At 65.6% G+C, this 57,671-nt stretch carries 51 protein-coding genes, 2 tRNA genes and 1 other RNA gene (2 of these 54 running past the window's edge); 39 read left to right on the top strand and 15 right to left on the bottom strand.

Annotated features, from left to right (window positions below; all coding sequences use genetic code 11):
• On the bottom strand, positions 1–476 hold the 5' portion of the coding sequence (gene chrA, locus BBH56_RS05570) for a chromate efflux transporter (RefSeq protein WP_148122199.1). It extends 697 nt beyond the left edge of the window; only the first 476 of its 1,173 coding nucleotides appear in the window; it begins with the start codon at positions 474–476; its stop codon lies beyond the left edge, outside the window.
• Between the two features lie 61 nt (positions 477–537).
• Between chrA and ffs the strand changes: the two genes are divergently transcribed.
• The 6 genes from ffs (at position 538) to BBH56_RS05540 (ending at position 5,445) form a co-directional block, all read left to right on the top strand.
• Positions 538–634: signal recognition particle sRNA small type (gene ffs / locus BBH56_RS05565), an RNA gene on the top strand.
• Positions 635–679: 45 nt separating this feature from the next.
• Complete coding sequence (dnaX, locus tag BBH56_RS05560; protein ID WP_148122198.1) at positions 680–2,281, top strand: DNA polymerase III subunit gamma/tau; 1,602 nt, start codon at positions 680–682, stop codon at positions 2,279–2,281.
• A 3-nt stretch (positions 2,282–2,284) separates the two neighbouring features.
• Positions 2,285–2,605, top strand: a complete 321-nt coding sequence (locus BBH56_RS05555) for a YbaB/EbfC family nucleoid-associated protein (protein ID WP_148122197.1) — start codon at positions 2,285–2,287, stop codon at positions 2,603–2,605.
• Positions 2,606–2,618: 13 nt separating this feature from the next.
• Positions 2,619–3,218 carry a recombination mediator RecR gene (gene recR / locus BBH56_RS05550; protein ID WP_069133949.1) on the top strand — a complete coding sequence of 200 codons (600 nt, stop codon included), beginning with the start codon at positions 2,619–2,621 and terminating at the stop codon, positions 3,216–3,218.
• A 116-nt stretch (positions 3,219–3,334) separates the two neighbouring features.
• Entirely contained in the window at positions 3,335–3,754 is a 420-nt protein-coding gene (locus BBH56_RS05545) for a universal stress protein (RefSeq protein ID WP_144348233.1), read from the top strand.
• A gap of 38 nt (positions 3,755–3,792) precedes the next feature.
• Positions 3,793–5,445 carry a BCCT family transporter gene (locus tag BBH56_RS05540; protein WP_148122196.1) on the top strand — a complete coding sequence of 551 codons (1,653 nt, stop codon included), beginning with the start codon at positions 3,793–3,795 and terminating at the stop codon, positions 5,443–5,445.
• Here BBH56_RS05540 and BBH56_RS05535 read toward each other — a convergent pair.
• The 4 genes from BBH56_RS05535 to BBH56_RS05520 form a co-directional block, all read right to left on the bottom strand.
• Positions 5,442–6,155, bottom strand: coding sequence for a 3'-5' exonuclease (locus BBH56_RS05535; RefSeq protein WP_318262505.1), 714 nt, complete (start codon positions 6,153–6,155; stop codon positions 5,442–5,444). The genes BBH56_RS05540 and BBH56_RS05535 overlap by 4 nt on opposite strands.
• Before the next feature lie 2 nt (positions 6,156–6,157).
• Positions 6,158–8,077 carry a DUF294 nucleotidyltransferase-like domain-containing protein gene (locus BBH56_RS05530; protein WP_148122195.1) on the bottom strand — a complete coding sequence of 640 codons (1,920 nt, stop codon included), beginning with the start codon at positions 8,075–8,077 and terminating at the stop codon, positions 6,158–6,160.
• 15 nt (positions 8,078–8,092) lie between these two features.
• Positions 8,093–9,079 (bottom strand): HTH-type transcriptional regulator CysB, encoded by a 987-nt coding sequence (cysB, locus tag BBH56_RS05525; RefSeq protein ID WP_148122194.1) that lies wholly within the window; start codon positions 9,077–9,079, stop codon positions 8,093–8,095.
• Between the two features lie 110 nt (positions 9,080–9,189).
• The gene (locus BBH56_RS05520) at positions 9,190–9,873 is read right to left on the bottom strand and encodes a Bax inhibitor-1/YccA family protein (protein ID WP_069133955.1); all 684 of its coding nucleotides are present in this window, start codon (positions 9,871–9,873) and stop codon (positions 9,190–9,192) included.
• A gap of 178 nt (positions 9,874–10,051) precedes the next feature.
• On the opposite strand from BBH56_RS05520, the gene thrH reads away from it, so the two are divergent.
• The 5 genes from thrH to lysS all read left to right on the top strand — a co-directional run bounded on the left by thrH (position 10,052) and on the right by lysS (position 17,640).
• Positions 10,052–10,660: a bifunctional phosphoserine phosphatase/homoserine phosphotransferase ThrH gene (thrH, locus tag BBH56_RS05515; RefSeq protein WP_144348237.1), complete on the top strand. Its 609-nt coding sequence runs from the start codon at positions 10,052–10,054 to the stop codon at positions 10,658–10,660.
• Complete coding sequence (locus BBH56_RS05510; protein WP_069133957.1) at positions 10,657–11,244, top strand: metallophosphoesterase family protein; 588 nt, start codon at positions 10,657–10,659, stop codon at positions 11,242–11,244. Before thrH ends, BBH56_RS05510 begins: the two co-directional genes overlap by 4 nt.
• A complete protein-coding gene (hrpA, locus tag BBH56_RS05505) occupies positions 11,237–14,977 on the top strand; it encodes an ATP-dependent RNA helicase HrpA (RefSeq protein ID WP_148122193.1) in 3,741 nt (1,246 codons plus the stop codon). The genes BBH56_RS05510 and hrpA overlap by 8 nt, the downstream gene beginning before the upstream one ends.
• Before the next feature lie 37 nt (positions 14,978–15,014).
• Positions 15,015–16,113 (top strand): peptide chain release factor 2 gene (prfB, locus tag BBH56_RS05500; RefSeq protein WP_148122192.1). Its coding sequence is split into 2 segments (ribosomal slippage): positions 15,015–15,089 and positions 15,091–16,113, totalling 1,098 coding nucleotides; the frame shifts between segments, so codons are not numbered across the junction.
• A gap of 39 nt (positions 16,114–16,152) precedes the next feature.
• Positions 16,153–17,640 carry a lysine--tRNA ligase gene (lysS, locus tag BBH56_RS05495; protein ID WP_148122191.1) on the top strand — a complete coding sequence of 496 codons (1,488 nt, stop codon included), beginning with the start codon at positions 16,153–16,155 and terminating at the stop codon, positions 17,638–17,640.
• On the opposite strand, the gene BBH56_RS05490 is transcribed toward lysS, so the two are convergent.
• Genes BBH56_RS05490 through ygfZ form a run of 3 tightly spaced genes read right to left on the bottom strand, consistent with a single transcriptional unit; the run spans position 17,637 to position 23,047 of the window.
• Positions 17,637–20,777, bottom strand: a complete 3,141-nt coding sequence (locus BBH56_RS05490) for an efflux RND transporter permease subunit (RefSeq protein ID WP_318262503.1) — start codon at positions 20,775–20,777, stop codon at positions 17,637–17,639. The two genes, lysS and BBH56_RS05490, sit on opposite strands and share 4 nt — an antisense overlap.
• The gene (locus BBH56_RS05485; protein WP_148122190.1) at positions 20,774–22,054 is read right to left on the bottom strand and encodes an efflux RND transporter periplasmic adaptor subunit; all 1,281 of its coding nucleotides are present in this window, start codon (positions 22,052–22,054) and stop codon (positions 20,774–20,776) included. The genes BBH56_RS05490 and BBH56_RS05485 overlap by 4 nt, the downstream gene beginning before the upstream one ends.
• A 30-nt stretch (positions 22,055–22,084) precedes the next feature.
• The gene (ygfZ, locus tag BBH56_RS05480; RefSeq protein ID WP_198515191.1) at positions 22,085–23,047 is read right to left on the bottom strand and encodes a CAF17-like 4Fe-4S cluster assembly/insertion protein YgfZ; all 963 of its coding nucleotides are present in this window, start codon (positions 23,045–23,047) and stop codon (positions 22,085–22,087) included.
• A gap of 93 nt (positions 23,048–23,140) precedes the next feature.
• Between ygfZ and BBH56_RS05475 the strand changes: the two genes are divergently transcribed.
• The 18 genes from BBH56_RS05475 (at position 23,141) to acpS (ending at position 37,363) form a co-directional block, all read left to right on the top strand.
• Positions 23,141–23,329: a DUF1674 domain-containing protein gene (locus BBH56_RS05475; RefSeq protein WP_148122754.1), complete on the top strand. Its 189-nt coding sequence runs from the start codon at positions 23,141–23,143 to the stop codon at positions 23,327–23,329.
• 108 nt (positions 23,330–23,437) lie between these two features.
• Complete coding sequence (sdhC, locus tag BBH56_RS05470) at positions 23,438–23,818, top strand: succinate dehydrogenase, cytochrome b556 subunit (protein WP_148122188.1); 381 nt, start codon at positions 23,438–23,440, stop codon at positions 23,816–23,818.
• 11 nt (positions 23,819–23,829) lie between these two features.
• On the top strand, positions 23,830–24,210 hold the full coding sequence (gene sdhD, locus BBH56_RS05465) for a succinate dehydrogenase, hydrophobic membrane anchor protein (protein ID WP_069133966.1): 381 nt from the start codon (positions 23,830–23,832) through the stop codon (positions 24,208–24,210).
• A 4-nt stretch (positions 24,211–24,214) separates the two neighbouring features.
• Positions 24,215–26,002, top strand: coding sequence for a succinate dehydrogenase flavoprotein subunit (gene sdhA / locus BBH56_RS05460; RefSeq protein WP_069133967.1), 1,788 nt, complete (start codon positions 24,215–24,217; stop codon positions 26,000–26,002).
• Positions 26,003–26,020: 18 nt separating this feature from the next.
• The gene (locus BBH56_RS05455) at positions 26,021–26,800 is read left to right on the top strand and encodes a succinate dehydrogenase iron-sulfur subunit (protein ID WP_069133968.1); all 780 of its coding nucleotides are present in this window, start codon (positions 26,021–26,023) and stop codon (positions 26,798–26,800) included.
• Positions 26,801–26,833: 33 nt separating this feature from the next.
• Positions 26,834–27,079 carry an FAD assembly factor SdhE gene (locus BBH56_RS05450; protein WP_318262502.1) on the top strand — a complete coding sequence of 82 codons (246 nt, stop codon included), beginning with the start codon at positions 26,834–26,836 and terminating at the stop codon, positions 27,077–27,079.
• Entirely contained in the window at positions 27,024–27,458 is a 435-nt protein-coding gene (locus BBH56_RS05445; RefSeq protein WP_318262501.1) for a protein YgfX, read from the top strand. Before BBH56_RS05450 ends, BBH56_RS05445 begins: the two co-directional genes overlap by 56 nt.
• 85 nt (positions 27,459–27,543) lie before the next feature.
• Entirely contained in the window at positions 27,544–28,131 is a 588-nt protein-coding gene (gene rpoE, locus BBH56_RS05440; protein WP_069133971.1) for an RNA polymerase sigma factor RpoE, read from the top strand.
• Between the two features lie 5 nt (positions 28,132–28,136).
• Complete coding sequence (locus BBH56_RS09655; RefSeq protein WP_069133972.1) at positions 28,137–28,721, top strand: sigma-E factor negative regulatory protein; 585 nt, start codon at positions 28,137–28,139, stop codon at positions 28,719–28,721.
• Positions 28,705–29,736, top strand: a complete 1,032-nt coding sequence (locus BBH56_RS09650) for a MucB/RseB C-terminal domain-containing protein (RefSeq protein ID WP_198515190.1) — start codon at positions 28,705–28,707, stop codon at positions 29,734–29,736. Before BBH56_RS09655 ends, BBH56_RS09650 begins: the two co-directional genes overlap by 17 nt.
• A gap of 5 nt (positions 29,737–29,741) precedes the next feature.
• Positions 29,742–31,202, top strand: coding sequence for a DegQ family serine endoprotease (locus tag BBH56_RS05425; protein WP_318262500.1), 1,461 nt, complete (start codon positions 29,742–29,744; stop codon positions 31,200–31,202).
• 111 nt (positions 31,203–31,313) lie between these two features.
• Entirely contained in the window at positions 31,314–33,110 is a 1,797-nt protein-coding gene (gene lepA / locus BBH56_RS05420) for a translation elongation factor 4 (protein ID WP_148122184.1), read from the top strand.
• A 22-nt stretch (positions 33,111–33,132) separates the two neighbouring features.
• Positions 33,133–33,870 carry a signal peptidase I gene (lepB, locus tag BBH56_RS05415; protein WP_148122183.1) on the top strand — a complete coding sequence of 246 codons (738 nt, stop codon included), beginning with the start codon at positions 33,133–33,135 and terminating at the stop codon, positions 33,868–33,870.
• Positions 33,871–33,889: 19 nt separating this feature from the next.
• A complete protein-coding gene (gene rnc / locus BBH56_RS05410; RefSeq protein ID WP_148122182.1) occupies positions 33,890–34,585 on the top strand; it encodes a ribonuclease III in 696 nt (231 codons plus the stop codon).
• A complete protein-coding gene (gene era / locus BBH56_RS05405) occupies positions 34,578–35,498 on the top strand; it encodes a GTPase Era (protein ID WP_148122181.1) in 921 nt (306 codons plus the stop codon). Before rnc ends, era begins: the two co-directional genes overlap by 8 nt.
• A complete protein-coding gene (gene recO, locus BBH56_RS05400) occupies positions 35,495–36,250 on the top strand; it encodes a DNA repair protein RecO (protein WP_148122180.1) in 756 nt (251 codons plus the stop codon). Before era ends, recO begins: the two co-directional genes overlap by 4 nt.
• Positions 36,225–36,974, top strand: coding sequence for a pyridoxine 5'-phosphate synthase (pdxJ, locus tag BBH56_RS05395; protein ID WP_069133980.1), 750 nt, complete (start codon positions 36,225–36,227; stop codon positions 36,972–36,974). Before recO ends, pdxJ begins: the two co-directional genes overlap by 26 nt.
• Entirely contained in the window at positions 36,971–37,363 is a 393-nt protein-coding gene (gene acpS / locus BBH56_RS05390) for a holo-ACP synthase (RefSeq protein WP_318262499.1), read from the top strand. The genes pdxJ and acpS overlap by 4 nt, the downstream gene beginning before the upstream one ends.
• Here acpS and BBH56_RS05385 read toward each other — a convergent pair.
• Both BBH56_RS05385 and xseA read right to left on the bottom strand, forming a co-directional pair.
• Positions 37,360–40,848: an FAD-dependent oxidoreductase gene (locus BBH56_RS05385; RefSeq protein ID WP_148122179.1), complete on the bottom strand. Its 3,489-nt coding sequence runs from the start codon at positions 40,846–40,848 to the stop codon at positions 37,360–37,362. The two genes, acpS and BBH56_RS05385, sit on opposite strands and share 4 nt — an antisense overlap.
• Positions 40,849–40,926: 78 nt before the next feature.
• Positions 40,927–42,279 (bottom strand): exodeoxyribonuclease VII large subunit, encoded by a 1,353-nt coding sequence (xseA, locus tag BBH56_RS05380; protein ID WP_148122178.1) that lies wholly within the window; start codon positions 42,277–42,279, stop codon positions 40,927–40,929.
• A gap of 117 nt (positions 42,280–42,396) precedes the next feature.
• On the opposite strand from xseA, the gene guaB reads away from it, so the two are divergent.
• From guaB to BBH56_RS05355, 5 genes are read left to right on the top strand one after another with little or no spacing between them, the layout of a single operon-like run.
• The gene (gene guaB / locus BBH56_RS05375) at positions 42,397–43,863 is read left to right on the top strand and encodes an IMP dehydrogenase (protein WP_144348255.1); all 1,467 of its coding nucleotides are present in this window, start codon (positions 42,397–42,399) and stop codon (positions 43,861–43,863) included.
• A gap of 4 nt (positions 43,864–43,867) precedes the next feature.
• Positions 43,868–45,451, top strand: coding sequence for a glutamine-hydrolyzing GMP synthase (guaA, locus tag BBH56_RS05370; RefSeq protein WP_069133985.1), 1,584 nt, complete (start codon positions 43,868–43,870; stop codon positions 45,449–45,451).
• A gap of 14 nt (positions 45,452–45,465) precedes the next feature.
• Positions 45,466–45,900, top strand: coding sequence for a tRNA adenosine(34) deaminase TadA (tadA, locus tag BBH56_RS05365; RefSeq protein WP_148122177.1), 435 nt, complete (start codon positions 45,466–45,468; stop codon positions 45,898–45,900).
• An 8-nt stretch (positions 45,901–45,908) separates the two neighbouring features.
• A complete protein-coding gene (locus BBH56_RS05360; protein WP_148122176.1) occupies positions 45,909–47,024 on the top strand; it encodes an alcohol dehydrogenase family protein in 1,116 nt (371 codons plus the stop codon).
• Positions 47,011–48,096: a proline racemase family protein gene (locus tag BBH56_RS05355; RefSeq protein WP_148122175.1), complete on the top strand. Its 1,086-nt coding sequence runs from the start codon at positions 47,011–47,013 to the stop codon at positions 48,094–48,096. The genes BBH56_RS05360 and BBH56_RS05355 overlap by 14 nt, the downstream gene beginning before the upstream one ends.
• Here the strand turns inward: BBH56_RS05355 and BBH56_RS05350 are convergent.
• A complete protein-coding gene (locus tag BBH56_RS05350; RefSeq protein ID WP_148122174.1) occupies positions 48,055–48,978 on the bottom strand; it encodes an HAD-IIA family hydrolase in 924 nt (307 codons plus the stop codon). The genes BBH56_RS05355 and BBH56_RS05350 overlap by 42 nt on opposite strands.
• A gap of 115 nt (positions 48,979–49,093) precedes the next feature.
• Between BBH56_RS05350 and BBH56_RS05345 the strand changes: the two genes are divergently transcribed.
• Both BBH56_RS05345 and BBH56_RS05340 read left to right on the top strand, forming a co-directional pair.
• Positions 49,094–49,183, top strand: a tRNA-Ser gene (locus tag BBH56_RS05345).
• A gap of 583 nt (positions 49,184–49,766) precedes the next feature.
• A complete protein-coding gene (locus tag BBH56_RS05340; protein ID WP_157809100.1) occupies positions 49,767–50,270 on the top strand; it encodes an HXXEE domain-containing protein in 504 nt (167 codons plus the stop codon).
• 156 nt (positions 50,271–50,426) lie between these two features.
• Here the strand turns inward: BBH56_RS05340 and BBH56_RS05335 are convergent, their stop codons facing one another.
• Positions 50,427–51,716: an NCS2 family permease gene (locus tag BBH56_RS05335; protein ID WP_144348474.1), complete on the bottom strand. Its 1,290-nt coding sequence runs from the start codon at positions 51,714–51,716 to the stop codon at positions 50,427–50,429.
• 148 nt (positions 51,717–51,864) lie between these two features.
• On the opposite strand from BBH56_RS05335, the gene BBH56_RS05330 reads away from it, so the two are divergent.
• A complete protein-coding gene (locus tag BBH56_RS05330; protein ID WP_148122172.1) occupies positions 51,865–53,277 on the top strand; it encodes a hypothetical protein in 1,413 nt (470 codons plus the stop codon).
• A gap of 62 nt (positions 53,278–53,339) precedes the next feature.
• Here BBH56_RS05330 and BBH56_RS05325 read toward each other — a convergent pair whose 3' ends face one another.
• Positions 53,340–54,275 (bottom strand): glycerophosphodiester phosphodiesterase, encoded by a 936-nt coding sequence (locus BBH56_RS05325; RefSeq protein ID WP_148122171.1) that lies wholly within the window; start codon positions 54,273–54,275, stop codon positions 53,340–53,342.
• Positions 54,276–54,416: 141 nt separating this feature from the next.
• Here BBH56_RS05325 and BBH56_RS05320 point away from each other — a divergent pair.
• A tRNA-Arg gene (locus tag BBH56_RS05320) sits at positions 54,417–54,493 on the top strand.
• 195 nt (positions 54,494–54,688) lie between these two features.
• Here the strand turns inward: BBH56_RS05320 and BBH56_RS05315 are convergent.
• Entirely contained in the window at positions 54,689–55,903 is a 1,215-nt protein-coding gene (locus tag BBH56_RS05315; protein ID WP_318262497.1) for an MFS transporter, read from the bottom strand.
• A gap of 156 nt (positions 55,904–56,059) precedes the next feature.
• Between BBH56_RS05315 and BBH56_RS05310 the strand changes: the two genes are divergently transcribed.
• On the top strand, positions 56,060–56,944 hold the full coding sequence (locus tag BBH56_RS05310) for an EamA family transporter (protein ID WP_144348447.1): 885 nt from the start codon (positions 56,060–56,062) through the stop codon (positions 56,942–56,944).
• 13 nt (positions 56,945–56,957) lie between these two features.
• Here BBH56_RS05310 and BBH56_RS05305 read toward each other — a convergent pair whose 3' ends face one another.
• A protein-coding gene (locus BBH56_RS05305; RefSeq protein ID WP_148122170.1) for a DeoR/GlpR family DNA-binding transcription regulator crosses the window boundary here: on the bottom strand, positions 56,958–57,671 show its 3' portion. It continues 132 nt past the right edge of the window; 714 of the gene's 846 nt are visible here — the last part of the coding sequence; the start codon falls outside the window, past its right edge; it ends in the stop codon at positions 56,958–56,960.

The following is a 57,671-nucleotide window of genomic DNA, read 5'->3' as shown; positions in this document are numbered from 1 at the left end:
GGGCCCAGCGCCGCCGGTGCCAGGCTGACCGCCAGGGCGCTCGCCGCGGCAATCCCGGCGCGTGGCCAGTCCGGGCAGAGCTGTCGGGCCATGCCATAAAGGGCATGGGCGACCACCGCCACGGCGGCGAGTTTGAGCCCGGTCAGCCAGCCTGCGGAGTCAAACGCGCCGAGGTGCTGCATGCCCATCCCCAGGCCGATCATGATCACCGCCGAGGGCAGGGTGAAACCCAGCCAGGCCGCGAGTCCACCAGCAATACCGGCGCGCTCGACACCAATGACGAAGCCGGTCTGGCTGCTGGTCGGGCCGGGCAGCATCTGGCAGAGCGCGAGCAGCTGGCCGTAGGTGGCATCATCCAGCCAGCGCCGGTCGCGCACGAACCAGCGGTGGAAATAGCCGAGATGGGCGACCGGCCCGCCAAAGGCGATCAGCCCCAGGCGCAGGAAGGTGGCAAATATTTCGGTCAGCGGGGTCATGGCGCCGGTCCTTCTGGGTTCGCGCGGGCTGGGGCGGTTTGCTACCATACGATGGCGGTGGCGCTGGTCCCCTCGCGACGATAAACCGTCAACCCCGTCAGGCCCGGAAGGGAGCAGCGGCAGCGGTGGATTCGGGCGCCGGGGTGTGGCTGGCGTCCCCGCCTTTCTCTATTGTCCACACTCGCCGATGCTATACTCGCAGTATGGGTTATCAGGTACTCGCGCGGAAGTGGCGCCCCCACCGCTTTGACGAAATGGTTGGCCAGGGCCACGTCCTGCGGGCACTCGCCAATGGCCTTGCCAGCGGACGTCTGCACCACGCCTACCTGTTCACCGGCACCCGGGGCGTGGGTAAGACCACGGTGGCGCGGATTCTCGCCAAGTGCCTCAACTGCGAGTCTAAGGGTGTCACCGATGTGCCCTGTGGCGAGTGTGCCGCCTGCGCGGAGATCGACGCCGGCCGTTTCGTGGATCTGATCGAGGTCGATGCCGCCTCCCGCACCAAGGTCGAGGACACCCGCGATCTGCTGGATAATGTCCAGTACGCCCCGACCCGTGGACGCTACAAGATCTACCTGATCGACGAAGTGCATATGCTGTCCACGCACAGCTTCAATGCGCTACTGAAAACCCTCGAAGAGCCCCCGGAGCACGTCAAGTTCCTGCTGGCCACCACCGACCCGCAACGACTGCCCGTCACGGTGCTGTCGCGGTGCCTGCAGTTCAACCTCAAGCCGCTGCTGCCGGACATGATCGCCGGCCAGCTGGAGACCATCGCCCGCCACGAGGGCATCGAGGTGGAAAAGCCGGCCATCGAGCGTCTCGCCCGCGCTGCCGATGGCAGCATGCGCGACGCCCTCAGTCTGGCCGATCAGGCCCTTGCATTCGGCAGCGGTCGGCTGGTCGACGCCGATGTACAGGACATGCTCGGCAGCATCGATCACGACTTTCTGCTCGAACTGCTCGAGCGGCTCGCCGACGGCGATGGCCCCGGCCTGCTGGATACCGTCGCGCGCATGGCAGAGACATCCCCGGATTTTGCCCAGGCGCTGGCTGAGTTGCTGGCCCTGTTGCACCAGCTGTCGCTGGCCCAGACCGTGCCGGCGGTTTTTGATGCCGAGACCACTGACGGGCAGCGCCTGGCCGCGCTGGCCCAGCGGCTGGACGCGGCGTGGGTGCAGCTGCTCTATCAGATCGTGCTGCATGGGCGCCGCGATCTGCCCCTTGCCCCGGATCCGCGCGCCGGCTTCGAGATGGTACTGCTGCGGATGCTCGCCTTTGAGCCCGACCCTGGTGAGGGCGACACCCGCGGCCCCACCGCAGCGGCTCCGACGGCGCCGGCTCCGGGGCCGGCCCCGGAATCGGGGCCGGCCCTGGCCCCTGCCGCTGAGCCCGCCGCCGAGCGCCAGACCCCCACCGGCAATGATGACTGGCATCGGCTGGCGGCGGCGCTGTCACTGAGCGGCATGGCGCAGGCGCTCGCCGATCACTGCGACTGGGTGGCGCGCGAGGGCGATCGGGTGACGCTGCAGATCGACGAGGGCCATCGGCATCTGGTCAACGACAACGTCACCGCGCGGCTTGCCGAGGCCCTGTCGCAGCACTTCAATGAGGCGCTGCGGGTGGACATCCGGGTGGGACCGGTCAACGCGGAGACCCCCGCCGCCGCCGCGGAGCGTGTGGCGAGTGATCGCCGCGACCGCGCGCGTGAGTCCATCGAGACCGATCCCAATATCGCGGCACTCAAAGCGACCTTTGATGCCGAAGTCATTAGCGAATCCATTCGTCCACGCGATCAGGAGTAATTCATGAAAGGCGGACTCGGCAACATGATGAAGCAGGCCCAGCGCATGCAGGAGGAAATGCAGAAAGCGCAGTCGGAGCTTGCCGAAATGGAAATCACCGGCCAGGCCGGTGGCGGTATGGTCAGCGTCGTCATGACGGGGCGTCATGAGGTGCGGCGCGTTTCCATCGACGAAAGCGTCTATGACGACCGCGAGATGGTCGAGGATCTGGTCGCCGCCGCCTTCAACGACGCGGCGCAGAAACTCGACCAGGAGACCCAGTCACGCATGGGTGGGCTGACCGAAGGGCTCAACCTGCCGCCGGGCATTAAGATGCCGTTCTAGGCCGGAGCAGCGCATGGCCTATTCCCCGGCGGTCCAGGAGCTCATGGAGGCACTTCGCTGCCTGCCGGGCGTCGGACCCAAGTCGGCACAGCGGATGACGTTCTCGTTGCTGCAGCACGACCGCAGTGCGGCCGGGCGGCTGGCACGGGCGCTGCAGACGGCGGCCGATTCGGTGGGCGAATGCCGGCTGTGCCGCAATCTGACGGAAGCCGATCTCTGCCCGCTGTGCGCCAGCGGACGCCGCGATCCGGGCCTGCTCTGCGTGGTCGAGAACCCCTCCGATGTGCAGGCGCTCGAGGATGCCACCGACTATGGGGGGCTGTACTTCGTCCTCAAGGGCCGGCTGTCGCCGCTGGATGGCATCGGCCCCGGCGAGCTGGGCCTCGAAAGCCTCGAAGCCCGTCTCGCCGCTGGCGAGGTGGGCGAGATCATTCTCGCGGTCAGTCCGACGGTCGAGGGCGAAGCCACCGCCCAATACATTGCCGGCATGGCGGCGGATGCCGGCGTGGACATCGCCCGCATTGCCCACGGTGTTCCCCTTGGCGGCGACCTCGATTATGTCGACGCCGGTACCCTATCCCACGCCTTTGCCGGCCGCGCCCGATATCGTTGAGTTTTATTGACCCATGGGGTCAGAAATTCAGTATCAACGGTTGACCCTCCCTCCCAAACTCCTCAACCTCTGGTCCGCTTTGGCGCGATTTCGTGCAGGATGCAAGGAGAAAGTGCATGTTCAAGAAAATCCTGGTCCCGGTGGACCTGGCGCACATCGAGGCGATCCAGCGTGCGCTGTCCACCAGCGCGGACCTTGCCCGCCACTACGGGGCGGAGGTCTGTTACATGGCGGTCACCACCTCCACGCCGGGGACGGTGGCCCGGACCCCCGAAGAGTACGAGCACAAGCTCGAAGCCTTTGCGAGCGGTCAGGAGGCGGTGCACGGGCAGAAAACCTCGTCGCGCTGCATCAACTCCCCCGACCCCACGGCCGATCTGGACGGGTTGATTCTCAAGTCCATTGAAGCGGTCGGCGCGGACCTGGTGGTCATGGCCACCCACCTGCCGAGGCACCTGGATGCGGTCATGCCATCCCACGGTGACCGAATCGCATCCCACACCGATGTGTCCGTCTTTCTGGTGCGCCCGGCCTGAGCCGATGTGCGCCCTCGACACCCATCAAGGAGAGAATCGTGAGTGACGAAAACCTCGATGAGCAGAAATCCACCGGCGTTCCGGCACCGGAAGGGCCTTCGGGCCTGATCGATACCGACTACGTCATCGGTCAGGACAACATCGCCGGCAACCGCTTCGGCCTCGAAGTCGATCTGCACGGCAAGGTCTTCACCTTCTCGGGACTGATCATCCTCGCCTTTGTCATCATTACGCTGGCGTTGCAGAACGAGGTGGGCCCGGTCTTTGAAGCGACCCGCGTCTGGCTGACCCAGAACCTCGCCTGGTTCTTTCTTGGTGGCGCGAACATCTTTGTCCTGGTCGCTCTGGGGCTGATCTTTACGCCGCTGGCCAACGTCCGGCTGGGCGGTGCCCACGCGACACCCGATTTCAGCTATGCGGGCTGGTTCGCGATGCTGTTCGCCGCCGGCATGGGCATCGGCCTGATGTACTTCGGCGTCTCCGAGCCGCTTTCGCACTTCGGCACCTCCATGGGGGGCACCAGCATGGAAGGCGGCGTCCGCACCGACTGGGCCCCCCTGGGCGCGGCGGCTGGCGATCAGAACGCCGCCATTTCGCTGGGTATGGCGGCAACGATTTTCCACTGGGGGCTGCACCCCTGGGGTATCTACGCCGTGGTGGCGCTGGCGCTGGCACTGTTCTCGTTCAACAAGGGCCTGCCGCTGACCATGCGCTCGGTGTTCTACCCGATCCTCGGCGAGCGCGTCTGGGGCTGGCCGGGGCATGTGATCGACGTGATCGCCGTGTTCGCGACCCTGTTCGGACTGGCGACATCGCTGGGGCTGGGTGCCCAGCAGGCGACCGTCGGTCTGGGTTACCTGTTTGGCATTCCCTCCGGTGATACCACGATGGTGCTGCTGATCATCGGTATCACCATCATCGCCCTGGGCTCGGTGACGCTGGGCGTCGACAAGGGGGTGCAGCGGCTCTCGCAGCTCAATATGGGGCTTGCCGGCCTGCTGCTGCTGTTCGTGATCGTGGCGGGACCGACGCTGGCGATCGCCACCGGCTTTTTCGAGTATCTGTTCTCGTATGCCAAGAACGTCATCCCGCTTTCCAACCCGATCGGCCGCGAGGACACGAACTTCTCCCAGGGGTGGACGTCGTTCTACTGGGCCTGGTGGATTTCCTGGTCGCCGTTCGTCGGCATGTTCATCGCCCGGGTCAGCCGCGGCCGCACGGTGCGCGAATTCCTGATCGCGGTGCTGGTCATTCCCACGCTGATCTCGGTGCTGTGGATGACGGCACTGGGTGGTACCGCCATTGACCAGGTGGTCAACAAGGGGCTGGAGAGCGTCTCCGAGGCGAGTGGCGATCTGCAGCTCTTTGAGATGCTCTCGAATCTGCCGCTGGGGCTGATCACCTCGAGCCTCGCCATCTTTCTGGTGATCGTCTTCTTTGTGACCTCGTCCGACTCGGGCTCGCTGGTCATTGACGCGATCACCGCCGGCGGCAAGGTCGACTCGCCCAAGCCACAGCGCATGTTCTGGGCGATCATCGAGGGCGCGATCGCCATCGCCCTGCTACTGGGTGGCGGGCTTTCAGCACTGCAGGCCATGGCCCTGTCGGCGGGCTTTCCGCTGACACTAGTGCTGCTGGTGGCCTGCTACTCCATCATCAGGGGACTGATGTCGGAGCCCCGCGCCGCCTAGACCCAGAGCTGGCCCACCGGGGTCGAGCGGCTGTAGTGGTGCTGGATCTGCGCCTGCAGCAGCTCGGCCGTCCCGATCGCATCCAGCACGGCCTGGTGCCCCTCGTAGGGGGGCAGGCCGTAACGGATGCGACTGTCATTGAGGCGGATTGACGCCGGCGACCGGCGCAGGAGCCGGCGCAGGCGGAGCCGCCAGCGACGTCGATGGCGTTTGGCCTCGATCTCCATGGTGTCGATGAGCGGAAACCGGAAGACGCTGCCGGTGCGCTCGCGCACGGCCCGATCCAGAAAGCGCCGCTCCACCGGGTGGTAGTGCACCACCGGCAGGCGACCCTGCAGTTCGGCGAGGATCTCTGGCAGCACATCCGCCAGGTCCGGTGCCTGTTCCACCTCCGAGTGGGTGATGTGGTGATAGGCGACGGATTCGCCGGAAAAGCCCCGGGGCGGTCGCAGAATCCAGTGGCGGCGGCGGGCGACGGCGATGGCGTTCAGGGTAAACGGCACGACGCCGACGCTGAGGATGCCGTGCTGGCGCGGATCAAGGCCGCTGGTCTCGAGATCAATGGCGACCAGGGGCGTATCACCGATGGCGGCCTCCGGGTTGTCCGGGAACGCCGCATAGAAGTCGCGCAACGCCGGGGTATCGGCGCGCCGAGCCATCTCCTGCAGCCAGTCATGCCAGCGCGCGTGCGGGTCGGCTTTCAGCCGCACGCCTAGCGGCCACGCTTCTGGAGGCCGCCGGACGGCATCGGGTAGCGGAAACGCAGAAACTTCTGCGCGTCACTCAGGGCACGGAAGGCTTCCTTGATCTCGGCGCGCTGCTTGGCGGGCACGTTGCGGGGTTCGATGTTGTTATCCGGCTCACGCTCCTGCTCGATGTCGAGCACCTGATCGCGCAGGCGCGCGAGGCTCAGCACCTCGAGGGAGTAGCTCAGGCGATCGGCCACGCCGGGACCCAGCAGCGAGGTGGTCTTGATATCGGCAAGCCGCTCGAACGAGTTCTGTGCCTGCGACCCACAGGCAAGGGCGTGAATGCGGATGAGATCGGTGAGCGGCGCCGTTCCGCGTCGCTTGACGTTGATCGAGTCGTTCTGTTGGCCGTCCTTTTCGGTCACGAATTCACGGAAAAAACCGATCGGCGGCGTGCGGTTGAGGGCGTTGCGTGACATGGCCGCCAGAAAGGCGAGGCTGTCACCGGCCTCGGTGGCGATCAGCGTCTGCAGGGTCTCGATCAGGCGTTCCTCGCCGTAGAGGTTATCGAGGTCAAAAAAGATATTGCTGTGCAGCAGCCGCTCGGCATTGGGGGCCTGTATCCAGCTGCGGAAATAGCGCTGCCAGACCCATAGCGGCTGGCGCCAGCGCGGGTTGGTGGCCATGATGCCGCCCTTGCAGTAGGCATAGCCACAGGCATCCAATCCGTCGCTCACGCGCTGGGCGAGGGCGGCAAAGTAGTCATCGTGCTGCTGGGGATCAAAGCGGTCATCCAATACCAACGCATTGTCCTGATCGGTCACCAGGGTCTGCTCATTGCGGGCCATTGAGCCCATGCCCATGAAGGCGTACGGGACCGGTGGCGGTCCGAGCTCGGCTTCGGCCAGCTCCAGGAGGCGGCGGACGAAACTCCGGCCGATGGACGACAGGGCCGTGCCCACGGTGCGTGAGTCGGCGCCCTCGCGAATCAGGCGAACCGCTGCATTGCGGACCTCGGGCAATAATCGGGCGAGTCCCTCGGGATGGCGCTGACTGAAAATGCTCTCAATCAGATAGAGGCTGCTCTGCGTTTCATAACGCACGACGTCCTCGAGCCGGATCACACCAATCGGGCGGCGCCGATGCATCACCGCCAGGTGATGGACGTTATGCCGAAGCATGGCGAGCATGGCCTCCTGCATGGTTTCGTCCGACTGCACCGCCACGAGCTGCTCATTCACGATTTCACCGACCGGTGTGTCCACCGGGCGGCCTTCGGCGACGAGGCGGGCGCGGAAATCGGCATCGGTAAGAATGCCCTTGACCTGCCAGAGCGCCCCGTCGGCATCCGCGTAGGTATAGCGCGGGTCATCGCCCTGGGGTTCGACCACCAGCAGCGCGGCCGATGGCTCATCGGCCAGCTGGCGGGCCACGTCGCGGGCGCTTGCGTCGCTCTCGGCGATCAGCGGCTGGCGTGTGACCAGCTTGCGGATCCGCGTGGCCATCCGGTCGTTGTTCCGGGTCTGGCTATCAACGCTGGTCCCGGTCCGCGGCCGGCCCAGTTCGATGAAGTCGGCAAAATCGCCGTCGGTTTCGTAGAGCGCATCAAAACGATCGGCATCGATGGCATAGATCAGCGTGTCTTCGATGGCGATTGCCGGGTACTGGGCGCGTCGGCCCCGCAGCAGGCCGTAGTGGCCGAACAGACTGCCTTCGCCGAGGCGATCGAACAGGTCGCCGCTGCGCCGGTAGACTTCAACCGCGCCGCTGCGGACATAAAAAAGCGCGGCGATGGGTTGGCCCGAGGCCAGGATCTGCGAGCCCGCCCGGTAGTAACTGATCTCGACATGACTGGCGATGTCGTCGAGCTGATCATCGGTCAGGCCGTCAAATGGCGGGTGTTCGCCCAGGTGACGGCGAATGTCGAGCAGTTCCGGATCCATGCCAATGCCTCCCGATCAGTCTCCGGTCGACTCGAGAACCGGCTCGAGCAGCCGCTCGATGGCCTCGCGCTGTTCGGGCGTGCGTGCCTCGATGGCCTGCTGCACCACCGCCGGGGTGAGGTGCGGGGCGAATGTCTCGATGAACGCGAACATGTAGGCGCGCATGTAGGCACTGCGCCGAAAGCCGATCCGCGTGGTGCTTGCCTCGAACAGGTGGCTCGCGTCCAGCGCGACCAGGCCTTCATCGCGCTGCGGGTCGAATGCCATGCTGGCCATGATGCCAACCCCGAGGCCGAGTTGGACATAGGTCTTGATCACTTCCGAGTCGGTGGCGGTGAAGACCACCTCCGGCGTGAGGCCGCAGGCGGAGAAGGCCGCATCCAGTCTTGATCGTCCGGTAAACCCGAAGACGTAGGTGACGATGGGATGCTCGGCGATGGCCTCGAGGGTCAGGGGCTCGCAGGCGCAGAGCGGATGGCCCTGCGGCACGACGATGCTGCGGTTCCAGCGATAGCAGGGCAGCATCACCAGATCCTCGTAGAGTTCGAGCGCTTCCGTGGCGATGGCGAAGTCGACCTCGCCGGCGGTGGCCATCTCGGCGATCTGCGTGGGTGTGCCCTGATGGAAGTGCAGGCTGACGGCGGGGTAGTGGGCGCGGAAGGCCTGCACTGCCGGGGGCAGCGCGTGGCGGGCCTGGGTATGGGTGGTCGCGATGCTGAGGCTGCCACTCTGGTCGTCGGCAAACTCCGCAGCAATGGACTGAATGCCACGGGTCTCCGCCAGTGTGCGCTCCGCGGCGGCCAGAATCTGATGGCCGGGTCGGGTGAGGCCGGTGAAGTGCTTCCCGCTGCGCTCGAAGATCGGAACGCCGAGTTCCTCCTCGAGCATGCGGATCTGTTTGCTGACCCCGGGCTGCGAGGTGTAAAGCGCATCCGCTGCGGCGGAGACATTCAGGCCGCGGCGCACGACTTCGACGATATAGCGGAGCTGGGTGAGTTTCATGGGCGATAGTCACCAAAGGTATGACGAATACCTATGATAGACCAGATGGCAATAAAAAACCCCGCCCGATCAGACATCGGACGGGGTCGGGTCAGGCCCGCAGGCCCCGATCAGCGCTCGCCGGCAAACGCCGCGAGCAGCTGCAGCAGACTCAGGAACAGGTTGTAGATCGTCACGTACAGCGTGATCGTCGCCATGATGTAGTTGGTCTCGCCGCCGTTGATGATCTCACTGGTCTGGTAGAGGATCAGGGCGCTCATCAGCACCACGAACGCCGCACTGACCGCCAGCGACAGGGCCGGGATCGAGAACAGCACCGCGACGATGGAGCCGGCGAAGGCCACCAGCACACCCGCGAAGATGAATCCGCGCATGAAGCTGAAATCGCGCTGCGTGGTGAGTGCGTAGGCCGAAAGCCCCAGAAAGATCATGCCGGTGCCGCCCAGCGCCATCATCACCAGCTCGGCACCGTTGCTGAACGCACCGATGTACAGACTGACGATCGGGCCCAGCGTGAACCCCATGAAGCCGGTCAGCGCGAAGACGCTCGCCAGCCCCCAGACGCTGTTACGCAGCCAGGTGGTCAGGAACAGGAGACCGAAATAGCCACCCAGCACCATCAGCCAGTGCATGGGCGGTGCGTTGGTCGCCATCGCGGTTCCCGCCATGGCGGCGCTGAACAGTAGTGTCAGCGCGAGCAGCGCATAAGTATTGCGCAGCACCTTGTTGGTGGCGAGCACCGACTGGCCGGTGGAGCGGCCGCCGGCGATCGAGGTGCGAAAATCCTGAGCCATCGTTGCTTACCTCCGTTGGATCAATGATGCAACTGCCTTCAATATGTCATTGGATGGTGGCAATGTCACGCAAGTTCAATGCGCTCGTGGAGGCGGATGAGCGGCCACCCGCCGCCTTGCAGCGCATGGGTAAAAACCGTAACGTCCGCGAGCCTGAATTTAGGAGGGATCAAACCCGGTGAATATAGTCTGTCTCGACCTCGAGGGTGTGCTGGTCCCGGAGATATGGATCGACTTTGCGGCGCTGACCGGCATCGACGCCCTCAAGGCGACCACGCGGGACATCGCCGATTACGACGAGCTCATGCGCATGCGCCTGGATACCCTGGCCGCCCACGGGCTGGGCCTGCCCGACATCCAGGCGGTCATCGACCGGATGGAGCCGCTCCCCGGCGCCCGGGCGTTTCTCGACGACCTGCGGTCGCGCTACCAGGTGATCATCCTCTCGGACACCTTCTACGAGTTCGCCCGGCCGCTCATGCGCCAGCTGAACTGGCCGACGCTGTTCTGTCATCAGCTCGAGACCGATGGCAATGGAGACATCACCGGCTATCGGCTGAGGATGCGCGACCACAAGCGTGCGGCCGTCGAGGCCCTGCGCGGGCTGAACTTTGCGGTGGTTGCGGCGGGTGATTCGTTCAACGACACCAGCATGCTCGCGGCTGCCGGGCAGGGTATTTTCTTCTCGGCCCCCGCGAACGTCACCGCGGCGTTCCCGCAGTTCCCCGTGACTGACAGCTATCCGGCCCTGACCGCCGCCATCGACTCGGGCTTTGCCGCGCAATGACTGATCGCTCGGTCCGGGTCGCCATTCTCGCGGATACCCACGGGTTCCTTGATCAGCGCATTGCCGACGAGGTTCGTCGCTGCGACATTGCTCTGCATGCCGGTGATGTCGGTGGCGCGGATGTGCTTTTCGCCATGCAGCCCGAACAGGAAGCCGTGGCGATCCGCGGCAATAACGACGATGCGGCGCACTGGCCCGCGTCCGAGCAGGACATGCTGGCCAGGTTGCCGGAAAACGCCACGGTGGATCTGCCCGGCGGGCGAATCAAGCTCGTCCATGGCGATGACGGCGGCACGATTGACCAGCGCCATCGCCGCTACCGGCAGCAATTTGCCGACTGCCGTGCGGTGGTCTACGGCCACAGTCACCGCCAGTGCGTCGATCAGAGTGCCGCGCCCTGGGTGCTGAACCCCGGCGCCGCGGGCCGGACGCGGACCTATGGCGGACCGGGCTGCCTGGTCCTGCAGTGTGACGACGCGCACTGGGATCTTGAGGCCCTGCAGTTTGAGCCGCGCACGGCGCCCCGGACCCGACGCCGTTCGGGCCGCGACGGATCGGAGCCCAACGACGGCCGGAATGGCTGAGCACTCCAACGCCCCCCCGACGCGTAGCGCTGCGAAGGCCCGGGCCGCCCGGGAGGCGATCACGTTGCGCCCGGATTATGCCCTGGATCTGCCCGTCCTCGAGCATGCCGAGGCCATCAAGGCGGCGGTGCGCGATCATCCCGTGGTCGTGGTCTGCGGCGAGACCGGATCGGGCAAGAGCACGCAGCTGCCCAAGCTCATGCTCGATCTCGGTCGCGGTATCGACGGGATGATCGCGCATACCCAGCCACGGCGCATTGCCGCCCGCAGCCTCGCCGGCCGTGTGGCTGAAGAGTGTGGGACGAGAGTGGGCAGCGGGGTCGGCTACCGGGTGCGTTTCAGTGACCAGACCGGGCCGGAAACGCGCATCAAGCTGCTCACCGACGGCATGCTACTCGCCGAAACCCAGGCCGACGATCGGCTTGAAGGCTACGACACGGTCATCATCGACGAGGCCCATGAGCGCAGCCTGAACATCGACTTCCTGCTCGGGTACCTCAAGCGCCTCCTGCCCCGACGGCCCGATCTGCGCGTGATCATTACCTCGGCGACCATCGATCCGGTCCGGTTCTCGCAACACTTCGACGATGCCCCCGTGATCGAGGTCTCGGGACGCACCTACCCGGTGGAGGTCCGCTACCGGCCGCTGGTCGAACAGTCGGAGGATGAGCGCGAACGCAGCCTGCGCCAGGGCGTTGTCGAGGCCGTGGATGAGCTCGCGGGCCTCGGCCGCGGCGACGTTCTGGTGTTCCTGCCCGGCGAGCGCGAGATCCGTCAGTGCGCTGAGGCGCTGCGCAAGCATCACCCGCCCCATACCGAGGTGCTGCCCCTGTTCGGGCGCCTGTCCACCGCCGAGCAGCAGCGCGTGTTCGCACCGCACCGTGGCCGGCGGATCGTCCTGTCCACCAACGTCGCCGAAACCTCGCTCACCGTCCCGGGAATCCGCTATGTGGTGGACAGCGGGCTTGCGCGGATCAGCCGCTACAGCTATCGCACCAAGGTCCAGCGCCTGCCGGTCGAGCCGGTCGCACAGTCCAGCGCCGACCAGCGCGCCGGGCGCTGCGGGCGTGAGGGGCCGGGCGTGTGCATACGCCTCTACGACGCGGCCGACTTTGAGGCGCGGCCGCGGTTTACCGATCCCGAAATCCTGCGCACCAATCTGGCCTCGGTCATCCTGCAGATGAAGCATCTGCGGCTGGGCGCCATCGAGCGGTTTCCCTTCATCGAGCCGCCGGATCCGCGCTACGTCAAGGACGGGCTCAAGCTGCTCGATGAACTGGGCGCGCTCAACCGCCGCCAGAATCTCTCGCGCCTGGGTCGTCAGCTGGCCCGCCTGCCGGTGGATCCGCGCATCGCGCGCATCCTGCTGGCGGGCGACCGCGAGGGTGCGCTGGATGAGCTGCTGGTGATCGCCGCCGCGCTGTCGGTGCAGGATCCGCGTGAGCGGCCCATGGATCGACGCGAGGCGGCCGATGCCGCGCAGTCCGCCTGGCAGGACAAGCGCTCGGATTTTGGCGGACAGCTGCGCCTCTGGGCCGCCTATCGGGAGCAGGCCCACCATCTGAGTCGGCGCAAACTCCAGGCCTGGTGCCATGAGCATTTCCTGTCTCATGTGCGGATGCGTGAGTGGGCGGATACCCACGCCCAGCTGCGCCGCCTCGTGCGGGATATGGGGCTCACCGAAAATACCGCGCCGGCACGACCGGTGGCGATCCATCGGGCCCTGCTCAGCGGCTTTCTCTCCAACATCGCCCGGCGCGAGGACGGCGGTGAGTATGTCGGGCCGCGTGGGCTCAAGCTCGCCATTCATCCGAGCTCGGCGGTGGCGCGCCAGCGGCCGCGCTGGATCATGGCCGCGGAGCTTGTCGAAACCAGCCGGGTGTTCGCCCGGGTGGCGGCCGATGTGCGGCCGGAGTGGATCGAACCGCTGGCCGGGCATCTGCTCAAGCGCCGCCATCGCGATCCGTGGTGGGAGGCCGGCAGGGGCAAGGTGTTCGGGCGCGAGGATGCCACCCTCTACGGTCTGCCCATCGTCACCGGACGCAAGATCGACTATGCGCGTGTGGCCCCGGCGGAGGCCCGGCAGGTGTTCATCCGCGAGGGTCTGCTGGGCGAGCCACCACCGGATCCGCCGGCCTTTCTGCGGGCCAACCAGGACCTGATCGCCGAGGTCGAGACCCTCGAGGCAAAGACCCGACGCCGTGATGTGCTGGTGGATCACGAGGCGCTTGCGGCCTTCTACGACGCGGCCCTGCCGGCCGCGGTAGTGGATGGCCCGAGTCTTGATCGCTGGCTGCGCGACGGTGGCGACGACCGTGCGCTGCGGCTGGATCGCGATCAGTTGATGGCCCGGGGCGTGACCGAGGGGGCGGCCGACTACCCCGACACATTCGATGTCAACGGCGTGCGCCTGCCACTGCGATACGCCTTTACGCCCGGTAGCGAGGTCGATGGCGTCACGGTCTGCATTCCGGTGGCGGCCCTCAACGCGCTCTCGCCGGAGCCCTTCGAGTGGCTGGTGCCCGGCCTGCTCGAGGAAAAGGTGGTCACCCTGATCCGGGCACTGCCCAAGGCGCTGCGACGGCATTTTGTGCCCGTGCCGGATTTTGCCCGTGCGGTTCTCGAGTCACTGCCCACCCGAGAGGGATCGTTAGAGGCGGCGGTGCGCGCCGAACTGCGGCGCATGACCGGGATTGATATCCCTGGTGGCCTGTGGGATGAACTGGTCCTGCCCGGACATCTGCAGATGCGCTTCGAGGTGCTCGATGAGGCCGGTGCGCTGCTCGACAGCGGTCGTGATCTGCCCGCGCTGCAGCGGTCCTGCGCCGATCATGCGGCGCGCGACTTCCGGGCGCCGGCCGACAGCAGCTTCGAGCGCACCGGGATCACCGACTGGGACATCGGCACGTTGCCGGAGCGGGTGCCTTTCGTGCAGGGCGGGATCGAGCTGCAGGGCTATCCGGCCCTGTGTGCCGAACAGGGCGCGGTGGCCCTGCGCCTGCTTGACGGCCCCGAGCGCGCCGCCATTGCCCATCGCGAGGGCGTTCGCAGTCTCCTGATGAAGCGCTTCGCCCAGCAGGCGCGCCACCTGCGCCGGGGGCTCGAGGGGCTCGATCGCATGGCCATCGACTACCGCGATGTGGGGGACGCCGATGAGTTCAAACGCGGCTTTGTGGCCGCGGTATTCGATCAGGTTTTTCTCGCCGGGACCGTTCCGCGGGACCGGGCCAGCTGGCTCGAAATCTGCGAGCAGGGCCGCACCGCGATCATCCCCCACGGTGAGCAGCTCCGGGATCGGGTCTCTGATATCCTGTCGCGACAAAAGCGGGTGCGCCGGGCACTCAAGGGCAATATCCCGCTGGGCATGATGGACAGCTACCAGGATCTCCGCCAGCAGCTGGACGGGCTGGTGTACCCCGGGTTTCTGCTGGACACCGACCCGGAGCGGCTCGCCGATCTGCCGCGCTATCTGGCGGGAATGGCCCGCCGGCTCGAGCGCCTGCAGCAGGACCCGAACCGTGACGCGGCCGGCCTGGCGGCGATCCAGCCGCATCAGCGCCGGCTCGACGAGGCGCTGGCCCGTCATGCCCGACGGGCCATCCGTGACCCGGCCCTGGCGCAGGTCCGGTGGCTGGTGGAGGAGTACCGTATCTCGCTGTTTGCCCAGGATCTGGGCACCCGCGAGCGGGTATCGGAAAAACGCCTGGCCCGCGCCTGGGAAGCCGTGCGCTGAGCCGCCAGGCCAATCGACAGTCAACAAGAGGAACACCGTGCTCGACAGTAATCAGCTTGCCACCCAGCTTGACGATCTCAAGGGACGCTCCGAGTCCCTGAGGGGGTATCTTTGACCTCGCTGAAAAGGAGGAACGCCTCGAAGAAGTCACCCGCGAGCTCGAACAGCCCGATGTCTGGAACGACCCCGAGCGCGCCCAGAACCTGAATCGCGAGCGCGCGGCGCTGGACACGGTCGTCGCTCAGATGCGCGGCCTGCTGACCGGGCTGGAGGAGGCGGGCGAACTGCTCGAGATGGCCCGGGAGGAGGATGACGCCGACACCCTGGAGTCGGTGGCGGCGGACCTCGCCGCCCACGAGCGCGTTGTCCAGTCGCTGGAGTTCCGGCGCATGTTCGCCGGCGAGATGGACCCCACCAACGCCTTTGTCGACATCCAGGCCGGCTCCGGCGGTACCGAGGCCCAGGACTGGGCCGACATGCTTCTGCGCATGTACCTGCGCTGGATTGAGCACAAGGGTTTCAAGGCCGATCTGATCGAGGTCTCCGAAGGCGACCAGGCCGGTATCAAGAGTGCCACCATCCGGGTCGAGGGGGAATACGCGTTTGGCTGGCTGCGCACCGAGACCGGTGTGCACCGACTGGTGCGCAAATCACCCTTCGACTCGGGCAACCGTCGCCACACATCATTCGCCTCGGTCTTCGTCAGCCCCGAGCTGGACGAGGATGTGGACATCGAAATCGATCCGTCGGATCTGCGCATCGATGTCTATCGCGCCAGCGGTGCGGGCGGGCAGCACGTCAACCGGACCGAGTCGGCGGTGCGCATCACCCATCAGCCCACCGGCATCGTGGTGCAGTGCCAGAATGATCGCTCGCAGCACAAGAACCGGGCGACCGCCATGAATCAGCTGCGGGCCAAGCTCTACGAGCGCGAGATGGAGGCCAAGCGCGAACAGGCGGCGGCGGTGGAGGATTCGAAGTCGGATATCGGCTGGGGTAGCCAGATCCGCTCCTACGTGCTGGATCAGAGCCGCATCAAGGACCTGCGCACCGGCGTCGAGGTGGGCAACACCCAGGCCGTGCTCGACGGCGGTCTGGATTCATTCATAGAGGCGAGTCTCAAGGCCGGCCTGTAGGCGGGCGACACGCCGGACAACTCTTGGAACAGGAACAGCATGGCTGAAGAGCAGGATGAACACCGCCTGATCGCCGAGCGGCGGCGCAAGCTCGATGAGTGGCGCGCCGAAGGGGCCGCCTTCCCCAATGATTTCCGGCGTGACGCGCTGGCCGCCGATCTGCAGTCGCGCTATGCCGATCACGACGCCGAGCAGCTGGCGGCTACCCCGGTACGGGTACACATCGGCGGGCGACTGATCCGCAAACGCGTCATGGGCAAGGCAAGCTTTGCAACGCTCCGCGACATGTCCGGCGACATTCAGCTGTTCGTACGCCGCGATGATCTGGCCGAGGGCCTGTATGCGGCATTCAAAGGCTGGGATGCCGGCGACATCATCGGCGTATCGGGCACGCTGATGCGCACCCGGACCGGCGAGCTCTCGGTGCATTGCGACCGGCTGGCGCTGCTGACCAAATCGCTGCGCCCGCTGCCCGATAAATACCATGGTCTGGGGGATACCGAGGCGCGCTACCGGCAACGCTATCTCGACCTGATGACCAACCCCGATTCGCAGCGGATCTTCACCGTGCGCAGTCGCATCATCCGCAGTATTCGCGAGGCCTTCCACGAGCGCGGTTTTCTCGAAGTCGAGACACCGATGATGCAGCCGATCCCGGGGGGCGCGGCCGCCCGGCCGTTCGTCACGCATCACAATGCCCTCGATGTCGATCTGTTTTTGCGCGTCGCCCCCGAGCTCTACCTCAAGCGGCTGGTGGTGGGCGGCATCGAGCGGGTGTTCGAGATCAACCGCAACTTCCGCAATGAAGGGGTCTCGACGCGGCATAACCCCGAATTCACGATGCTCGAATTCTACGAGGCGTACGCCGATTACCGGGACGCCATGGACTTTACCGAGTCGCTGCTGCGCCGGCTGGCCCAGGATGCCGTGGGCACCGAGCAGCTCGTCTGGCAGGGCGAGTCGATTGATCTGGCCCCCGCGTTCCGCCGGCTGAGCGTCCGCGACGCGGTCGTCGAGCACAACCCCCAGCTCGGTGCCGGGGTGGACGATCCGCAGGCCCTCGCCGGTTATGCCGAGTCACTGGGCATCGAGGTCGGCCCGCACTGGGGCAACGGCAAGGTCCTGCTGGAGGTCTTCGAGAAGACCGCGGAGGCCGCGCTCATCCAGCCCACCTTTGTCACCGACTATCCGGTGGAGGTCTCGCCGCTGGCCCGGCCACGGGATGACAACCCGGCGGTGACCGAGCGCTTCGAGCTCATCGTGGCGGGTCGGGAGATCGCCAACGGCTTCTCGGAGCTCAACGATGCCGAGGATCAGGCGCGCCGCTTCCGCCGCCAGGCCGAGGAGAAGGCCGCCGGTGACGACGAGGCGATGCATTACGATGCCGACTACATCCGCGCGCTCGAGTACGGCATGCCGCCGGCCGTGGGCGAGGGGATCGGCATCGACCGGCTGGTGATGCTGCTTACTGACAGCGCCTCGATCCGGGATGTGCTGCTGTTCCCCGCCATGCGCCCCCGCGACTAGTCGCCTGCCGGGCGCCGGCCGGGCAGGCGCTCGCCGATCGAGGCGTGCAACGACAGCAACACCGGGATGACGAACAGCACCAGCAGGGTGGAATAGCCCAGACCGAAGGCGATGGAGGTGGCCATCGGGATCAGGAACTGCGCCTGCAGCGATGTCTCGAACAGCAGCGGCGTCAGGCCGCCGATCGTGGTCAGCGAGGTCAGCATCACGGCCCGCAGGCGCCGCACCGCCGCCTCCTCAAGGGCGGCGTCCACGCTCAGTCCTGCGGCCAGCTGATCGCGGTAGAACGCCACCAGGATGATCGCGTTATTGACCACGATGCCCGAGAGGCCGAACAGACCGAACAGCGAGAGCACCGTGAGTTCGATGTTCATCAGCCAGTGGCCGACGATGGCGCCGACCAGTCCCAGCGGGATGACTCCCATGACGATCAGGGGTAGGGTCCAGGCCGAGAACACCCAGACCAGGACAACGGACATCAGGGCGAGGCCCAGATACAGGCCGAACCGCATATCATCCAGCGTGTTGCGCTGATCCGCCTGGCGCCCCTCGAAGCTGTAATCGATGCCGTAGCGCTCGGCCAGTCGGGACAGCGCGCCATCCTGCAATGAGCCGATGATGCGATCGGCATTGGCCACCTGATTGTCCAGAGATGCCTGGATCTGCACCGCGCGCTCGCCATCGGCATGGCGGATCGCCTCGAAGCCGCGCTGCGAGCCGCGGTTGATCACCTGATTGACCGGCACGAACTCGCCGGCCGGCGTGCGGATGGTCAGTTCGTCGAGGGCCCCGATGCGTCGCTGCTCATCGCGGGGTAGCAATACCCGCACCTCCACCTCATCGGGGCCGGACTGATAGATCTGGCTCAGCGCGCCATCGAACGCGGCCCGCAGCTGCGAGCCCACGTCCTGTGTGGAAAGGCCCAGCGCACGGCCCTGCTCATTGACCGAGAAGGTGATCTGCTGACGTCCGTAGGGCAGGTCATCACTGACGTCCACCACACCGGGGATGCCCCTGAGGGTCTCGGACAGCGACACGGCCGAGTTTTTCAGCGCATCGGTGCCCGCTCCGGTCAGGCGGACGGTCAGATCGGCACCCGGTGGACCGCCCTGGCGCGAGGTGATGGAAAAGTTTTCCATGCCCGGCGGCACCTGCGTGTTGGCTTTCCAGTCGCCGATAAAGGTGCTGTTACGGGTCGTGCGCGCGTCGGGGGGCGTGAGCTCCACCAGCATTGAGCCCAGGGCATCACCCTGGGTGGCGCCGGTCCCGCCGACGGTACCGCCGGCCCGGGTGATGGCCGTCTGCACGAGATTCTCACCCGACTCCGCCTGTGTCTGGGCCAGGCTGCGCTCGAGCTCGTCGAGGAATGCCTCCATCTCCTGGCGATCCGTGCCGGCGACAAAGGTCGCGTTGGCGTAGACGATCTGGGACTCGGGCGTCGGGAAAAACGTAAAGCCCAGCCGTCCGCTGGCGAGCAGGCCAGCGGCCAGAACGACACTGGCGGCGGCGATTGACAGGGTCACCGCCCGGTGGCTAACGGCCAGACGGACGGCGCGCCGGAACCCGTTTTCCCGGAATCCCTCGAAGCCACGCTCGAACCGCGCCCGCCAGCGGCCGGGAGCGCGCTGCGGCGATGGCGTCGGGGCGGTCGGTGTCTGAGGGCGGCTGCGCCCGGTGAACGCACCCCGCAGATGACCCGGCAGGACCAGAAAGCTCTCCACCAGCGACGCGGCGATGACGCAGATCATCACGATGGGGATGTCCCGCAGGATCTGGCCGATGGTCCCGCCGACCACCAGCAGCGGCATGAACGCCGCGACCGTGGTCAGCGACGAGGCCATCACGGGCCAGAACATGCGCCGGGCGGCGCCCTGCGAGGCCAGGAGTGCGGGTTCGCCGCCGCGGAAATGGGCATCGGCATCCTCACCCACGACAATGGCGTCATCGACGATCACGCCCAGCGCCATGATCAGCGCAAACAGCGAGATCATGTTGATGCTCCCGCCGATCAGCCAGAGGATGGCGAGCGCCGCGAGGAATGCCGAGGGGATGCCCACTGCCACCCAGAATGCAACACGGGCGGGCAGGAACAGGTAGAGCAGGATCAGGACAAGCACAAGACCGCCCAGCCCGTTGCTGACCAGGAGGTTGATGCGGTCGCGGATCAACTGCCACGACTGGTCGTAGAGGGTCAGCTCGAGGTTGGCGGGCAGACGCGGCCGGGTATCGGCCACCCACTGCTCGAGGGCCTGAGCCGATTCCAGGCTGTCGCCGTGCTGGGCCCGCTGCAGGACGAGTTCGATGGCGGGGGCGCCATCATGGCGCATCAGCACCGAATCCGGCCTCGGCTCCTCGCGGATCGAGGCAATCGAGCCCAGCGTCAGCGAACTGCGCGGGTCACTGACAACCGGCAGTTCATCAAAACCCAGCACGTCGCGGCGCTGCTCGACGGCGCGCAGCTCCCGGCCCCCATCGAGGCTCCCGAACTCGCCGGCCGGGATGTCCGTGGAGCGACTGGCGATGCGATCGGAGAGCTGGGGCAGGCTCAGATCCAGCGACGGGATGCGCTGTGCCGGCACCGCCACCGAGATCTGCTGATCGGGCATGCCGTTGACGCTGATGCGATCGATGCCACGCTGGACGAGTTCGCGCTCAAATTGATCCGCCCATGTGCGCAGCGCCGAGCGGTCGACGTCGCCGTGCACCAGCACCCGTCCCACCGGGTCGAATTCCGGCGCGCGGCTGATCTGGGGGGATTCCGCGTTGGCGGGAAAATTGCGGAAGCTGTCGACCTGCTCGCGTACGTCCGCCAGGGCCAGCACGGTGTCGGTGCCCTCGATGAATTCCAGCGTGATCGTGGCGATGCCCTGGGCCGAGGTCGAGGTCATCTTGCTGACATCAGGGACCGCCCGCAGACGCTCCTCGAGCGGCTCGGTAATGCCGCGCTCGACGTCTTCAGCCGAGGCTCCGCTCCAGACCACTGAAACCGTGATGACATCGATGGAAAAGTTGGGGAAGAACTGCACATTCATCCGTGAAATGGCGAAAAGCCCGCCCAGAATCATGAGTATCATGACCAGATGCGGGGCGACGCGGTGACGGGCGAAGCGCTCGAGCAGACCCGGCGATTCGCTCACGGTGATGCCCCGTCGTCATCGGCGGGCTGCACGCGCAGACCCTCCACCGCGTTGGGGAGCTGGGTGGTGGCGATCCGGTCGCCGGCGGTCAGCGCGCCGCTGCGGATCAGCGCGCGCTCGGTGCCATCAACGCGGGTGGTGCCGAGGTGCTCGACGGCCACCCGCTCAAGGCGGTCATCGCGGACCCGGTAGACCCGGTCGTTGCCGTACAGCGCGCTCTGCGGGACCGCGATGGTGTCAGGCATGGCCGGCATCCGCAGTTCCATGCGAATGACCTCACCGGGGCGCAGCGAGCGATCCGGTGCCTCGAACTGAAACAGCCCGGTGACGCCCCGGGCACTCGCTGAGCCGCCAAGCCGCATGAGCCGCAGCGCCACCGTGCCGCCCAGCAGCTGGGCCTCGGCGGTCGGATGCTCGTCGCGGGCCAGCGCTCGCAACAGCGGCTCCGCGCGTTGATTGGGAATCAGGGCGCGCACTTCGAAACCGTCTCGGGGGAGAAACGTCAGCAGCGCCTGACTGGTGCTGATCCGCTCGCCGGTGGCGACCTCGCGCCCGGTAATAATCCCGGCGCCGGGGGCTTCAACCCGCGAGCGTCGGGCGTCACGACGGGCGCTGCGGACATCCGCCTCGGCGGCCTTGCGGCGGGCCTGCAGCGAGGCAAGTCGGGCGTCGAATGTCGCGACCCGCTCCTCGCGGGTGTTCAGCGCGAGCCGCGCCTGGTTGAGCGCATCGCGGTTGGACTCCACTTCGGACGGCGAGGCCAGTTCATCGCTCTGCAGCGTGAGGGTCCGCTCGAGGGAACGCTGCGCGGTGTCCACCAGTGCCTGCTCGATCTCGAGCGCCTGCTGATCGCTCTGGTAAGCGCGGCGGGCCTCCTGGATCTGGGCCTGCAGGTCAGCAAGATTGGCCTCTGCGCGTCGCAGTGGCGGCTCGTAATCGGCGGGATCCAGCGCCACCAGCAGATCGCCTTGTTCAACCGCGTCGCCATCGGCGACCGGCAGGCGGGCCACCCGCGCCGTCAGCGGCGCGTTGATCAAGAGTCGATCCGGATTCTCCACCTCGCCGGTGAGTGTCAATCGGGGCTGGTGCGTGCCTGGCTCAACGACGGCGGTGTCCACCCGCCAGGCCCGCTCGGCCACGTCCGCCCGCGGCGGCGTCGGCCCGGTCTGGGTGAGCCAGATGTAGCCGCCCGCCGCCAGGGCGATGATCAGCAGGGGCAGGATCAGTCGGACAAAGCCCAGCCGAATCCAGTGACGGGCGCGCGGTTCGGAGGCCATAAGTCAATCGCCTGCGTTCGAATACCGCCGTCAGTGCGGCGGGGTGTAGGGGAGATCCAGGATCTCGAGGATGCGTGTCGCGACGGACAGTGTCTGCCCGGCCTTTTCGATGCGCAGCACCCCCAGCAGTTCACTGCCACCACCGGCCGCCGCCGCGCTGATGACGACCCCGGCCTCCTGATCATCGGCGTCGAGCACCGCCGTGCCGGGTGCCGGTGGATCGTCGGCGATGGCCGCCCGGTAGAGTCGGCGCTTGAGCTGGCCGCGGTAATGCATGCGCGCGATCACTTCCTGACCGGGGTAGCAGCCCTTGTCATAACTGATCCCGCCCAGGGGTTCGAGGTTGAGCATGGTCGGCACGACGGATTCGCTGACCTCGCGGGTCAGTTCGGGGAGGCCGGCGCGGATCGACTGCAGACGCCAGAAATCCTCGCTGCCCTCGACGAGTGCGTGGCCAAAGCGGGTGCGCAGGGCGGCCAGCTGATCGGCGGGCGCGATGACCAGATAGCGCAGGTCAGCCGCGCCGGGCAGGGCGATGACATGCAGGTCGCCGGCCCGCGCGACGTCGCCCGCCTGGGCGGGCAGGGTGCCGGCCGCCTCGCTCAGCAGGCTGGCGGCGGCCGGGCCGGCCATCCCCAGTGCCCCCTCATCGGGTCGCAGATCAGTGAGCGCGACCTGCGAGCGCAGTATGAACATCTGAAGGGTCGGGCGGATCGCCTCGATCAGGTCCGCATCGGCCAGCAGCAGCATGCCTGTGTCACTGGGGACGACGCGGAACACCGCGCGCGCCCGGCCCTTGGCATTGCACCAGGCGGCGAGTGCGCTGGCGGATGGCTCCAGTCCCGCAACGTCGGCGGTCAACTGGTTCTGCAGGAACGCAACGGCGTCGTCGCCGGCGACGTGGAGCAAGCCCAACGAGGGAAGGGGACAGATCAGTCCGCTGTCGTTGAGGGCCATTTCCATTTCATCGGGCGTATTCGCGGGTTCATGCATGGTCGGCTCCAGACGGTAGCGGATAGAATGTCGGCCTCCGCTGTCATAAATGATGCCATTTGCAGACCGCCCCGTGTAGCTGGAGGATCCGACATGACCGACGATCGCAAGACTCATCCGTCTGACGCTGAGGCTCAGGAAGGCGCTGCCGGGACCCCGTCACCGGAGACGGTGGATTGGGAGCGGCCCGAGACCTGGCCCAAAGAGGTGGGCGGCAAGCGCGGCCCGGAACCGACCCGCTACGGCGACTGGGAAAGCAACGGCCGCTGCACCGATTTCTGACCGGCATCGAGGGCGATTTGTTGCACTGCGGCGATATTGCGCGATGCGGCATGGAAGCGTAGTTTATCGGAATAATTCCAAAGATGATGACCCTCGGAGAGTGTTCAGATGAGTACCGATAACCGGCCCCTCTCGCCCCATCTTCAGGTCTACCGCCTGCCGTTCACCGCGCTGACCTCCATCAGCCATCGCATCAGTGGTGTATTGCTCTCCGGGGGCGCGCTGGCACTGGTGTACTGGGTGGTGGCCGCGGCCGCCGGCCCGCAGGCCTATGCCACCGCCAGCAGCATCCTCTCGAGCCTGCCGGTCCAGGCGCTGATCTTCCTCTGGACCTTCGTCCTGTTCTATCACCTGTGTAACGGCATCCGTCATCTGGTCTGGGACGTGGGTTATGGTTTTGACCTGAAAACGGCGCAGCGCTCCGGGCAGATCGCCATTGGCGCGGCCGCCGCGCTCACCCTGATCGCCTGGCTCATCGCCCTGGTCTGAGGAGAACAGCAATGGATTATCGGACTCCCCTGAAGCGCGCACAGGGCCTGGGCGCCTCCCACCATGGTGTGGGCCATTGGTGGATGCAGCGGCTCAGTGCCGTGGCAATGGTGCCGCTGATGCTCTGGCTGGTGGTTGGCCTCGCCACGCACACCGGTGGTGGTTACGAAGGTGCCGTGGCCTGGCTGGGCAACCCGATCAACACCGTGGTGCTGGTGATCGCCTTCGGCGTGCTGTTCTATCATGCTTCGCTCGGGCTCCAGGTGGTCCTCGAGGACTACGTCAGCCACACGGGCACAAGACTGGCACTGGTGACCGCCGTGCGGTTCCTGGCCGCACTGCTGGCCGTCTCGGCGATATTCGCCCTACTCAAGATTGCGTTCGGAGGCTGACCGGATGAGCACCGATTACGAGATTATCGATCACACCTATGACGTTGTGGTGGTGGGTGCCGGCGGCGCCGGCCTGCGCGCGACCTTCGGCATGGCCGCCAAGGGCCTGAAAACGGCCTGCGTCACCAAGGTCTTCCCCACGCGGAGCCATACCGTGGCCGCCCAAGGCGGCGTCAGCGCGGCGCTGGGCAACATGGGCGAGGACGACTGGCGCTGGCATGCCTATGACACGATCAAGGGCTCCGACTGGCTGGGCGATCAGGATGCCATCGAGTACATGTGCCGCGAGGCGATCCCCGCGATCATCGAACTGGAGCACTACGGCGTGCCCTTTTCGCGGACTGAGGAAGGCAAGATCTACCAGCGGCCGTTCGGCGGCATGACCACCCGGTTCGGCGAGGGGACCGCGCAGCGCACCTGTGCCGCCGCCGACCGGACCGGGCATGCGATCCTGCACACGCTCTACCAGCAGTCGATGGCGCACTCGGCCGACTTTCACATCGAGTTTTTCGCCCTTGACCTGATCATGGAAAACGGCGCCTGCCGCGGAGTGATTGCCCTGGAGCTGGCCACCGGCAAGATCCATCGCTTCCGGGCCCATATCGTGGTGATGGCCACCGGCGGTTACGGCCGCGCCTGGTTCTCCTGCACATCGGCCCATACCTGCACCGGCGATGGCGGCGGTATGGTGCTGCGCGCCGGCCTGCCGCTGCAGGACATGGAGTTCACGCAGTTCCATCCGACCGGGGTCTACGGCGCCGGATGCCTCATCACTGAAGGCGTCCGCGGCGAGGGCGGCTACCTGACCAACTCCGATGGCGAGCGCTTCATGGAGCGTTACGCCCCCAACGCCAAGGACCTGGCCTCGCGCGACGTGGTGTCACGCTCAATGACCGTTGAAATCCGCGAGGGACGCGGCGTCGGGCCCAACGCCGATCACATCCATCTGCATCTCGAGCACCTCGGCCCCGATGTCATCAACCAGCGGCTGCCGGGTATCGCCGAGACCGCCAAGATCTTTGCGGGTGTCGACGTCACGCAGTCGCCCATCCCGGTGCTGCCGACCGTGCACTACAACATGGGCGGCATCCCCACCAACTATCGGGCCGAGGTGGTGGCACCCCGCGATGGCGACCCGGATGCGGTGGTGCCCGGGCTGATGGCGATTGGCGAAGCCGGGTGCATTTCGGTGCACGGCGCCAATCGTTTGGGCTCCAACTCGCTGCTTGACCTGGTGGTGTTCGGCCGCGCGGCGGCGATCCGGGCGGCCGAGATCGTGGCCGAAACCGGCGAGCATAAGCCACTGCCGGCGGACAGCGCCGACTACGCGCTCACGCGGCTGGATCGACTGCGCCATGCCAACGGCAGCCATCCCACCGCCAGCATCCGTGAGCAGATGCAGAAGACCATGCAGGAATACGCCGCCGTGTTCCGCACCGAAGAGACGCTCGCCACCGGCCGGGAGCGCATCCACGAGATCCACGCCATGCTTGAGGATGTGCAGCTTTCCGACCGGTCGTTGATCTGGAACACGGATCTGGTGGAGAGCCTCGAGCTCGAGAACCTGCTGGGCAATGCGGTCGTCAGCATGGATTCGGCGCTGAACCGGCAGGAGAGTCGCGGCGCCCACGCCCGCGAGGACTACACCGAGCGTGATGACGAGCACTGGATGAAGCATACCGTGTCCTGGATGCAGGACAGTGGCGAGGTCCAGCTTGACTACCGGCCGGTACACATGACGACGCTTTCCGATGAGATGGAAGTGATTCCGCCCAAAAAGCGCGTGTACTGATTCCAGGAGAGATTAGCGATGGCTCAGTTCGTACTACCCCCCAATTCCCGGATAAAGCAGGGCGAACACCACGAGGCGCCTGACGGGGTCAGTAACACCCGGACCTTCAAGGTCTACCGCTGGGAGCCGGACAAGGGGGAAAACCCGCGTCTCGACACCTACGAGGTGGATCTCGATACCTGTGGTCCGATGGTGCTCGACGCCCTGGTCAAGATCAAAAACGAGATCGACCCGACACTGACTTTCCGGCGTTCCTGCCGCGAGGGCATCTGTGGGTCGTGTGCGATGAACATTGATGGCCGCAACACCCTGGCGTGCATTCAGGCCATCGATGAAATCGACGGTGATGTGCGGATCTATCCGCTGCCCTCCATGCGGGTGGTCAAGGATCTGGTGCCGGACATGACGCATTTCTATGCCCAGTACGCGTCGATCCGCCCGTGGCTGCGCACCGAGACGCCGACGCCCCCCGATCGTGAGCGGCTGCAGAGCCCTGAGGACCGCGAAGAGCTGGACGGCCTCTACGAGTGCATCCTGTGTGCCTGCTGCCAGACCTCATGCCCCAGCTACTGGTGGAACCCCGACCGTTATCTGGGACCGGCCGTGCTGTTGCAGGCCTACCGCTGGATTGCCGATTCGCGCGATGAGGACACCGCCGGTCGCCTTGACGACCTCGATGATGCGTTCAAGCTCTATCGTTGCCACACGATCATGAACTGCGCATCCGCCTGTCCCAAGGGTCTGAACCCCGCCAAGGCAATCGCTGAGATCAAGCGCATGATGGTGGCCCGCCAGTAAGCGGCGGCACGATCCGTGGGCGAGCGGTCGAGATTGCGCTGGCGATGCCGGCGCGGAACCACGGAACTGGACCGACTGCTGACCCGGTTCCTGGACGCGCCGGCCCAGGGCTATGACGCGCTTGATGCCGAGGGACGCGAGGCGTTTGACCGCCTTCTGACCATCGAGGATGACCACCTCATCGACTGGCTGGTCAATGGTCAGCGGCCCTCGGAGGAAAGCCTTGTCGACATCGTCAACCGCATTCGCCACGCCTCCGATCTACCGACTCACGCCTAGCGCCTGGTTGCGTGGGGCGCTGATCGGACTGTTCCTGCTGGCGGTTCTGGTGGCGCTGGTCGCACCCGGGCTGGCCCCGACCCTGCGGATTGCGGCGCTGATCCTGACCCTCGCGGTGGCGGCGTGGACGGTGCCCCGGCATTGGCCGACGCAACCCCGGGCGGTTCAGGCCTTTCAGCTTGAATCCGGTCATTATGTGCGGATGTGGCGGTATGATGGGGCACAGGCCCGGTATCGTCTCCGGGACAGTCGGATCTGGCCGGCGCTGGTGGTGCTGGCGCTGGCCGACGGCAGGGATCGCCGGGCGCTGTTCATACCGCGGGACGCTCTCGGGGGCGAGGCCCATCGGCAGCTGCGCCGGGCCGTGAGCGCATGCTGAGGCGTTTGCCGGTGTCGGGGCGATCCGCTAGCCTCATCAGGATGACTGAACTTCTACCAGACTCACGGGTCATTGCGGAGGGTGAATGAGTACCGCCAATGCGGACAAGGAGCTGGTAGAGCGTGTTCAAGCGGGTGACAAGCAGGCGTTCGACCTGCTGGTGCTCAAGTATCAACACAAGCTCGTCAAGCTCATCTCCCGGTACGTGCATGATCACGCTGAGGCGATGGATGTCTCCCAGGAGGCATTCATCAAGGCCTATCGGGCGTTGCCGAGGTTTCGTGGCGACAGCAGCTTCTACACCTGGCTCTATCGAATCGGGATCAATACGGCGAAGAACTATCTGGTCTCGCAGGGCCGGCGGCCACCGGATAATGACATTGATGCCCAGGATGCTGAACGATATGACATCGAATCGCGTCTGAAGGATCAGGAGTCGCCAGAAGCGCTTGCGCAGCGGGACCAAGTGCAGGAGACAGTGGTCAGCGCCATCGAGGATCTGCCCGATGACCTGCGCACGGCGATCACCCTGCGTGAGTTCGACGGGCTCACGTACGAGGAAATCGCCGAGGCAATGGACTGCCCGATAGGAACGGTCCGGTCACGGATATTCCGTGCCCGTGAGTCAATTGATAAGCGGCTGCGGCCGCTGGTGTCCGGTACAGACGGGTGATAGCGATGCAGGATGATACGGATCAACAACTCTCGGCCTATGTAGACGGCGAGCTGGGTCGTGATGAAAGTCGCTTTCTGGAGCGCCGCCTGGCCGCCGATCCGGGGCTGAGGCAGGCGCTCGAGCGCTACCATTCAATGCGGGCCGCCGTGCGTGGCGAGCATGTCGCCGGTGTCGAGGGGCTGGCGGATCGGGTGCGCGGGCAGCTCGAGGCAGAGCCCGCCCACGAAGCGGACGACGCCCTGGCCCAAGCCAATTGGCGACGGGCTTCGTTCATGGTCCAGCCGGTGGCGGGGTTGGCCATTGCGGCGAGTGTCGCGCTGGGGCTGGTGGTCGCCTGGCCGATGTTCACCGCGCCCTCGACGCCGGCACCCACGGCTACCCCCGTGCAGATCGCTGCGGAGCCCACCAACGGCAGTCTTTCGCGGGTGGGCGGTCCTTCAGCGGCCCGGCAGGACGACGGCGTCGACGCACAGGTGCGACGCCAGCTCCAGCCCTATTTCATCGATCACAATGACCAGACCACGGCCCGGCCCATTGGCGGGACTCTGGAGTCGGCGAGAATCATCGGTCATGACCGCGAACGCTGATCCATCGTGGCGGCGCGGCCGCCGACGCGGTGCGACCGGCCTACTGGCGCTTGCCCTGTTGCTTGCCAACCTGGCAGCGGCGGAAACCCCGCGCAGCGCCAGCGGGTGGCTGGAACATGCCAGCGATGCGATGGGGCGTCACAGCTTTGTTGCCGATGTGATCTACGAACAGGGGGCGCATGTCGAAGCGCTGCGGCTGTGGCGCGATGCCTCCGTGGCGGACGGCAGCCGTGAACGGCTCATGTCGCTGTCAGGCCCCCCGCGCGAGATTCTCAGAACGCCGACCACCACCACCTACATTTCTCCCACCGCCGCTCCCCATCCCCGCCAGCGCTACGCGAACCGCTCGCTGCGGCTGCCCGATCCGGATGCCATTGATCGGCTCGATCAGTCCTACACGCTCAATCTCGAGGGACAGGGGCGGGTCGCGCAACGCGCGGCGCAGCGGCTTCGCGTGATCCCTCAGGACGATCTGCGGTATGGGTATGCGCTGTGGCTCGACCAGCAGACCGGCATTGTGTTGCGGGCCGATATCCTCGAGCCCGACGGCTGGCCGGTGGAGCGCTTCATGGTGGTCGAGCTGAACCGTCGTGAGGCAATGGATCCGAGCCTGCTTGATCCGGTGCTCGCTGACGAGGGCGCGACTTTCGAGCGGGCGACCCGCGGGAATGCGGCGGCCGACCAGGATGGCCCGGTCCATGGCGACTGGTCGTTGACCGATCCTCCCCCCGGCTTCACCCGACAGGCGGATCGCACTCAGGCGCTGCCGGGCCACGAACGGCCGGTTCGGCATCTGGTGTTCTCGGACGGCATCGCCAGTGTTTCGGTCTACATCAAGCAATCCGAGGCGGCCGAGGCGCTCCAGGGCGCGATGAGCATGGGCGGTGTGAACATCCATGCGCGAACGCATGACGGTGTCCAGATTCTGGTTGTCGGACAGGTACCGGCAATCACCGTGGAACGGATGGCCAATGCCATGGTCCGCTCCAGTCAACCCAACGCGACAGGGCAGTAAACCGAATGACCCTCTTACGATCGATTTCCCGTGGCACCCGCCGGGGGGCCATGGCCCTGATGGCGGTCACGATGCTGCTGGCGCCGGGTGTCGGCGCCCAGAATCTGCCGGATTTCACCGACATGGTGCGCGAAAACAGCCCGGCGGTCGTCAACATCAGCACGACCCAGGCCCAGCCGGAAGGCCGCGCCCGCATGCCCGATGTGCCGGGCATGCCCGACCCCGAGGATCTTCCCGAGGGGCATCCATTCCGTGACTTCATGGACCGGTTCATGGATGACGAAGGGCCGGAGCAGGCGCCGCCGCGCCGCGACGCCCGGTCGCTGGGCTCCGGATTCATCATCTCCGAGGACGGCTACATCCTCACCAACAATCACGTGGTCGAGGACGCCAGCGAGATCATCGTCCGGCTGAACGATCGCCGCCAGATGACCGCGGAACTGGTCGGCGCCGACGACCGGGCGGATCTCGCCCTGCTCAAGGTGGATGGCGAGGATATGCCAACGGTGGAAACCGGCCAGTCCTCCGAAGTCGAGGTCGGTGAGTGGGTGCTGGCCATCGGTGCGCCGTTCGGTTTCGAATATTCGGTCACCGCCGGCATCATCAGCGCCAAGCAGCGCAGTCTGCCCATGGAAAACTACATTCCCTTCCTGCAGACCGACGTGGCGATCAACCCGGGCAATTCCGGCGGCCCGCTGTTCAACCTCGACGGCGAGGTGATCGGGGTCAATTCGCATATCTACAGCCGCTCCGGGGGCTTTCAGGGCATCTCTTTCGCCATTCCCATCGAGCTGGCAATGGATGTGGCCGATCAGCTGCGTGACGGGGGCGAAGTCAGCCGGGCCTGGCTGGGCGTCGTGATCCAGGACGTTACCCGCGATCTGGCGGAATCCTTCGGCATGGATCGGCCCGAGGGGGCCCTCATCGCCCAGGTCCTGCCGGACAGCCCCGCCGCGGCCGCCGGTATTGAGCCGGGGGATGTGGTGCTTGAGTTCGACGGCAATGATGTTGCGACGTCGGGTGCCCTGCCACCGATCGTGGGCCAGGCGACCGTCGGCTCGACCGTACCAGTGGTGGTGATGCGCGATGGCGAGCGTCAGACGCTGGAGGTCACCCTGGCTGAATTGCCGGACGATGCCGGCCAGCGTGGTGGCGGGTCGCCGCAGACCGAACCCGGCGCGTTCGAGGAGCTGGGACTGATGCTGCAGCCCCTGACGGCCGAGCGCCGTGATGCGCTGGGCCTGGAGCCGGATGTTGACGGGCTTGTCGTGGCCGGCGTTGATGGCGGGCCGGCCGCCGAGGCGGGGATCGAGCCCGGGGATGTCATCGCCCGGGTCAACCGTTCCCCGGTCGAGGGGGTCGAGGCGTTCCGCGAGATCATCGCCGGTATGGAGTCGGGACGCCGTGTCCCGCTGCTGGTACTGCGAGACGGGAGTCAGCGGTTTCTTGCCCTGCGTATCCCCTGATCGGTATCGTACCGCGATAGCGTGTCGGCCCTGCGCCGATGAGGCCGCGGTGGCATCAAGCCGCCGCGGCTGATTTGTTTCCGCAACCGGCCCGACCCCGGCCAGGACTTCATGGACCAGATCAGAAATTTCTCCATCATCGCCCACATCGATCATGGCAAGTCGACCCTTGCGGACCGCCTGATCGAACGCTCGGCACATTTCCAGTCCCGGCAGTCCAACGAGCAGATGCTCGACTCAATGGACCTTGAGCGCGAGCGCGGCATCACCATCAAGGCGCAGAGTGTGTCGCTGGACTACACCGCTGCGGATGGCCGCACCTATCAGCTCAACTTCATCGACACCCCCGGGCATGTCGACTTTTCCTACGAGGTCAGTCGCTCGCTGTATGCCTGCGAAGGGGCGCTGCTGCTGGTGGATGCCTCGCAGGGTGTCGAGGCGCAGAGCGTCGCCAACTGCTATACCGCGGTGGAGCAGAATCTCGAAGTCATTCCGGTGCTGAACAAGATCGACCTGCCCTCGGCCGAGCCCGAACAGGTGATCCAGCAGATAGAGGAGATCATCGGTCTGGATGGCTCGGAAGTGGTCCCGATCAGCGCCAAGACCGGTGATGGGATCGACGACCTGCTCGAGTCGCTGGTGGCCAATGTGCCGGCCCCGCAGGGTGACCCCGAGGGACCGCTCAAGGCGCTGATCATCGACTCCTGGTTCGATAATTATCTGGGCGTCGTGTGTCTGGTCCGGATCTTTGATGGCGTGCTGCGCAAGGGCGATCGCATCAAGGTCATGTCCACCGGGCGCGAGTTCCAGGCGGATAACCTGGGCATTTTCACGCCCAAGCGGATGCCCTGGGACATCCTCGAGACCGGCCGGGTCGGATTCGTGGTCGCCGGGATCAAGGACATCGACGGTGCCCCGGTGGGCGACACCCTGACCAGCGCCCGTCGACCCACCGAATCGCCGGTGCCCGGCTTCAAGCGGGTCCAGCCGCGGGTGTTTGCCGGGGTGTTCCCCACCAGTTCCGAGGACTATGAGGCATTCCGCGATGCCCTCGGCAAGCTGCGGCTCAATGACGCCGCGCTGCATTATGAACCCGAGAACTCCGAGGCCCTCGGGTTCGGGTTTCGCTGCGGATTCCTCGGCATGCTGCACATGGAGATCATCCAGGAGCGGCTCGAGCGCGAGTATGGCCTGGATCTGATCACCACCGCGCCGACGGTCGTGCATGAAGTCGTCAACAAGGACGGCGAGGCATTCCTGATCCACAACCCCTCGGAGATGCCGGCGGTCAACGACGTCGAGGAGATCCGCGAGCCCATCATCCATGCCAGCATCCTCGTCCCGCAGACCTACATCGGTGCGGTGATCAAACTCTGCGAGGAAAAGCGCGGCGTGCAGAAGGGCATGCAATATGTCGGCAATCAGATGTCGCTTGAATACGAGATGCCCATGGGCGAAGTGGTGCTCGACTTCTTCGACCGCCTGAAATCGGCGTCCCGGGGGTATGCCTCGTTTGACTATGAGTTCCGCCGCTTCCAGCCCGAGCGGCTGGTCAAGCTCGATATCCGAGTCAACGGCGACAAGGTGGATGCGCTGTCGGTGATCGTTCATCGCGACCAGGCCGAATACCGAGGCCGCGATCTGACCGAAAAGCTGAAAGAAATCATCCCCCGGCAGATGTTCGAGGTGGCCATTCAGGCGGCGGTGGGGTCGAAGATCATCGCCCGCTCGACGGTCAAGGCACTGCGTAAGAACGTGACCGCCAAGTGCTATGGGGGCGACATCACCCGAAAGCGTAAGCTGCTTGAGAAACAGAAGCAGGGTAAGCGTCGGATGAAGCAGGTGGGGCGCGTTGAAATCCCGCAGGACGCGTTCCTGGCCGTGCTTCAGGTTGATAACGATAAATGAACCGGCGTACTAGCCCATGACAATGCCCGATTTTGAACAGCTCCTGGTCATCCTCACCCTGGTGAGCGGCGTCATCTGGGTGATCGACCGGTTCCGCCGCCGTCGGCGCGCCGCTGATGCGCGGGTCTCGTGGTGGTTTGATCTGGGCCGCTCGCTGTTTCCCGTGATCCTGATCGTGCTGATCATCCGCTCGTTCGTCATCGAGCCCTTTCGCATCCCCTCGGGGTCCATGCTCCCGACGCTCGAGGTGGGCGATTTCATCCTCGTCAACAAGTTCGGGTATGGCCTGCGACTGCCGGTGGCGCATGAGCTGATCGTGCCGGTGGGCGATCCCTCGCGCGGCGATGTCGCGGTGTTCCGCTATCCCGAGGATCCCTCTCAGGACTACATCAAGCGCATTGTCGGTCTGCCGGGGGATACCGTGTCCTACGTCGACAAGCGCCTGATCATCAACGGCGAACCCCTCGAGGTGGAGCGCCTCGGCGCCTGGCGCGGCGATGACGCATTCAACCTGCTGCGCGAGCAGCTGGGCGGCGACTGGCATGAGATGCTGGTGCATCGCTCGCCCCATGACCGGCAGCTGAGCCTGACGGTGCCCGAGGGCGAGTACTTCGTGATGGGGGATAACCGGGACCGCAGCAGTGACAGCCGCTTCTGGGGCACCGTGCCCCGGGATCATCTGGTCGGGCAGGCGTTTTTCGTCTGGCTCAGCTGGAATGGGGGGCCCAACTGGTCACGCATGGGCGATGTGATCCAATGACGGCAGGGAGCGGCTGGGTATGACGCACCGCGCAGATCTTGTCGGCCACCTGGGTCGGGCGTTCGAGGACCCGGCGCTGCTCGATCAGGCGGTCACCCATCGCAGCGCCGAGGGCCCCAACAACGAGCGACTCGAGTTTCTGGGTGATTCGATTCTCAACTTCGTGATTGCCGCTGAGGTCTTTGAGCGCCGTCCCGAACTGCACGAGGGTGAGCTCAGCCGGCTGCGGGCGGCGCTGGTCAACAAGAATGCGCTGGCTGCGATCGCCCGGGGGATCGATCTGGGTGCGCACATCGTGCTGGGCAGTGGCGAACTCAAGACCGGGGGCAGTCGCCGCGACTCCATCCTCGCCGATGGGCTTGAGGCGGTGATCGGTGCGGTCTATCTGGATGGGGGGTATGAGGCGGGGCGGCAGGTGATACTGCAGCTGTTCGAGGCGCACCTCAGCCGCCTGCCCGACATGGAGGCACTCAAAGACCCCAAGACCCGACTCCAGGAATATCTCCAGGCCCGGCACCTTGAACTGCCCACCTATCAGGTGGATGCGGTCAGCGGGCGGGCGCACCAACAGACCTTCCGCGTCGGCTGTCACTGCGAGTCGCTCCAGCTTACCGGGGAAGGCACGGCCGGTAACCGACGCCAGGCGGAACAGGCGGCCGCAGACGACCTGCTGGCCAAGATCGCCGCCGCCGACACAGGAAAGAATAATGACTGAAACCGAATCCGCGACGGACACCGACTTTGCCTCAGGGTTTGTCGCACTGGTCGGCCGCCCCAATGTGGGCAAGTCGACCCTGCTCAACGCCGTGCTCGGCCAGAAGGTGAGCATCGCCACGCGCAAACCGCAGACCACGCGCCACCGCATTCTTGGCATCCACCAGCGCGATGACGCTCAGATCGTCTATGTCGACACACCCGGCCTGCACGAGGGCGGGCGGACCGCCATGAACCGTTACATGAACGAGGCCGCCGGCAGTGCGCTGGGCGATGTCGATGTGGTGGTCTTCATGATCGAGGCAGGGCGCTGGACCGACGCCGACGAGCGCGTGCTCCAACGGCTGCAGACCGTCAGGGCACCGGTGGTGGCGGTGATCAACAAAGCGGATCGGCTGCGCGACAAGAATCGGCTCCTGCCCGAGATCGAAGCGCTCGCCGGGCGCTACGATTTCGCCGCCGTGGTCCCGGTGTCGGCGCTTAAAAGCGACAAGCTCGATGCCCTTGAAAGCGCACTGATCGAGGCCCTGCCGCGCGGGCCGGCGCTGTTCCCCCGCGACCAGATCACCGATCGCGATGAGCGCTTCATGGCCACCGAGCTGATCCGCGAGCAGCTGACCCTGATGCTGGGCGATGAGCTGCCCTACGCGAGCACGGTGGAGATCGAGGCCTTTGAGCAGGAGGGGCAGCTGCGCCGAATCGCCGCGATCATCTGGGTCGAGCGCGTCGGCCAGCGCCGCATCGTCATCGGCGAAGGGGGCGAGCAGGCCAAGCGCATCGGGGCGGCGGCCCGCCTGCAGATGGAGCACCTGCTGGGCGGCCGGGTCTACCTCAAACTCTGGGTCAAGGTCCGCGAGGGCTGGTCCGATGACGCCCGACTGCTCAAGTCGCTGGGTTACAGCGCCGATCGATGACCGCGACGCCGCGGGTGGCAACCCTCGAGCCGGGGTTCATCCTGCATACCCGGGCGTATCGTGACACCAGCCTGCTGCTGGAGGTGCTGAGCCGCGGCCACGGCCGGGTGGGCCTGGTCGCGCGCGGCGCGCGGAGTCGCAGGTCGCGGACGGCGGGCCTGCTTCAGGCATTTCAGCCGCTTGCGCTGTCGTGGCGCAGCCGCGGCGAAATGGGCAGCCTGCGCCAGGTCGAGTCGGCCGGTCGACCGTTCATGCTCAAGGGCCGGCGTCTGGTCAGTGGGCTTTACATCAATGAGCTTCTGATGCGTCTGCTGGGGCGCGAGGACCCGCATCCCGGGGTGTTCGAGCACTACCTCAACTGTCTCGAGGCGCTGGCGGAAGCGGTGCCCGAGGCCGTGGCGCTGCGCGGCTTCGAGCGCGATCTCCTGGGGCTGCTCGGCTATGGCCTGCCGCTGGCGCGCGATACCGAGGATGCGCCGCTGGTCGCGTCGCGGTGGTATCGTTACGATCCGGGGCGAGGGGCCATCCCCGTGGCGGGGCCGGACGCACCGGGTCAAGTGGTCAGCGGGGAAACACTGCTCGGCCTTGCCCGGCCGACGCTCACCGAGGCCACCGCACGGGCCAGCCGCGACCTGATGCGGGCCGCGCTGGAGCCGCATATTGGCAACCGTCCACTGAAAACCCGCGAACTCTACGGTCGCACCACAGCCAGGGGAGATCCTGATCATGGCCCATCATCAGGGCAGTCTTGAGCCACTGCTCGGCGTCAATGTCGATCATGTCGCGACGCTGCGGCGCAAGCGCGACACCCGCTATCCCGATCCGGTCCACGCCGCGCAGGTGGCGGAGCAGGCCGGCGCCGACGCCATTACAGTGCATCTGCGCGAGGACCGGCGACATGTCACCGACCGTGATGTCGAGATCCTCGCACAGACGCTGCAGACCCGGATGAACCTGGAAATGGCGGTCACCGATGAGATGCTCGCGATCGGGCAGCGCATCCGGGCGACGGATTGCTGTCTGGTGCCCGAACGGCGTGAGGAACTGACCACCGAGGGCGGGCTGGATGTGGCCTCTGATCCATCGCGCTGTGCGGACGCCTGTCAGGCCCTCACCGAGGCGGGATCCCGCGTGTCGTTATTCATCGACCCCGAACCGGCGCAGCTGCATGCCGCGGTCGAAGTAGGCGCGCCGGTGGTCGAACTGCATACCGGCGCGTTTGCCGATGCCCGCAGCGATGGCGAGATCCATGCCCAGTTCCAGCGGGTGCGCGAGGCGGCAAGCCTGGGGGCGTCGCTGGGGCTGCAGGTCAATGCCGGGCACGGACTGCATTACCACAATGTGGCGCCGATTGCCGCGCTGCCCGAGATCACCGAACTCAATATCGGCCATGCGATCATTGCCCACGCCATCTTCGCCGGGCTGGACGGCGCGGTGCGTGAGATGAAACGCCTGATCCGTGAGGCGCGTCATTGAGCATTGTCGGGATCGGCACCGATCTGGTTGAAATCGATCGGCTTGAAGCGCTCCAGCAACGCTATTCCACCCGACTGGCCGCGCGGCTGCTCGCCCCGGCCGAGCGATCGGATTATCAGGCCCATGCCGCCGGCGACCGCCAGGCCGCGGCCTTTCTGGCCCGCCGATTCGCCGCCAAGGAAGCCGCCGCCAAGGCCCTGGGCTGCGGCATCGGGGCGCAGGCGCGCTTGTCGGAACTGGTGGTTACCCACACCGGCGCCGGCGCGCCCGGCCTGACCCTGACCGGGGCGGCGGGCCGCCAGGCCGAGCGTCTGGGCGTGCGATCCGCGCACCTGAGCATTAGCGACGAGCGCGGTTACGCGCTCGCCTTCGTCATCCTCGAGCGCTAACGGGGCTCGGCCTCGGGCAGGACCTGCTCGAGCCACTGCGAGTTGAGCCGATCGCTCAGGCGATTCTGCTGCTGGCGGGCCGAGAGGTTGTCGAGGTCGATCCAGGTCAGCGGCTGGTCCTGGCCGGCACAGGAGAACACCGGTCGGGTGCGCTCGCCGGTCTCGGGGTCGATCTGCCACTGCAGGCACTGGGCGCACACGCCCTGCATCATGCACTGCATCGGGCTGCCCACGGTCCCGAAGGCGTCACAGCCCTCGGCGACGCGTGTCGCCAGTTCACCACGGACCGCCTGCTGAAAGCCCTTCAGCAGCCCGGTGCCGCCCATGACCATGATGCGGTCGACATCCGACAGCGGGATGCCGCCTTCGGCGGGGCCGATGTCGCCGTCATCGTAGCGCTTCACCACATCGATCATGTCGGTCGCCTGCAGACTGACGTCCTGGGGCCGGCGGGGCTCGATGGTGTCCTCACGGGCCGTGCACCAGATGATCTGGTCGGCACCGGCCTCGAGCTCGTCCTGATGATCGACATCGCCGGCACCGCCGAACGCGGCCACGTACAGCACCCGATTACCGGCAGCCCGCAGGGCGGCGCCGATGTCCAGCATGACCGCCGCGCCCCAGCGGCCCGCCACCACCATGATGGTACGGCCGGTGGGCATGTCGGTCGGGGCGCCGGTGGGGCCCATGAGCACCAGCGGGTCGCCGGGGCGCAGCCGGCCCACCAGGCGTGGCCCCGCGCCCCACTGCAGCACCATCAATCGGATGCAGTCATCCTTGACCCCCGTGCCCGACACGGTGATCAGCGGAATCTGCAGGCGCGTGTTATCGACGACGGGTGACAGTGATTCGAAGGTCTGCAGGCGATAGAACTGGCCGGCGCGGAAGTTCCGGGCTGCCATGGGCGCCTTGACCCATACCTCGACCATTGCCGGGTTGTCGTTTCTGACCTCCACCACCCGGGCGGTCAGCAGGTCGTCCATCCGGGTCAGGAAATCGCTGTGAGACTCGTCAGTGCCGGGGACTTCATGGGCCATGGCGGCCATGACGTAGGGATAAGTACGCATCCCCGAGGCAATCGCCTTGACCACACTGCCGTGGAACGCCGGATGCGTGTCGCCGATGAAGGTCACCCGGCGGCCGCCCTCCTGATAGGAGGTGAAGGGGCCAAACACCCGGGACTTGGAATGCTCGGCGTCGGCCACCGGCTCCAGCCCCTGATCGGTGGGGGTGTGGGCAAGGAAGTGGTTGCCTTCGAGCCGGAAGGTGTCTGCGTGTTCGCGCTCGTAGATGGTGTTGGGCACCGTGCCGGCGGCGATGAAGATCGCCCGGGCGGGCAGGCGCCGTTCGGCACCGGTGGGCGCCCACTTACCATCGCGCCGGTCGAGCTCGCGGCAGACCAGCGAGCTGACATGCTGGTACTCATCCACCTCGGCGTGGAGCGGCTCCAGACCCTGGGCGTAGTAGAGCCCTTCCTCGGTGGCCTTGATCACCTCCTCGTGGTTGCGCACGTACGCCGGCGAGTCGGTCATGCCCTTGCGATAGGCGACGGTGACCCCGCCCCAGGCGCGGATCAGCGGGTTGAAGTCGGGCTCGCGGCCCTCCCGCGCGGCGTTTTCGCGCTCGGTGCGGATGGCGCGGCCATGCGTGAGGAATTCCTCGAGCGTCGCCTGGTCCTCGTCGTTCATCCCGGCGGTGACGGCCGATTCGCCAAGGCGCTCGGATAGCCGCTCGTAGCGCTCGAGGATTTTCTCGACCTGTTTGACGTAGTAGGCCTGCACCTCGGTGGCGGTATCCACGCCGGTGAGTCCACCGCCCACGACCACCGCGGGCAGCCGCACCTGCAGGCTTGCGAGACTCGATGCCTTGGCGGCCCCGGTCAGCTGCAGGGCCATCAGAAAGTCGCTGGCCTGACGCATGCCGCGGGCGAGGCTGTTGCCCATGTGCACGACCCGCGGCAGGCCCGCGCCGGTGGCGTTGACGACGTGGTCGAACCCAAGCGCCCAGGCGTCTTCGAGGGTCACGGTGCCGCCCAGCCGCGCCCCGCCATAGACCCTGAAATTATGCCGCCGGGCCAGCGTCAGGTAGATGAGCTTGAGGAAATTCTTATCCCAGCGCACGGTGATGCCATACTCCGCGACGCCGCCAAAGCCCATCAGAATGCGCTCATCGAGATCCTCCTGGAGATCCGCCCAGCGCGGCACCGGGGCATCGAGCAGCGAGGCCGGCAGGGGCTCGATCTTGAGCCCGTCAACACCCACCACGGCCGTGCCGTTCATGGTCAGGTGATGCGCCATGGTAAAGCCCGCCGGGCCCATGCCGGCGACCAGCACCCGGCGGTCATTGTCGGGCTGCTGGATGTACTGCTCGCGGCGCAGTGGGTTCCAGCGCGTGAGCAGGTGATAGAGCTCTACCCCCCAGGTCAGATCAAGGCTGTCGCTGAGGACGCGGGTCTCGATCTGAGGGATGTCGACCGGGTCCTGCTTCTGGTAGATGCAGCCCTTCATGCAGTCGTTGCAGATGCGATGGCCGGTGGCGGGCACCATGGGATTGTCCACCATCACCATGGCCAGCGCCGCCAGGTTGTAGCCATCCCGGCGCAGCACATGCATCTCGGAGATCTTTTCCTCGAGCGGACAGCCAGTCAGGGTGACGCCGAGCGGATCCTCCTTGAAGCCCAGCTCGGGCTGGGTCTTTTTCTCGGGGAAGCCCTTCGAGCAGAAGTCTCCCTCGTGGTCATGGCAGTAGATGCAGTAGTGGATCTCGCTCTGCACGTGACGCGAGTCCATGCGGTAGTCGGTCAGCGAGAACCCATCCCGCGCCCGGCGCCGGGAGGGCTCGGCCTGCAGGCGCTCGACGCCATCCACCTCAACCCGCTCGGCGGGCACGCGATCGAAGTGATCGACCCGCTCGGGCAGCTTGAAACTTGCCCAGCCACGCACCCGCGCCTGACCGGCCTGGGTCTGACGGGCCAGCTTGCACCAGGCGGTCAGCGTTTCGATGGCCTCGGCATTGGCGGCTTCGTCCTCGAGCAGTGCCATGCCGAACCGGGCGATGGCGCGCTCCTCGTCATCGCCGGCGACCTCGCCCAAGCTGGCACGCACCGCGGCATCAAGGGCCTCGAACGTGTGCTCCACGGGGCGGCGGTGGCGTTTGACGCGGCGCTGCACGAACGCCTGCTTGAACTGCATGACCACGTCGTCGGCCAGAATCGACTCGCGCAGCTCGTGCAGCTCGGATTCGATGCCGAACAGTCGGCCGATGAACGCCTCGACGTAGGGGCCGAGCTCGATGAGCAGTTCGCTGTTCTGGGTGCCGGGCAGGTCGCTGTCGCGGCCACGGTAGTCCCGCAGCCGGGCGGCGAGGGCGGGTGCCGCGCTGTCCAGCTCATCGAGGAAGGCCGCGTCGACGCGGGCAAGGCCCTCGGGTGTCTGAAGGGCGGTAAAATCGAGGCCGAAACGGCCCAGGCTCAGATCAAGATCCATAAGGTTCCAACGCAGGGGTGGATGATCCCGGCATGATGCGCCCGGCGTTGTCGCGCAACAAGCCAGCTGAAATGGGGTTTAACTCCCCTCGTCGTGATCCTCGACCCGCGCGATCAGCGTGCCCTCGCGAAGGCGCGCGCGGATCGGATCACCGACGGCGACATCCGTCGCGCGATGGATCACCGCCTGGCCGTCCCGGGGCTGGACAATGGCATAGCCCCTGGCCAGCGTGCCCAGTGGACTGAGACTGTCGAGCGTGCGGGCCTGGGCCTCGACCCGGGTCCGCTTCCGGGTGATGAGCTCCCGCACGCCACGGTCCAGGCGCCGCGCGAGTTGATCCGTGGTGTCACTGAGCCGCTGGATCCGCGGGGTCGGGTCCTGGGCCTGCAGGCGCTGCTGGACCCGCTCGACATGCCGCGCGCGCTCTGCCATCCGGGCGCGGACGGCGCGTCCCAGGCGCTGGTCAAGCTCATCCAGCCGCTGGGCGCGATCCCGCAGCCGCCGGCCGGGATGCTGGGCATTCAGCCGCCGGGTCAGGCGATGGATGCGCTCGCGGCGCTCGCCCAGAACCCGCGACAGGCCTTTGCTGAGGCGGGCCTGCTGTTGCTGCACACGGCGCCCGAGGGCCTCGCCGTCGGGGGACAGCCGCTCCGCGGCCGCCGATGGCGTGGCGGCACGCTCATCGGCCACCAGATCAGCGATGGTGACGTCCACCTCGTGGCCGACGGCACTGACGGTCGGCAGGCTGCAGGCGTGAATCGCGCGGGCGACCGCTTCGTCGTTGAAGGCCTGCAGGTCTTCCAGCGAGCCGCCACCCCGGCCGACGATCAGGGCATCCACCTCCTGGCGCTGATCGGCGCGATGAATGGCCTCGACAATGGCCGCTGTGGCCTGGGCCCCCTGGACCGCCACGGGGTAAATGAGGATCGGCAACGCCGGAAACCGCCGGCGCAGGACGCTGACGATGTCGCGGATGGCGGCGCCGGTGGGCGAGGTGATGACGCCGATGCGCCGCGGCAGGGTCGGCAGCGCCTGTTTGCAGGCCGGATCGAAAAGGCCCTCGCGCTCGAGGCGGGCCTTGAGCTCGGCGAACGCCCGCTGCAGCGCCCCATCCCCGGCGGGTTCCAGGTGCTCGGCGATCAGCTGGTATTCACCGCGCGGCGCGTAGAGGCCGATGCGTGCCCGCAGTCGTACCTGGTCACCATTGGCCGGGGTCGTGCGCAGGCGCATGGCGCGGTTGCGGAACAGTGCACAGCGCACCTGGGCATCCGGATCCTTGAGGGTGAAGTACAGATGCCCCGAACGGGGCCGGGCGAGATTGGAGATTTCGCCTTCGACCCATACCAGCGGGAGCGCCTGTTCGAGCAGGCCCCGAACGGTCTGGTTGAGATCAGAGACGGTGTACACGTGACGGGCGTCAGGGCTGTCCATACATCGAGCGTAGCAGCTCATGCCCTGAATGCCAGATGCAGCGTTTCTGACATTGGCGTTCAGGCAGGAGGCGGCCTATAATAGACGGTTACCATCGCGCCAGAAGAGGACGTCACCATGCAGATCGCCCAGGAAGCCCTGACCTTTGACGACGTCCTCCTGCTGCCGGATTACTCCGATGTGCTGCCCAAGGCCGTCGACCTGTCGACGCGGGTGACCCGCGACATCCGGCTCAATATCCCGCTGCTCTCCGCCGCCATGGACACGGTCACCGAATCGCGCCTCGCCATCCGGCTGGCTGAGCAGGGCGGCATCGGCATCGTGCACAAAAGCATGAGCGTCGAAGACCAGGCGCGGGAAGTGCGCATCGTCAAGAAATTCGAAAGCGGCGTCATCAAAGAGCCGATCACCGTCAACCCCGAGGCGAGCATCCGCGAGGTGATCACGCTCATGGGGCAATACGGCATCTCCGGCGTCCCCGTGGTCGAGGGCCGTCAGCTCACCGGCATCGTCACCAGTCGTGATCTGCGTTTCGAGACCCGGCTCGACATGAAGGTGACCGATGCGATGACGCCCAAGGACCGGCTGGTGACGGTCCAGGAAGGGGCCGAGCGGGACGAGATCCTCACGCTGCTGCATCGCCACCGCATCGAGAAGCTGCTGGTGGTCAACCCCCGCTTTGAGCTGCGCGGCATGATCACCGTCAAAGACATCCAGAAGGCCGAGGACTTCCCCAACGCCTGCAAGGACGAATATGGCCGCCTGCGTGTGGGCGCGGCGGTTTCTACGGGCGAAGGCACCGAGGAGCGCGTCGAGGCGCTGGCCGAGGCGGGCGCCGATCTGCTGGTGGTGGACACCGCCCACGGCCACAGTAAGGGCGTGATCGATCGGGTGGGCTGGATCAAGCGTCACTTCCCCGGCGTACAGGTCATTGGTGGCAACATCGCCACCGGCGATGCCGCGCGGGCCCTGGCGGATGCCGGTGCCGACGCGGTCAAGGTGGGCATTGGCCCGGGATCCATCTGCACCACCCGGGTCATCGCCGGCGTCGGGGTGCCCCAGGTCACGGCGGTCGACAACGTCGCCACGGCACTGGCCAGCACCGATGTGCCGGTGATCGCCGACGGTGGCATCCGTTTTTCCGGGGATATGGCCAAGGCCATGGCCGCCGGCGCCCACTGCGTGATGATGGGCAGCATGTTCGCGGGTACCGACGAGGCACCCGGCGAGGTTGAGCTCTATCAGGGCCGCAGCTACAAGTCGTACCGGGGCATGGGCTCGATCGGTGCGATGTCCGGCAAACAGGGCTCATCGGATCGCTACTTCCAGGAAAACGCCCGCGACGCCGACAAGCTGGTGCCCGAGGGCATCGAGGGTCGGGTCCCTTACAAGGGCCCGATGAACGTCATCATTCACCAGCTTCTGGGCGGTCTGCGCGCCAGCATGGGCTACTGCGGCTGTGCGGACATCGACTCGTTCCGCGAGCGGGCCACCTTTGCACGCATCACCAACTCCGGGGTGCGCGAGGGGCATGTCCACGATGTGAGCATCACCAAGGAAGCGCCCAACTACCGGAGCGATTGACGCCATGACCGGCGATATCCATGCCGAGCGGATCCTGATCCTCGATTTCGGTTCGCAGTACACCCAGCTCATCGCCCGTCGCATCCGTGAAGCCGGGGTGTATTGCGAGATCCGCCCCTGGGATGTGGAAGCCGAGCGCATCCGCGAATTCGCGCCACGGGGGGTGATCCTCTCGGGTGGGCCTGAGTCGGTGCACGAAGACAGCGAACAGACACCGCGGCTGCCGACGACCGTCCTCGATCTGGAAGTCCCGGTTCTGGGCATCTGCTACGGCATGCAGACCCTTGCCCACGAGCTGGGTGGAGCGGTCGAGGCCTCGCAGACCAAAGAGTTCGGCTACGCCGAGGTGCGTGCCCGCGGCCACTCGGTGCTGTTGCAGGATATCGAGGACCGCACCAACGCCGAGGGGCATGGGCTTCTGGACGTGTGGATGAGCCATGGCGACCGGGTGTCCGGATTGCCCGCGGGCTTCAAGGTCATTGCCAGCACGCCTTCGGCTCCCATCGCCGGCATCGGTGACGACGACCGCGGTTTCTATGGCCTGCAGTTTCATCCCGAAGTCACTCACACGGCCCAGGGGCAGCGCATTCTCGAGCGGTTCGTCCACGGCGTCTGTGGCTGCTCGGGGAACTGGACGGCGGACAACATTATCGAGGATCTGATCGCCCGGGTGCGCACGACGGTCGGCGATCAGAATGTGCTCCTGGGGCTGTCCGGCGGCGTCGACTCATCGGTGGTCGCCGCGCTGCTGCACAAGGCCATCGGTGATCAGCTGACCTGCGTGTTCGTCGACAACGGCCTGCTGCGCCTGGGCGAGGGCGATGAGGTCATGCAGACGTTCGCCCGCCACATGGGCATTCGCGTGATCCGCGTGGATGCCGAGGCGCGGTTCATGGACGCCCTCGCCGGCGAGGCCGACCCCGAGGTCAAGCGCAAGATCATCGGCCGCACCTTCATTGAGGTGTTCGACGAGGAGGCGGGCAAGCTCGACAACATCCAGTGGCTGGCGCAGGGCACGATTTACCCGGATGTCATCGAGTCCGCCGGCGCCAGCACCGGCAAGGCCCATGTCATCAAGTCGCATCACAACGTCGGCGGCCTGCCCGAGCGCATGAATCTGAAGCTGCTCGAACCCCTGCGTGAGCTGTTCAAGGACGAGGTGCGCCGGATCGGGCTGGAACTGGGTCTGCCAGCGGAAATGATCCATCGCCACCCGTTTCCCGGCCCCGGCCTGGGCGTGCGTATCCTCGGCGAAATCCACAAGGAATACGCGGACCTGCTGCGCCGCGCCGATGCCATTTTCATTGAGGCACTTCGCGCCGGCGGCTGGTATGAGCGGACCAGTCAGGCGTTTGCCGTGTTCCTGCCGGTGCGCTCGGTCGGGGTCACCGGGGATGGCCGACGGTATGAGTGGGTGGTGGCGCTGCGGGCGGTGGAGACCATCGATTTCATGACCGCTCGCTGGGCGCATCTGCCCTACGACTTCCTCGATGATGTCTCGCGGCGGATCATCAATGAAATCGACGGGATCTCGCGGGTGGTGTATGACATCTCCGGCAAGCCACCCGCCACCATCGAGTGGGAGTGACACCGGAAGCGGCCATGCAACGTGCGCTGGCGCTGGCCGAACGGGCGGCGGGCGCCGGCGAGGTGCCGGTGGGGGCGGTGCTGCTACGCGATGGCGAGTTGATCGGCGAGGGCTGCAACCAACCCATCGGCCGCCACGACCCCACCGCGCATGCCGAGATCGTCGCCCTGCGGGCCGCCGGCACGCGGCTGGGCGCCTACCGCCTGCCGGGCACCCAGCTCTACGTGACGCTCGAGCCCTGCCCCATGTGTGTCGGTGCCCTCATCCATGCCCGGGTCGACACGGTCATCTATGGTGCCACTGATCCCAAGACCGGGGCCTGCGGGGGCGCCATGCGACTGCATGACGATCCGCTCCACAATCATCGCCTGTCGGCGCAGGGTGGGTTGATGGCAGAGCCATGCGCGGCGCTTTTGAGGGACTTTTTTCGGGTACGACGCGAACGCTGAGGCACATCATGACATCGACTGAACTGCCCCGGACCATGGCCGCCGTCCAGCTTGACCGCCATGGCGGTCTGGATGCCCTGACCTACCGCAATGACGTGCCGGTGCCCCGGCCGTCTGGCGATGAGGTCCTCATCGAAGTGCATGCCTGTGGCATGAACAACACCGATGTCTGGGTGCGCGAGGGCGCCTATGGCAGCGACACCGATCCCAATGCCGTGTCCACCTGGCGCCGGGGCCGCTCGACGCTGACGTTCCCGCGCATTCAGGGCACCGACAGTGTCGGAGTCATCGTGGCGGTCGGTGAGGGTGTGCCCGCCGCTCGCATCGGCGAGCGGGTGGTCATCGACTTCAGCCTCTACAATCGCGACGACGACAGCCTCGCGGATATCGACTACATCGGCCATGGCCGTGACGGGGGTTATGCCGAATATCAGTGTGTGCCCGCCGCGAATGCCCATGCCGTCGATACCACGCTGACTGATGCGGAACTGGCGACCTTCTGCTGTGCCTATCTCACCGGCGAGCATATGCTCGAGCGCGCCAACGTGCAGGCCGGCGAGCGGGTACTGGTCACCGGTGCCTCGGGCGGTGTGGGTTCGGGGATTGTTCAGCTGTGCCGGGCGCGCGGGGCGATCCCCTATGCGGTGACCCGGGCTGACAAGGCGGAAGCCTTGATGGCGATCGGTGCCGAGGCGGTGATCGATCGCGGCGCAGCCGACTGGGTGGAGGCCGTGGAGGCGGCCACCGGCGGTGCGCCGATTGATGTGGTGGCCGATCTGGTCGCCGGGCCGCACTTCAACGACCTGCTCCGCATTCTGCGGCCTGAGGGGCGCTATACTACCGCTGGCGCCATCGCCGGACCCGTGGTCGAGCTGGATCTGCGGACCCTCTATCTCAAGCAGCTCCAGATCAACGGCTCCTCCCAGGGGCGCCGCAGTGACTTTCGGCGGCTGCTGGGCCACGTCCTCGCAGGGCGGATCCGGCCGCTGCTGCATGCCACCTATCGGCTTTCGGATTTTCATCACGCCCAGCGCGATTTCATGGGCAAGGACTACGTCGGCAAGCTCGTGGTGGTTCCCGACCGGCACTGGGACAGGGTGGGTGCGCCCCATGTCCGCGACTGACCCGGGGACGCTCGAGTGGATGGACGTCGCCGTGGGCAGCGACATCCATCGGGTGGTGTTCGCCGGTGTCCCCACCGACGCGACCCGCAGCGTGCGCGAGCGCATGGAGTGGCTGAGCGGGCCGGGCGACGGACTGCGGCAGCTGCTGATCGAGCCCCCCTATGGCACGCCGACCTTCTGCGTTGATCTGCTGACGCTGCCTGATGACCCCGAGGCCCAGGCGGCGTTCATCATCATGGAGGTGATGGGCTATCCGTTCTTCTCGGGGTCGAACACCATGGCCACCGCCTGCGCCCTGATCGAGAGTGGCCGCATCCCCGGAACCCATCCCGATGGCACGCAGTGCCTGCGCCTCGAGGCCCCGGGCGGGCGGGTTGATGCGCATGTGCAGCGGCGCGATGGGCAGGTGGTCAGGGTGACCGTCGAGGGGGACGAGGCCTTCGTGCATCGGGCCGATGCCCGGGTCGAGCTGCCTGGCCTGGGGACCGTGGCGTATGACCTGGTCTGGAGTGGTGGTCATTACGTGATGGTCAACGCCGATTCGCTGGGTCTGCGCCCGGCGGACGCGGGCGGAGCGGATGCGCTTGCCCTGGCGGCACGGATTATCGAGGCGGTACAGGCGGATTTTCAGGATCTGCACCCGCGGCTGGGTGATGTCGGGGCGCCGCGGTTTCTGCACTGGATGTGGCCCGAGACCGAGACTTCGCCGGGGTCCCTGCAGGCAACCGGCGGGACTTATGGTCACCCCGGCGTGCTTTGGGGTTGCCCCACAGGCACCGGCACCGTCGCGCGCCTCGCCCGGCGGATGCACCGCGGGCAGGCCGGCGTGGGAACCACGCTGCGCAACACCAGCCCCGCGGGGACGACCTTCGAGGGCCGAGTCATTGAACAGAGCCGGGTGGGGGATTATCCGAGCATCCGGACCCAGGTCAGCGGCATGCCGCAAGTGGTCGGCCGGTGCCGCCTCAGCCTTCCGGCCACCAGCCCCGTGATCGCCGAGCGCGGTCTGGAGTGGCTGCTGGATCCGCGCTCAGGCCTGATCGATGATCCAGTCCGGGGCGATACCGGATGAGTCGATGGCCGCATCGATATCCATATCGGCAAGCACCCCGGTCTGCGTGACAAGCGCCGTGCGAACCCCCGCCGCCTGGCCGCCAAGGACGTCGGTATGCAGTGTATCGCCCACCATCAGTGTCCGCTCGCGGTCGATACCGGGGCCCAGGCGCTCGAGGGCGAGCTCAAAGATGTTGGCAAACGGTTTGCCGTAGAACGCCGGCTCGACGCCGGTGGCATCCTGGATCTGGTGGGCGAAAGTCCCCGGCTCGGTGGAATCCCCGCCTGCCTGTGGCGCGAGAAGATCCGGGTTGGCCACCAGCAGACGCCGCGGATTGGCTTGGAGGCTGCTGGTCAACAGATCCTGTCGTGCCGGCGTCCACTCCGAGGCGCCGACAAACAGAAAGCCCTCAACGGCGTGATAGTCCGCGATGTCATCCGCCAGCATCCGATAGTCCAGGGGTGGGAACTCATCAGGACCGAACTGCTGGCCGGCGATGATGCCCCAGTGCCGCGGCGCCTCCTGCTCGAGCTGGCGCACCAGGGTTTTACGGCTGGTGACCACATCGGCGGCGTCAAAGTGGTAGCCCAGACGCTGATAGCGCGCCATCAACGTCGCATGCGAGAACCCGGCGGCGTTGGAGACCACCATGACCCGCTTTCCGGCGGCCTGCAGGGCGGCGATCCGCTCAGGGACACCCGGGATGGGGTCCTGCCCGCGATTGAGCACGCCAAAGGCATCCAGCAGCACGGTGTCGAAGTGATCCATGATCTCGCCAAGGTTGGCGGCACGTCGGGCCGCCCCTGGCCGGGCAGGGGCCGGCAGCCGATGACGGATGGCCTCGTAGGCGGTAAAACCAAGCGGGGCCGAGCACAGGGTAGAGGGCGATGCGTGATCCATGGGCGTCCTGTTGAGCGCGATTTCAGCGCCACAGTATAGCGCGTCCGAAAGCCAGCGGCTTGGGGCAACCGTGGTTTTCGCTCGCGACGGGGAATGTTGTACAATCTACATCGCTGGAGAGGTGGCTGAGTGGTCGAAAGCGCCGCACTCGAAATGCGGTGAGTCCGAGAGGGCTCCGGGGGTTCGAATCCCTCCCTCTCCGCCAAGCATAAAACAGGGGCCATCGGCCCCTTTTTTGTGTCTGATGCAGTGCTGGGGTTCGAGCCCCCGGAGCCAAGCGGACGGGGTTCGACCAATCGCCGGTAGGCGATTGGGACGCGTCGCGCAGCGATGCGCCCGAAGGGTGAGGCCCGGAGGGCCGAATCAATCCCTCCCTCTCCGCCAGACATAAAACAGGGGCCATCGGCCCCTTTTTTGTGTCTGATGCAGTGCTGGGGTTCGAGCCCCCGGAGCCAAGCGGACGGGGTTCGACCAATCGCCGGTAGGCGATTGGGACGCGTCGCGCAGCGATGCGCCCGAAGGGTGAGGCCCGGAGGGCCGAATCAATCCCTCCCTCTCCGCCAATAAAATCAGGCATTTGAGCTCGCTACTGATCGCGTTTTTGTGGGTAGGGCAGTGTAGTGGCTAAGATTCTGCGCAGGATTCCTGCCGGCAGAACCCTCCTTGTGTCTGATTAAAATTCAGCCAATACTACGCTTTGGTATCCGTGGCGATTGGGCTGTTGAGTTTTTGCGCCGCCCTGCACAGTGGAGCGTTCGACCTTGCTGAACCGGATTTTTTAGTACTGGGTGTATGCAACGCTCCCAGCGGCGCTACTGCTGATCGGACTTTATCCGTTCATCGGTGCCGGAATCGCACTGCCGGTCTATCTTGCATTGCCCATCTATATGGCCCACCAGTTCGAGGAGCATGATGCGGATCGCTTCGCGGCCTTTTTGAACGAGCTGCTTGGGCCGAGGCGCAGAGGGCTGACAGCGGCAGATATCTGGGTCGTCAATGTCGTGTTCGTATGGTTTGCCCTGCTCGCGGTTTTCTATCTCACCCGGCTCGATCCGGCGTGGGGCGTATTGGCAGGTTATCTCGTCGCAGTTAATGCGTTATTGCACGTGGTCTGGGCGGTACGGCTACGCCGCTATAACCCCGGCCTTTGGAGCGCTGCCGTTCTATTCTTGCCGCTGGCGGCCTGGATTTTCGCGGCCACCCCCGCACCGATACTGATTCATCTGGTCGCGATGCTTGTCGTGATCGTCTTGCATGCCGCGATCGCATACCGAGCATCACAACCCGCATGATCTGAGACTAGATGCCGGGCACTAAGGGGACGCCGCTGCAGCCGGTTAAAAGGGTGATCAGCGAGATGATCAGTGCGGTTCGGATCATGAGTTGCTCCTGATTTGCAATGGTAAGGGGACCTGAGCCGTCAACGCCGGCTCAGGTCGTCCGCGTTACTAAATGAACGCAAATCGCAGCGCGAACAGGGCCGCGATCAGCCACACCGCTGGATGGACGGCCGTCGGCTTGCCCGCCAGCGTCTTACCGAGCACATAGGTAATGAAACCCAGCCCCATGCCATCAGCAATGGAGTAGGTGAGTGGCATCGCGATGGCGGTCACGACGGCCGGTCCCGTATCGGTAATGTCGTCCCAGTCAAGCTCGGCCAGGCCGCGGACCATCATGCAGGCCACAAACAGCAGCGCCGGTGCGGTGGCATAGCCCGGAATGGCGCTGACCACCGGCAGGAAGAACAGTGAGAGCAGGAACAGCACCGCAATCACAACGGCGGTCAGTCCGGTCCGGCCACCGGCATTGATACCCGATGCGCTTTCGATATAGGTCGTGGTGGTCGAGGTGCCGAACAGTGCGCCGCCGATGCTCGCGCCCGAATCCGCGACCAGTGCGCTGCGCAACCGGCCCAGACGACCGTCGCGGTCGAGGAAGCCGGCCCGATGCGAAAGGCCCACTAGAGTGCCCGTACTGTCGAACAGATCAACAAACAGGAACACCAGCACCACGGACACAAGTCCCAGCTCGAGCGCACCGGCAACGTCCATCTGCAGGAAGGTCGGGCTCGGATCCGGGGGCATCGATACCACCCCGTCAAACTCGGCAACGCCGAAGGGGACACCAATCAAGCTGACCGCCAGAATGCCAATGAGCACGGCGCCCGGGACTTCGCGATAGCTCAGCGCCACCATAATTGCGAATCCGAGCATGGCGAGCAGCGTTGGGACGGCGGTCAGATCGCCGAGCGTGACCAGCGTCGCATCGCTGTTGACCACAACGCCGGCGTTCTGCAGCGCGATGATCGCCAGAAAGAAACCGATGCCAGCCGAGATCGCCATTTTCAGCGATAACGGAATCGCATTGATCAGCCACTCACGGATGGGCAGTACGGAGATGATCAAAAACAGAATGCCCGATAGGAAGACCGCGCCAAGGGCCGTCTGCCAGGCGATTCCCATGCCCAGCACCACGCCGTAGGTGAAGTAGGCGTTCAGGCCCATGCCCGGTGCGAGCCCGAATGGGTAGTTGGCATAGAGCCCCATGATCAGGCTGCCGAGTGCCGCGGCCAGGCAGGTCGCGACAAACACCGCCCCCCAGTTCATCCCGGTCTCGGAAAGAATGCTCGGGTTGACCACGACGATATAGGCCATCGTCAGAAAGGTGGTCAGACCGGCCAGCAGCTCGCGACGGATCGTCGTGCCGCTTTCCGCCAGTTCGAAGTATCGATCCAACATGCTAAGAGCCCCCGCAATACGCAAAATGCGAGTATACCCGGTGAGGGCTCATTGGCCACGACATCGTTTGGTCATCGCGGCGTCATCGGACTGTCACAGGTAACTCCTATCGTCTTGCTGAGTTATTCCTACGACAGAGGACTTCACCATGAGAAAGCTCAATGCCCTGACCATCGCTGCTGCGATCATGGGGGCGGCCGCCGCGCAGGCTCAGGCCCCGCTGGTTGTCACTGACACCGCAAACGCTGGAGAAGGCTCACTGCGTGCGGCGCTGGAGGCTGCCTCGCAGAGCGGTGGTGCCTCGCAGATCGTGATGACCGTGAGCGGCGATATCGTGATTGATGAGAGCCTCGTCTACACCGGTGAGGCACCGCTCGAGATCATCGGCAATGGTCAGCGCGTGCGCAGTGATGCCAACACCGACCTTCTTGTGAGCGCGAATGGTGGCGATCTGGCCATCAGCGATCTGGCCTTTGAGGGCCCCGGCGGCTTCAGTGTGCTCAACCGCGGTGATGTGGACGGGCAGACCGCCGGCAAGGGGATCTTTCTTGATGTCCGCGAGGATCAGACCGGCATGGTCCAGCTGGCGTTGACCAACGTATCCGTGAAGGGCGTCGCCAACCATGGCATTCACGTCTCCGACTGCACGCTGGCCGATGACTGCGGGAGCGGCGCTGGCGGCGCCGGAGGCGGATCGCCGGCCTCGCTGCACATCCAGCTCGAGAACGTTACCGTTGATGGCGCCGGCACTGGCAAGTTCGACGCCGATGGCCTCCGGGCCGATGAGCGGGGCGCGGGCGATATCCACCTGTCCGCCAATGGCTCGGAGTTCGCCCGGGTCGGCGCCGACGGTCTGGAGCTTGATGAAGGTCAGGCCGGGAGCATCCACTCGACGATCATCCGGACCGCGTTCATCGACAATGGCCCATACTGCAATCCGGATGTTCTCGCCGAGTATATGCCGGCTGAGCCGGAGGGCAGCTTCCAGGACGGTATGATGCAGCCCTCTGACATCCCCTCCGCGGTGACCGGCACGCCCGATGACAACTGCTTCGAGCGTGAGGTGTCGCTGTACGACTCGGGCTCGGTGGAAGAGTACGAGATCGGACTGGATCTTGATGACGGTATTGATTATGACGAGGCCGATTCCGGCAATCTCAACCTGACCATGATCGGGAGCACCGTCAGCGGCAACTACGACGAGGGCGTCGACATGGATGAAGCCGGCCCGGGTAATGGCAACCTGCGCTACATCAGCACCGTCGCGTACGGCAACAGCGATGACGGCTTCAAGATGTCCGAAGAGGACGCCGGCGGCGTCGATGGAGCCGTCATGGGGTCGGTGTCCCGCGACAATGGCGGGGTTGGTGTCGTGTTCGAGGAAGAGTCCGACGGCAATCTGGTTGTACAGATCAGCGACGTCCACACCGTCAACAATGACGATAGCGACGACACCGGGCTCGAGATTGTTCAGGAAGATGCTGGAACCGGTGAGCTTTCCCTGGCCGGCAGTCAGATCGAGGACGGCATGGAAGTCGAGGGCGTCAGCGTGTCGCGCTAGACCCACGGCATTGTGAGGAACGAAAAGGGGGCAGGGGAATCCGCCCCCTTTTTTTCATGCGCTCAGCGGGTCAGCCGAACCAACCGGTCGGGGAAGTCCGTGAAGATTCCATCCACACCCCAGTCAATCATCTGCTCCATCGCCGGGATATCGTTGATCGTATAGACATGCACCCGCAGGTCATTGGCCTGCGCCTGTTTGACGAATGCCTCATCAATCACCGCATCCCCCTGATAATTCAGGTTGCTGCCGATACCCACGGCATATTCACGGATCGTTTCGAAATCGGCGTCGGTGATCGTGCCTGGGCCTGGCGTGACGCCCGTCCACTCGATCAATGTGTCGCTGTCCTCTGATTCGGGGTAGTACCACACGAGCTGCACAAGCGGTACGTCCGGATTGATGGACTCGACCTCCCGCAGACTCTCCTGCGAAAACGACTGAATCACGACGGCGCCGGCCTCAATCAAGCCACGTTCGCTGAGAGTGTCCATCAGCTCGGCCTCAAGCGTGGGGTCGCGTTCCGCGGATTTGGTCTCAATGTAATATCGAGTCTGGGTGCCGAATCGATCGATGACCTCGTCGAGCGTAACTACCCGGGCGCCCTCGAAGTCTGACCGCGCATGGTTGGGGTTGGCCTCGTTGAACCAGCTCCCGGCGTCGAGTGATTGCAGCTCTGCGAGCGTGTAGTCGCGCAGAGGGCCTTCGCCATTGGTTGTGCGGTCGATGGTTTCATCGTGAAAAACCACCAGCCGGCCATCCGCCGTCATCTGGATATCCAGCTCGAGATAATCCGCGCCCATGTCATGGGCCAGCTGCCAGGCGGGCAGCGTATGCTCCGGTGCGTGACCGCTAGCGCCACGATGTGCGATCACCTGAAAATACTGCAGGGCTTCGAGCTGCTGTTCGATGCTGTTGGCGCTCGTGCCGGATGAGGTGAAAAGGGTTGCCACGGCGAGGGCGCCGGCGAGGGTGCGAAGGGGGCGGGTAGTGAGCATTGGATGGTCCATACAAATCCTATTGATTGAGCGTTCAATCAATACGCTACAGACCGGCAAAGCCCGGTTGCAAGTCTGGGCCGCCCGCTGCTCATCGCTTGACGCCCCCGGGTGAATTGGCCATACTTCGCGCTCGTCACAGCGCCTGTAGCTCAACTGGATAGAGCACCTGACTACGGATCAGGAGGCTGGGGGTTCGAATCCTCCCGGGCGCGCCAGACATCGAGGAAACCGGCTGCGGCCGGTTTTTTTGTGCGCGCCCGGGAGGGTTCGAAGCCCCAGCCAATGAACATGGGTTCGACCCGAGCGCAGCGCGCGAGGGAACGAGGCCCGCAGGGCCGAGTTAATCCTCCCGGGCGCGCCAGACATCAAGGAAACCGGCTGCGGCCGGTTTTTTTGTGCGCGCCTTCCGGTCAGGGTTCCTTCGCGGCCGCGGCGCGTACGCTGCGCGGGCTTAACTGCAGGGTCGCGGTCGCCAGCAGCGTCAGTGAGATGAAGGGGAGGACCGTCAGGTTGAGGCCTACCCAGCCAAGGTGATGCAGCAGCGCGCCCGCCATCAATGAACCGGCGGCGACCAGCCCGAAGATCACCAGGTCGTTGATGCCCTGCACCTTGCCGCGCTCCTCAACCGTGTGGGTTTCGGTGACCAGGGTGCTGCCCCCGATAAACAGAAAATTCCAGCCAATGCCCAACGCCACCAATGCCGCCCAATACTGGGGGAGGGTCTGGCCACTGAGGGCAATGGCAACACTCGTCAGCATGATGACTCCACCCGCGAACAGGATATTGAGCACACCGAAGCGGGCGATGAGTGATCCGGTGACAAACGACGGGGCGAACATGCCGAGCACGTGCCATTGCATCACGAAAGCCGCATCGCCCATCGCAAAGCCGCTGTCGCGCATGGCGAGGGGCGTCGCGGTCATCACCAGAGTCATCACGGCATAGCCGATGGCAGCCGCCATCAGGGCCACCATGAATCGCGGCTGGCTGATGATCTGCGGCAGACGTCGCTGTGCGGCCGTATTGTCCGGCCGGCCCGACGCCGGCACATCGAGGAATACCATGAGTAGACTGACCACCAGCGCCAGGGCGGTCACGATCAGATAGGGACCCGCCTCGGCGTGGGCTGTCCACAGGCTCTGGCCATAATTGGCGTTCCACGGCCCCAGAAAGGCGGCGGCGACGCCACCGGCCATTACCAGAGAGATGGCCCGGCTTCGGAAGCCCTCGCTGGCGCAGTCGGCGGCCGCAAACCGGTAATACATGGCGAAGCCTTGATAGACGCCCAAAAGCAGATTGCCCACGTTGAACAGGACGAACGAGTCCTGGGCAATGCCGGCAGCCGCCAGGGCGCCGCCGGCTGCACCGCCCGCGGTAGCGCCGAGGATGAACCCGGGGCGACGCCCCATCCGTTTCATGAGTAGGGACGCCGGGAAGGTGGCCAGCAGGGCACCGACCTGCATGAGAGCGACCGGCAGTGTCGCCAGCGCGGGGCTGGTCGTCAGCTGCTGACCCACCACGCCACTTAACGTCATCACAGTAATGGCCGCAATCAGGAATAACGCCTGGCTGACGGCAAGAATGGCGACATTGGTCTTCTCGTTCGCCGGCTTCGCTGTATCCACTTCCACTGCGCCCAAGGCCTGTCAGAAAAGTTGAACGCCACGCTCAGTAATCGTCGTGGCAGGGCTTATTGATGCTGGAACCCTCAATCGCCATATTGGTCGATTGATCGTCACCACAAATCATACCCTTTCAGTCGGTGACCGGGGACCATGCCGATGTTGCTTCCGATTGCGCTTGTCATGGCGGCCGCCTTTCAGTGGGGACTGGCAGGCGGGCTGGCGGGGCAGCTCATGACCTCGGGCTGGTCCCCGGAGCTGCTGACGTTCTGGCGGCTGCTTGTCGGGCTTCTGTGCATGCTGGCGTGGGTGGCGGTGATCCGGTTGCAGGGCTATTCCCTCAATCTCACCCGCCCGTTGGTCGCCTGGTCGGCGCTGGCGGGCCTGGGGGTCACCGGCAATCTGACCTTCTATTTCATCAGCATCAGCGAGGCCAGTGTCGCCGTGGCGGTGACCCTCATGTACAGCGCACCGGTCATGGTCTACTTCGTGTCGTTTGCGCGCGGTACGGAGCGCCCCACCACGCTCAAGCTGGGTGCGATTGCAGCGATCGTGGTGGGGGTGGTACTGCTGACCGGGCTATATCGGACAACCCCCGGTGCATTCAGTCTGTGGGGCGTGCTCGCGGGGCTGCTCTCGGGGATTTCGTATTCGGTGTTCATCTTTGCATTCAAATCGGCCGGCTCTCATGGCAGAACCCCGGTTTCGCTGACGGTCGCCTTCATGGCTGCCGTGCTCGCTCTGGCCTTTCTCGTTGACCCGGCTCAGGCGGTCAGTGTGCCGCTATCGCCCGACGCACCGTTGTTTTTGCTGTTCGGGTTGATCGGCGCGGGGCTGTCGTTTCTCTGCTATTTCATCGGCCTGCGCGGCGTGCTGCCCACGATGGCGGCCGTGGTGGCGATGATCGAACCGGTCACCGCAACGCTCTATGGAGTGATCGGCCTGGGCGAGGCGCTATCCCTTGCCGAGGTCCTGGGCATGATAATCATTCTGTCCTCGGTGACCGCGCTGACCGTCATGAGTCACCGCGAGTCCGTGCGCTAGACTCGCCCTGCGATTAATGCGTCCTGGCGATATGCAGCTCGACGTCCGCCTCGTTCAGCATGGCAAGGCTCTGGGCATCGACTTGATCGTCGACGATAACGACGTCGAATTCCGAAATATTGGCGAGGTGGTACAGCGCACGCTGCTCGAACTTGACATGATCAGCCATCAGGATGCGCCGTTGAGCAGCCTCGAACATGGCGCGCTTGGTCTCGACCATTTCCGGGGATTGATGGAAAAGTTGTCCACGCATGATCGCAGAGGTGGACAGCAGGTAGGTGTCGGCCATGAAACGGCTGATTTCGTGGCGCGTCACCGGCCCGATGAATGCATTGCACCAGTTGTGGAAGCGCCCCCCAAGGCCGATCAGCTCGAGGTCGCGGATCTCATTGACTGCATTCATCAGCGTCAGCGAGTTGGTAATGACAGTCAGCGGAGTTTTTTCGCCCAGCAAGGGGGCCATCTGCAGCACTGTCGTGCTGTCATCCATCAAAAGTGCCTGGCCAGAGTCGATGAACTCCATGGCCAGTTCCGCCAGCGCGCGTTTTTCGCTCTGCTGGCGGGCGGCACGGTAGACATCGCTGGCCTCGATCAGCGATGTGGGCGCGGCTGATACCAATCCGCGATACTTTCGTAACAGCCCGCGAGCGACAAGCTCATCGATATCGCGATGAGCGGTCATCAGACTGATGTCGAAGCGCTCGGTGATATCCTCGATCCGCACAGA

The organism is Spiribacter roseus (assembly GCF_002813635.1).
Taxonomy (GTDB): Bacteria; Pseudomonadota; Gammaproteobacteria; order Nitrococcales; family Nitrococcaceae; genus Spiribacter; species Spiribacter roseus.
This window is presented reverse-complemented; position numbering and strand designations above follow the sequence as displayed.

Excerpts from the sequence above, each read along its gene's own strand:
- dnaX (WP_148122198.1), top strand. The coding sequence starts at position 680 with ATGGGTTATCAGGTACTCGCGCGGAAGTGGCGCCCCCACCGCTTTGAC.
- BBH56_RS05555 (WP_148122197.1), top strand. The coding sequence starts at position 2,285 with ATGAAAGGCGGACTCGGCAACATGATGAAGCAGGCCCAGCGCATGCAG.
- recR (WP_069133949.1), top strand. The coding sequence starts at position 2,619 with ATGGCCTATTCCCCGGCGGTCCAGGAGCTCATGGAGGCACTTCGCTGC.
- BBH56_RS05545 (WP_144348233.1), top strand. The coding sequence starts at position 3,335 with ATGTTCAAGAAAATCCTGGTCCCGGTGGACCTGGCGCACATCGAGGCG.
- BBH56_RS05530 (WP_148122195.1), bottom strand. The coding sequence starts at position 8,077 with ATGGATCCGGAACTGCTCGACATTCGCCGTCACCTGGGCGAACACCCG.
- cysB (WP_148122194.1), bottom strand. The coding sequence starts at position 9,079 with ATGAAACTCACCCAGCTCCGCTATATCGTCGAAGTCGTGCGCCGCGGC.
- BBH56_RS05520 (WP_069133955.1), bottom strand. The coding sequence starts at position 9,873 with ATGGCTCAGGATTTTCGCACCTCGATCGCCGGCGGCCGCTCCACCGGC.
- BBH56_RS05510 (WP_069133957.1), top strand. The coding sequence starts at position 10,657 with ATGACTGATCGCTCGGTCCGGGTCGCCATTCTCGCGGATACCCACGGG.
- hrpA (WP_148122193.1), top strand. The coding sequence starts at position 11,237 with ATGGCTGAGCACTCCAACGCCCCCCCGACGCGTAGCGCTGCGAAGGCC.
- lysS (WP_148122191.1), top strand. The coding sequence starts at position 16,153 with ATGGCTGAAGAGCAGGATGAACACCGCCTGATCGCCGAGCGGCGGCGC.
- BBH56_RS05485 (WP_148122190.1), bottom strand. The coding sequence starts at position 22,054 with ATGGCCTCCGAACCGCGCGCCCGTCACTGGATTCGGCTGGGCTTTGTC.
- ygfZ (WP_198515191.1), bottom strand. The coding sequence starts at position 23,047 with ATGCATGAACCCGCGAATACGCCCGATGAAATGGAAATGGCCCTCAAC.
- BBH56_RS05475 (WP_148122754.1), top strand. The coding sequence starts at position 23,141 with ATGACCGACGATCGCAAGACTCATCCGTCTGACGCTGAGGCTCAGGAA.
- sdhC (WP_148122188.1), top strand. The coding sequence starts at position 23,438 with ATGAGTACCGATAACCGGCCCCTCTCGCCCCATCTTCAGGTCTACCGC.
- sdhD (WP_069133966.1), top strand. The coding sequence starts at position 23,830 with ATGGATTATCGGACTCCCCTGAAGCGCGCACAGGGCCTGGGCGCCTCC.
- sdhA (WP_069133967.1), top strand. The coding sequence starts at position 24,215 with ATGAGCACCGATTACGAGATTATCGATCACACCTATGACGTTGTGGTG.
- BBH56_RS05455 (WP_069133968.1), top strand. The coding sequence starts at position 26,021 with ATGGCTCAGTTCGTACTACCCCCCAATTCCCGGATAAAGCAGGGCGAA.
- rpoE (WP_069133971.1), top strand. The coding sequence starts at position 27,544 with ATGAGTACCGCCAATGCGGACAAGGAGCTGGTAGAGCGTGTTCAAGCG.
- BBH56_RS09655 (WP_069133972.1), top strand. The coding sequence starts at position 28,137 with ATGCAGGATGATACGGATCAACAACTCTCGGCCTATGTAGACGGCGAG.
- BBH56_RS09650 (WP_198515190.1), top strand. The coding sequence starts at position 28,705 with ATGACCGCGAACGCTGATCCATCGTGGCGGCGCGGCCGCCGACGCGGT.
- BBH56_RS05425 (WP_318262500.1), top strand. The coding sequence starts at position 29,742 with ATGACCCTCTTACGATCGATTTCCCGTGGCACCCGCCGGGGGGCCATG.
- lepA (WP_148122184.1), top strand. The coding sequence starts at position 31,314 with ATGGACCAGATCAGAAATTTCTCCATCATCGCCCACATCGATCATGGC.
- lepB (WP_148122183.1), top strand. The coding sequence starts at position 33,133 with ATGCCCGATTTTGAACAGCTCCTGGTCATCCTCACCCTGGTGAGCGGC.
- rnc (WP_148122182.1), top strand. The coding sequence starts at position 33,890 with ATGACGCACCGCGCAGATCTTGTCGGCCACCTGGGTCGGGCGTTCGAG.
- era (WP_148122181.1), top strand. The coding sequence starts at position 34,578 with ATGACTGAAACCGAATCCGCGACGGACACCGACTTTGCCTCAGGGTTT.
- recO (WP_148122180.1), top strand. The coding sequence starts at position 35,495 with ATGACCGCGACGCCGCGGGTGGCAACCCTCGAGCCGGGGTTCATCCTG.
- pdxJ (WP_069133980.1), top strand. The coding sequence starts at position 36,225 with ATGGCCCATCATCAGGGCAGTCTTGAGCCACTGCTCGGCGTCAATGTC.
- BBH56_RS05385 (WP_148122179.1), bottom strand. The coding sequence starts at position 40,848 with ATGGATCTTGATCTGAGCCTGGGCCGTTTCGGCCTCGATTTTACCGCC.
- xseA (WP_148122178.1), bottom strand. The coding sequence starts at position 42,279 with ATGGACAGCCCTGACGCCCGTCACGTGTACACCGTCTCTGATCTCAAC.
- guaB (WP_144348255.1), top strand. The coding sequence starts at position 42,397 with ATGCAGATCGCCCAGGAAGCCCTGACCTTTGACGACGTCCTCCTGCTG.
- guaA (WP_069133985.1), top strand. The coding sequence starts at position 43,868 with ATGACCGGCGATATCCATGCCGAGCGGATCCTGATCCTCGATTTCGGT.
- tadA (WP_148122177.1), top strand. The coding sequence starts at position 45,466 with ATGCAACGTGCGCTGGCGCTGGCCGAACGGGCGGCGGGCGCCGGCGAG.
- BBH56_RS05360 (WP_148122176.1), top strand. The coding sequence starts at position 45,909 with ATGACATCGACTGAACTGCCCCGGACCATGGCCGCCGTCCAGCTTGAC.
- BBH56_RS05355 (WP_148122175.1), top strand. The coding sequence starts at position 47,011 with ATGTCCGCGACTGACCCGGGGACGCTCGAGTGGATGGACGTCGCCGTG.
- BBH56_RS05350 (WP_148122174.1), bottom strand. The coding sequence starts at position 48,978 with ATGGATCACGCATCGCCCTCTACCCTGTGCTCGGCCCCGCTTGGTTTT.
- BBH56_RS05335 (WP_144348474.1), bottom strand. The coding sequence starts at position 51,716 with ATGTTGGATCGATACTTCGAACTGGCGGAAAGCGGCACGACGATCCGT.
- BBH56_RS05330 (WP_148122172.1), top strand. The coding sequence starts at position 51,865 with ATGAGAAAGCTCAATGCCCTGACCATCGCTGCTGCGATCATGGGGGCG.
- BBH56_RS05325 (WP_148122171.1), bottom strand. The coding sequence starts at position 54,275 with ATGCTCACTACCCGCCCCCTTCGCACCCTCGCCGGCGCCCTCGCCGTG.
- BBH56_RS05310 (WP_144348447.1), top strand. The coding sequence starts at position 56,060 with ATGTTGCTTCCGATTGCGCTTGTCATGGCGGCCGCCTTTCAGTGGGGA.